The following is a 45,548-nucleotide window of genomic DNA, read 5'->3' as shown; positions in this document are numbered from 1 at the left end:
GGGTATGGATTTAGAAATTTTGAAAATTTTCGAGTTAGATGCTTGTTAAATTGGTATACCAACTATTAGTTAAGCATAACAAGTACTGAAGAACCTATAAATTTCAGTTCCACCGTTCCAGTTGTCATAATCTATTTGCACAATCTTGGCCGTCGCCTCTGCAAGTACCGCTACCTGTTTTGCAGAGCCAGCGTTTGCAAAAAGATTAGTTAAAGTCGCTAATAATGGCTCTAAATTATTAAAATCAAATTCCATTGTTATAAAAAGTAAGCAACTAAAGGACAAGGAATCAGCGTGCAAATTGGGAGGTGTTCAATCGCAACTATTATTATGTTATTCCACAATTTCATAGCGCACTAACTTCCTAACATCCTGACGGGGTAGACCTAGTTCTTGGGCAATTGTCGCTTCTATTTGGCTGAATTCTATTGTTGGAAGTTCTAATTCCAACCGCTTCAAGATGGGGTCTGCTGTTTCTACTTCTACCTGGGTAATTTTTTTAGTTCGATTGACAGCAGCGTTAATGAGCAACACATTGACTGATACCCGTGCTTCAAGCTGAGTATCTGACTGAAGTTTTTTCTCGGTGGAGTAAGGTCGCCTTAACTCTTGAGCCGCGATGAAATTACAGCCAAGCCAAAACACGATCGCTACCAGTGGTAGAGGCAACCAAAACTCTAATCCCAGCCCTTGCAGCCAACGTCTACTAATACGCCACACACTACACCTGCTTCTGATTTTGCTAGTAGTTCGCCAAGTGAACTTGGCGGGGTAAAGGGTAAGGGGGAAGGTGGGGCCCCCTCTGGGGATAAGGGGCAGGGGGAAAGGTTTTAAATCCCTTAACCTTTCCCCTTTCCCCAGACCTCACCTAGCATTTTGGGTTGGCAGACCACTAGGTCATACTTCATCTATATCCTAATGGGGTAGACAATCCTCTGAAATCTTACTGATGAAAGACGTTGAGATTGCTTCAATAGATTATTCTAAACAAGCACAAGTGTATAAAGGTGATGAAAATCTTACTGGTAGAGGACGATCCAAAGCAATTAATGCCGCTGCAAATGGTTCTCTCTCAGGCGGGACACAGCGTCGATGGTGTCAAGGATGGTGAAACCGCTCAATGGCTTTTGGCTGAAAAAGAATATGACCTGCTGATTTTGGATTGGATGTTACCTCGGATTAGTGGAGTGAGTTTGTGTCAACAGTATCGGGCGGCGGGAAAAACAGCTCCCGTATTAATGATTACGGCAAAAGATACCACACCCGATAAAGTCATAGGATTAGATGCCGGAGCTGATGATTACCTCGTCAAACCGATTGATATCGTGGAGTTCATGGCACGGGTGCGGGCATTGAGGAGGCGATCGCCCCTTTGGCAAGGAGACACCCTCTGCTTGGCAGACCTCGAACTTCATCTTGATAGACTAATTTTGGAGCGACAAGGAGCGATCGTATCCCTTTCCAGCCAAGAATTTCAGTTGCTAGAGTACTTCATGCGTCATCCTAAGCAAGTCCTGACTCGCAACCAGATTGAGCAAGCTGTATGGGAGTGGGGTAGTGAGCCAGAAAGCAATGCAATCACCGTTCTAGTTCGTAAACTTCGCCAACGTCTGCAAACATTAGCAGCAGCCGATTGGATTGAAACTGTTTACGGCATGGGGTATCGCCTCAACCCTCCAGAACCATCGTAAAAGGGACTGGGCATTGGGGACTGGGGACTGGGGACTGGGGGATGAGGAGGACAAGGAGGACAAGGAAGATACCTACCCCCTGCCCCCTGCTCCCTGCCCCCTGCCCCCTGCCCCTGTTCCCTGCCATAGTATAAGTTGTGTTTAACCGCAGTCGTCGTAACTTAGCTCGTTGGTTTACCCTTTCAATGGGGTGCATTCTGATTCTCTTTGCTGGAGTCATTTACAATCTTGAGGTAAAAGACAAGCTCAAAGCATTAGATCAACTGCTTTATAAAAGAGCAGAGCTAATGGCAGCCAGTTCGCAGTATCGGCTGTATCAAGGACAAAAAGAAGTCGATTTGAGCAATATACCGCTATTAGGTAGTGGTTCTCACCCTGCTGATATTGAACTGGTCTATGTTCGCTGGTATGACCCGTATGGCAAACTCAAGCGGTTTTTTGGTACTCCACCTCCAGAAAAGTTGGGAATAGCATCTGAGTTTCTCACGATTAAGTCTGTTGACCAGTTTACAGGTGAGACGCTTTGGCTTCGTCAAGTCACGTTACCTGTTCAAGGAGGAAATTCGGTCATCGGTTATCTGCAAGTTGCTATCCCTCTGACAGAAACTCAAAACGATCTCCGAGAATTTCAGTTAATGTTGACCCTGGCTGTACCTGTAGCACTGGGGTTAATTGGACTTACAGGTTGGGTACTTGGTGGCATAGCTATGCAACCCGTTCAGCAAGCTTATAACCAACTCCAACGCTTTACATCAGATGCCTCTCATGAGTTGCGATCGCCCCTTTCTGCGATTTTGACCAATGCCCAAGTTGGGTTACTAATGGCAGCAGACCATCCCCAAATCCATCCCACAGTGGAGAACATCATCGATAGCGCTAAGTCGATGAGTACCTTGGTTAATAACCTACTGCTGTTGGCTCGGCATCAGGGAAAATTAACTCCCGAATCTCTCAAAAAGGTTAATCTTAATAGCTTGCTAGAGAATTTAGCTATTCATTACCATACTTTTGCTGCAAAAGCGTCGCTTGAGTTGATCGGCCATTTACCAGAACAACCCGTTAAGTTGTGGGCTGACCCCGATTTGCTGCGGTTAGCTATTGAAAACTTGCTCAATAACGCCTGTAATTACACTCCATCTGGTGGAACTGTCTGGTTACGCTTAGAATCTCACCCAGATCGGGCAGTAATTCAGGTTATTGATACTGGAATTGGAATTCCAGAGGCAGATTTACCTTACATTTTCGATCGCTTTTACCGAGTTGATACAGAACGTGCCAGAGAAAGCGGCGGATTTGGGTTGGGATTAGCGATCGCTCAACAAATTGTCCAGGCTCACGGCGGTAACATTCATGTGATGAGCAATGAGGGTAAAGGCTCAACTTTCCAGATAAAGTTACCGTTTATGAGCCATTCCTAAATCACCTTTAAGAAATGATTCATAATGAAAATCTCAAGCAAACGATCTGCTAACAGAGAAGGCACTGTTAGCGAATTCAAGTTAAATTAATCCAAACGTGGACTCAATACTTTTCGGATAAGCCTAACAATCTCTCTTTTGGTCTGGGAAAAGGTTAAAGGGTAAGGGGGAAAGGTGAATTCAAACCTTTCCTCTCATTTCCCCCTTAACCGAAAAGTATTGAACGTGGACTATTACAAAAACATTTTAGAGTTGAGCAAAGCTTCTTCAAAGATGTAGCTGTCGGTTGTTTGACAGGTAGTAGATTACTTCGATGCCTATGGCTACTCCTACCATCAACACTAAAACCCAGACAGTTTGTGGATCTGTTTGCAAAGCAAACCAAATTAACATCCCTAGTGCCACCAAACATATTCCAGTCCCTAGAAGTGAAATCCATTGTTTGCTTTTCGTATAACGATGCATACGAGCATTAGCTAAATTAACCGCAGCAAATATCAGGAGAAACCCAGCACTACCCATCGTTGAGATCCGATTTAGATCGCAAAAATTGGCGATTATGAGAGTGATACCACTAGTAATAAACAAGCCAATTGAAGATTGAGCTATGCCATTTATTTGGCTGCCATCAAACCCCCTAGATTTAGCAATAATAGTGCTAAACCTAGCTGAACCGTAGAGTGTTGCGTTACTAGCTGAGATAGTTGAGAAAACAGCAGCAATAGTAATCAAAACAGATCCAAATTGCCCCATAATTGGTTTGGCAACTTCAGCCAAAGCATAGTCTTTTGCTGCCAAAATCTGTTCTATTGGTTCTGCTCCCAATGTAACCAATGCTATTAAAACGTAAAGTAAAATAACGAACCCGATTACAGAGTAATAAACTCGTGGCAAAGTATGCTTGGGATTGACAAGATCCTCTGCTGCATTGGCGATTAGCTCAAAACCTTCATAAGACAAAAAGATCGCTATTGCTCCTGCAAAAATTGACGGTAGCGACGATACTGAGACTGGTTCTAGACGGGAAATGTCAATATGACTACTTCCCATAATAATGAAAAGTATCAAAATTCCCAGTTTGAAGCTGACAATCCAGATTTGAGATTTACCAATATGATTGGCAGTTAGTAGATTTAATCCAGTTGTCCCTAAAATTGCCAAGCTAATTAGTAAATGCTTCCAAATAGGTTGAGTAGATGTAAACAGGCTAACTCCATAACTACCAAAAGCCTGCAAGTAAAAGGAAAGCATAACTACATAGCTAAACCATAGTAGAAGATTCAGTGTCCCACTAAACAGTCCCGAACCAAAAGCCTGGTTTAAGAAGGTTACTGTCCCGCCTCGACATGGATGAGCTAACGAAAGTTTTGCATAAGCATAAGTAGTTATCAAAGCTATTGTCCCGGCGATCGCAAATGCTAGTGGTGCGCCTACATTAGCTATTTGAATTACTACTCCCAGCGCTGGAAAAAGTCCACCGACAATGCCGCCTACACCTAATGCCCACACAGACCAAAAACCGATTTTTTTGCTTGACACCTGTAACCTCTTTAGGAATAGATAGTCTCATAGTCGTTGACCAACACGCACATAATCAAGCTGAGATTAAGCGGTTGGGAATATAGCGGTTCTCGATCAAATGAGGCACATCCTCAAAGTTGAAAGGTTTTATATATAAAGTCTAGCTATACTTCACGAGCATAGGAAGCGCTATAAAAGCCTGACTAAAAAACTTGGTCATGCTGGTATGGCGCGATTTATAAAGCAATTTGAGAGCCGGAGAAAAAATTATACACTAGACAAGGATTAAACCTTGGGAAATACCAATATCGATGATATCTTTGCTCGAATTAAGGAGCGAAAAAAACAGCAACAAGCCAAAAAGTAGATAATCCTGCAAGAAATATATTTGCCCAAAACTGTTCAGACATCCTCCGAGAACAGTTTGCTATCTGCTGCACATTACACAAAAATTAAAAAAAAAGTATTGATATATCATTTTGATTTAATTTCTTGTATGTTTATTGTGTTTAATAATTTACAAACAAAAAAGTTATGGATTTCAGACAAATTAGCCTAGTTGCTAGTCAACTTTTAACTCAGTTTGGACTGAAAGTTTTAGGTGCGATCGCTCTGTGGTTGGTTGCTCAACGCTTGATTGATTTTGCATTGAAGCTAGCGCGACGTGCTTTCCGAGGTCAACACGTCGATCCAACACTGATTAACTATCTTCTGAATATCATTGGTGTTACGTTAAGAATTGTTCTAGTTGTAGCAATTCTCGGCTTCTTTGGGGTTGAAACAACTTCCTTTGCGGCATTGCTTGCAGGAGCAGGTATTGCAATTGGTGCAGCATGGGGGGGACTACTAGCAAACTTTGCAGCAGGAGCATTTTTAATCGTTTTTCGACCATTCAAAGTTGGTGATTTCATTACAACAGCAGGTGTCACAGGCACTGTTACAGAACTTGGGCTGTTCACAACTAGTATTAATACACCTGATAACGTATTGACGATTGTTGCCAATAATAAAATCTTTGCTGATAATATCCAGAATTATTCTGCCAATCCTTACCGTCGGGTTGATCTGGTAGCTCAACTCCATCATGAAGTGAAACATAACGAAGCGATCGCACTTTTAAAGGCGAAAATCAGCCAAATTCCTAATGTTCTCCAAAATCCAGCACCGGATGTAGAAATTCAGACTTTCAATTTCGCAGGGCCTGTACTAGCAGTACGTCCTTATTGCAATAATGACCATTACTGGCAAGTTTACTTCGACACTAATAAAGTTATTCGTGAAACCTTTAGCGAAGCTGGATATCCAGTTCCCGAATACCGTTATGCAGTTAGCGGTTCATCTGGTAATGGAATTAATAACGTCATCCCACCACTATCAGAAATAACTTGAGACTAAAGCAAAGAGTCAAGGTTTGATTTGCAAAGATTTCATAAATAGCAGAATAAGAATTAAAAAGTAGGTAGGGCATAAGCCTTATCTACTTTTTTATGTAGCCAATTTTCTTAGATTCAGTTTCAATTTATGAAACCATCCTGACAAAAGCTGTAAAAAAAGTTAGGTTAGCGGTTAATTACAAGCCGCACCCTAGCAGCGATGGTAAAAGAATTAACAATTTGTACCCGTGGACTCACTAAGCAATTTGACCGACATGTTGCTGTCAATGATGTTGATTTAGAAATCCAGACGGGGGAAGTTTATGGACTGATTGGGCCGAATGGCGCGGGTAAAACAACTCTCATCCGAATGTTGGCGACTGCTGAGGAAGCAACTGCGGGTGAGATTTATATTAATGGCGATCGCCTCATCCGTGACAACAGTAACCTCAAACTTAAGCGTCATCTTGGCTATTTACCCGATGACTACCCACTATATGAGGATTTGACAGTCTGGGATTACTTAGATTACTTTGCGCGTTTATATCGTTTGCGAGAACCGCGCCGCACTAAACGCTTACATGAAGTTTTAGAACTTATTCAACTTGGTAATAAACGCAATAGTCAGATTTCTACTCTGTCGAGGGGAATGAAACAGCGTTTAAGTTTAGCGCGAACCATTATCCACGAACCAATTTTACTATTACTAGATGAGCCTGTTTCTGGTCTCGATCCTATTGCGAGGATGCACTTTCGCGAAATTATTAAGGCTTTGCAAGAAGCTGGAATGACTGTCATCATTTCCTCCCACGTTCTCAGCGATTTAGCGGAAATTTGTACTTCTGTAGGAATTATGGAACTTGGCTTTTTAGTAGAAAGTACTTCCCTACAGCAACTTTATCAACGTCTAGCCCATCAGCAAATTGTATTATCAACTCTAGGAAACTTAGAGACACTTTTGAACGAACTTAAACATCATCCTTTAGTAGAAGAATGGGAGGTTATATCAGGAAAAAACAGTGTGAGAGTGAATTTTTCCGGCAAAGATGAAGATAGTGCCGAGTTATTGCGATCGCTAATTAAAGCGGGTATTCCTTTAACTGATTTTCACTGCACGCAAGAAGACTTAGAAAGTATTTTCTTAAAATTAGGTCACAAACAAGCATCTTGATTTATCAATAAATCTCACTCACTATTTTTGGAGAAATTTTTCATCCTATGTTCAATTTAATAGACAAAATCGGCGATTGGAATCCGCAATTATTCCGCGAACTCAAAGGACAATTTAAATTTGTTAATGTAGCGATCGTAGTTGTGACATCTTTACTATTGCAACTGGTAGTTAGTTTATATCATTTAAGTAATCCTCCTGATAATCAATACTCCCTAACTGGTACATACTGTCATTTGCGTCAAATATATGAATCGCAACAAACACAGATTTTTAAAGAATCCAATCAATCTAAAATTGATGAATTAAATTATTTCTTCTCAAAAAACTTTTGTCCCCAAAATCAAATTAATTGGCAGTTGTGGTGGCGAGATCATTGGGAATATATATTCTTAACATTTAGTGTAATTTTTCTATTTACACTACTAGTTGCAGGAACTTATTTGCTAATCAATGATTTCGCTAAAGAAGAAACTCGCGGCACACTCAACTTTATCCGTCTTAGTCCCCAATCAGAAACAAGTATATTGACTGGCAAGTTGCTAGGAGTTCCGAGTTTAATTTATCTCATGATTTTAGTAGCAGTTCCTTTACATTTATGGGCTGGGCTTTCTGCCAAAATTGCTTTTAGTTACATTTTGGCTTACTATGCAATTCTTGCTGCTAGTTGTGTTTTCTTTTACAGCGCTGCACTACTACTTAGCTTATTTAGTCGTTCATTTAGTGGTTCTCAGCCTTTGTTAGGTTTATTAGTTAGTGGTTTAATTTTTATGTTTTTGTTCATAACGATGTTACTTGCATCGTCTTATAACAATAGTTTAAATAATTCCATTGCTTGGTTTAGACTTTTTAATCCTTGGGATACAACTAATTATCTATTCCCTAACTTATTTAATCTCTCCAATGGCTCGGATATTAAAAAATTGCAGTTTTTCTATTTACCATTAGGGAGAAATATTATTAGTGTTGTTGGCTTTCATTTATTAAATTTGGGATTATGCACTTACGGAATTTTGCAAATTCTTAAACGCTGCTTCCGTAATCCTCAAGCCTCAATAATTAGCAAGAAACAAAGTTATTTGTTAGTAGCATTTTGCCAGTTGATGTTCTGGGGTTTTACTCTGCAAATTGGTGAAAATAGTTACACATTAGATCGACAAGTCGGGGAAAATTACATTTTACTAGCATCGTACAACTTAGTGTTGATTTTAAGTTTAATTGCAGTTCTTTCCCCTCACCGTCAAGATGTACAAGATTGGGCAAGATATCGACATCAGGGAGTTTCTAGCCAGAAGAGTATTTGGCAGGATCTAATTTGGGCTGAAAAAAGCCCTGCACTCGTGGCGATCGCAATTAATCTTACAATTGTTACTATCCCCTGGATAGTTTGGATTTCATTTACATCTATTTTTGATACCAACAATGACCAAACTTGGCTGGGTAACGATGTTGACAGGTTTAAAGTACTTTTAGCTATAGCTTTGTCTATCAGCGTAATCATGATTTACGCTACCATCGCCCAATTGATACTTTTGCTGAAAACTCCCAAACGTTCTTTCTGGGCAATTCGGATTATAGGTGCAGCAGTGTTCCTACCACCGATAATTTTAGAATTTATCGGCATCACATCACAGGTGTCTACTGTGATGTCTACTGTATGGCTGTTTTCAACTTTTCCTTGGGCTGGTATACAAGGCTCTGGAACGACAACAATTTTTATGGCATTCCTCGCTGAGTTAACTTTTCTAGGATGGTTAAACTTGCAGTTGACAAGGCAAGTGAGATTAGCAGGCGAATCTGCTACGAAAGCATTATTAGCATAACTAGCTAGTAGTCTGCCAACCCAAAAATGCTAAGTGAGGACTGGGGAAAGGGGAAAGGGAAAAGGGTAAGGGATTTAAACCCTTTCTCCCTTCCCCGTTCCCCTTTACCCCGCCAAGTTTACTTGGCGAACTACTAGGTAGTTATCAATAAACTTAGAACCTCAATTTCTCAAAGAAATTGGGGTTTTTGTTTTTTATGAATGCTGTAAGACTGCTATATTATCTATTATTTGTATTGATACAAGTATCACAACAATCTGAAAATCATGTTAAATATCTCTACTCAAGACCTACGCTATACAGCTATTCAGTTTTTAGAACAAAGTCCCCTACAACGCCTACAAATTCTTAAGCAACTGGGCATCGCTCGTTATGACTTTTTAACTAAAATTCAACTAAATGAAGCTAATATCATCTGTATAATGCGATTTTTTAAATATCCCAGTCAGCTAAAGTTTCCTAATCTTATGGGAGCAGATTTATCTGGTTTAATTTTAGATGGTGTCAACTTCATCCGAGGGAATTTGTCAGAAGCAAATCTACAAGGTAGTAGTTTAGTCAATGCAGACCTTTTATTTGTAAATTTTACGAAAGCCGACTTGAGAAATGCAGATTTGCGAGGTGCAACTCTGAACAAGACTATTTGGTTAGAGACTCTAGTAGATAAGTGTCAGTTTGGCGTAGGTATTGGTTTAAATCATCTACAACGTCAAGATTTAGAACTACGCAAAGCTATATTTAATTCTTGAGAAGTTAGTAATGAAAACACAAAAAATTATAAGATGATTGAATTGATATTGACCTGGATAAGTTAATGAGTATTAAGTTGCCCCAAAAATTGATGTTGCTGGGTTCAGGAGAACTAGGCAAAGAATTTGCGATCGCAGCTCAACGTCTTGGTAATTATGTAATTGCCGTTGACCGCTATGCCAATGCTCCGGCGATGCAGGTTGCTGATGCTTATGAAGTTATTTCTATGCTCAGTGCTGATGATTTAGAAGCTGTAGTGACAAAACATCAACCAGATATTATTATACCAGAAATTGAAGCAATCCGAACAGAAAAACTGATCGAATTTGAACAGCGAGGGATTACAGTTATACCGACTGCGGCTGCTACTAACTATACAATGAACCGCGATAGAATTCGGGAACTGGCACATCAAGAATTGGGCATTAGAACAGCTAAATATGGTTATGCAACAACTCTAGAAGAATTGATTGCAATTTCAGATAAAATTGGCTTTCCCAATGTTGTTAAACCTGTGATGTCATCATCTGGGAAAGGTCAATCTGTAGTGCAGGATAAGAGTGAAGTTGAGAAAGCTTGGAATTATGCGATCGCTAATTCTAGAGGTGACAGTCAAAAGGTCATCGTCGAAGAATTTATTAACTTTGAAATTGAGATAACTTTACTGACAATTAAACAGTGGAATGCACCGACAATTTTCTGTTCTCCCATTGGTCATCGCCAAGAACGAGGCGATTATCAAGAATCGTGGCAACCCGCAGAAATTTCTGAAGATAAAATATTAAAATCCCAAGAAATAGCTATAAAAGTTACTGATGCTTTAGGAGGAGCCGGAATTTTTGGGGTTGAATTTTTCATTACTAAAGATGAAGTGATTTTTTCAGAACTTTCTCCTAGACCTCACGATACGGGAATGGTGACATTAATCTCACAAAATCTCAATGAATTTGAACTACATCTACGAGCTATTTTAGACTTGCCAATCCCTCATATTGAACAGCTAGGAGCTTCAGCCAGCGCGGTGATTTTAGCCTCAGAAAAATCTGATTTTATTACTTTTGGTGGTGTAGCCGATGCTTTGTCAGAAAAAGATGTAGATATTAAATTATTTGGTAAACCTAATGCTCATCCATATCGGCGAATGGGCGTAGCTTTGGCAAAGGGTGTGAATGTCCAAGAGGCTAGGGAAAAGGCTACTAAAGCCGCAAGTAAAATCACAATTATCTAATTACTGTAGGGGCGCACAACTAGCTGTGCGCCTTTAATGCTATCTCGTAACACTATTAGGCGAATCAACCGCAGCAACTGGATTCGGCTGATTCAGATAATCGTAAACTAATCGGGAAACTTGACGAATAAAGTCTCTCCCTCTTGTGTCCTTATAAGGACGAGTGACAAAAATAGCCGCCAGGTAATGCTTACCATTGGGCATAGTTACAAATCCCGCATCGCCGATAAGAAAGCCGATATCTCCGGTTTTGTTGGCGATAACTGCACCTTTCCCCAAACCGGCGGGAAGCAGTGTGTGAATTGTGGTGTGACGCAGAATATCTAAGGCTTGCTCCCGACTCTGCGGCGAAACTAGCTTGTTATTCACAACTAAAGCCAGCACCCGCGCCATATCTTGAGAACTTGTGGTGTTGGTTCCTCTCAAGTCAGCCAAAAGATGGCGAATTACTGTGTCTTTTAGTCCCCAGTTACGGAAGCGCTGATTTAGTTTCGCCGCTCCACCTAAGCGATCGATAATCATGTTGGTGGCAGTATTATCGCTAATGGTAATCATCTTAGTGATGGTTTCCAAAGCTGTGTACTTCTTACCAACTCGTTCATATTGCATACTTCCAGAACCATTGGTAACTAAGTCACGCCGCATAGTCAGGTTTTCCTGAAGGGTGACTTTACCAGCATCTAAATCCTGGAAAAAGGCGATGAGTATTGGCAGTTTGATTGTACTAGCAGCTGGGAAAACGCGATCGCCTCCAATATCCAAATAATCCCCACTATCCAAATCCAGAAAAAACATTCCTGTTTTCAGAAAACTGTAGCGACTCATCAAGGCTTTAATTTGAGGTTCCAGCGCTTTCATTGGTGAATGCATCGGAACCACGCCAGCAAAGAGAGTGCTATTATCATTCACTCTTGGAGAAATACTCGGAGTTATTTCTAAATATTGCGGCTGGGTTGCAGTCAATCGTATTGGCTTGGGTAACTGCACAGACCAATGGTTAGGGGATTGTTCTTGCAGTTGCACCTGTGCTAAATCAAAGGTGTAGCCAGGTGCTAAAGTAACTACCATGCGGGTAGTCTCTGCATTAAACTGCTCGATGCGAATGTCTTTAATTACTGGCCCCACTCTTTGACTAGTCTGTGGATATCCTAATGTAACTCCAGGTAAATCAATTACCAGACGAGTAGGGCTGGTAAGTAGTTGTACTTTCGGTTGAACATTCTCATCTGTGGTGAAGTCTAGATGATTGCGATTGCTATCAAAATGCCAATTAGCGACCGCAGCATTAGCTTTAACAGTAGAGCCAAACAGAATCAAGCTTACGAAACTGGGTAGAAGCCAGCTAAATTTTACAATGTTTTCTTTGTGTGTGAGTAGCATCAGCGATCGCGTTGTGTGTGAGGAAAATTCTTGAACGAACAAAAGCCGCCCACCATTAAAGCACAATTATGAAAAATTTTGTAAATTGCACTGAAAAGGCAGGGTAAAGAACCAACCGAACCGATTTTGAGCGTGGCGTAATCTATTGCATCCACGCACGAATGCGTTTGCGTATCAGCGTGAGCCATAATGCCACAATTGTGTCACTGAAGGCTTTTATTGCGAAATTTACAGTAGATATTCGATAGGAATACTACATAAAAAATGAGTGTTATCCTGACATAACATTGACATCAGAATGACATATCTAAAAAGTATAGAATCAACTATAGTTTTAATAAATCAACATAATTTCTATTTAGTAACTGCGCTGGTTACAAGCTACAAAATTTTTAAATTATATTTCAGTAGCTAAAGCATTGTTAAAATTACTATATAAACTATATGCGAAACCTGTTTCGTTCAGTACGTCAACTGAAGTCAGGTATCAAGAGCAAAAATCTCAAGATATCATTGAGGCGTTTTATTCTCAATACAATACTGAAACAATAAATGCGATGCTATGATTCTGTTTCAATATCTCTGCTTGATTCAACAGCAATAGCAATCTGACAAAATCTGTCTATAGATACTTTCATATATTTTTCTACCTAAAAGTATACATATATAGCTAAAACTTGAGTTATTGATTTAGAGAAATCAGTACTACAAGAAAACTGTCCATGTTTTCCCAAGAAAAACCAAATCCAAAAGATTCACCGCAAGTATCATCTTCAGCACCTTGCCAAACCATTTTGCCCACAGCCCCATTGCCGGAAGCGATTAGTCAAAATATCGAGACTATTATTGCCCTGCACAGACGTTATGAAAAAGACGTACCTCAACATCAACGGTTTGTAGAAACGGTAACAGCCTTTTTTGGTCGTCCAGTATTCCTATATAGCATCCTGTTAGGAATTATTCTGTGGGTAACACCCAATGTTTTACCACGACGTTTAGGCATATCAAGATTCGATCCCCCGCCATTTTCTTGGCTACAATTTTCACTGACCGCAGGTTCCCTGTTAGTAACAACAGGGGTGTTGATCAAACAAGAGCGTCAGGAAAAATTAGCAGAGCAACGGGCACAACTTAGCCTTCAACTTAACCTGCTCTCTGAGCAGAAAATTGCAAAACTTATCGCTTTAGTTGAAGAATTACGCCAAGATATTCCCAATGTCAAAAATCGCCCCGATCCGCAGGCCCAAATAATGAAAGAAGCTGTCGATCCGCAAGCAATTCTAGATGCTTTAGAAGAGACTTTAGCATCAGAGTTAGCTAATTTTCAGAACCAAAAACTACCAGATCAAGAGTAACAACACTTGCTATTGTGTTAACAAAATCACTAAAGTTAGTAACTTTTTGATTGTATTTGCTACCCATCTCAATACGGTTTAGATAAGCTGGGGAGGTGGTTTGGAGGCATTTAAAGTGAAGAGATTAAATTTAAATACTCTTACTTTCCCAGCACTTTATTCTACCTTCGCTCAAAGAACTCGCTTTAATAAATAACTTTCTTAACCAAACCGTATTGAGAGTTACTCAGATTGTGAGGGTAGCTATCCGCTTATTAGGTTCTTTGCGGAGGCTGTTTTTGTAATTAAAATCCTAAATCTACGGCAATGCGATGGGCGCAAGCAAATCCAGAAAAAGCGACTGCATTCAAACCTTGACCCGGAAAAGTGCTATCTCCTACACAATAAAGTCCTGAAATAGCTGTGCGATTAAAAGGCATATTTAATAACCCCCATAACTTACGCCGGGGAATTGGCCCATAAGTGCCATCTTCACGACCCAAAAAGCGGCGATGGGTGCGCGGTGTTCCGACTTCTAAATAATCCAATCCGGCATCTAAACCTGGAAAAATCTTCTCTAGGCGGTCAATAATTCGCCAAGCAGCCTTTTCTTTTTTTGCTTCGTACTCACTTGGAGAAAGTTCTTGCCAATCATCAATCCAGTGAGGCGTAAAGGCATGAATGATATGATATCCATTTGGTGCTAAATCTGGGTCAAGCAGTGTGGGAATCGAAACAAACACTGTGCCTTCTGGCGCTGTCATCTTTTCCCAGTCTTCCAGCAAAATATGGTGACACTCTGTCCCCGCAAGTAAAACTGACTCCTTTACCCCGATGTGCAAACTCAAGAAGCTTGGAGATTTTTGGTAGTTTTGTTGCCACTTTTTCTCATTATGTGGCATTGCTTCTACTGGTAGTAATTGTGTAAATGTATCCCAGCGTGTAGCATTAGAAACTATGCGTTTACCTCGATATACTTTACCATTAGCCAGTTGCACACCTACCGCTTTTCCCTGCTCTATAAGAATTTTGGTGACTCTAGCTTGGTACTGAATCTGACTTCCAGCCTTCTCTAGACCTTCTACAAGTTTTTGGGCAATTTGTCCGACTCCGCCTTTGGGATAGTTAACTCCGCCATAATGCCTGTCAGAAAAGACCATCCCAGCATTAATCATTGGTGTCATATCTGATGGAACCACCGACCAGCAATAACATTCCATATCGATAAACTTCAATAATTGCGGGTCTTTGATGTAACGCCGCGCCACATCCCCGGCATTTTGGGGCAGATACTTAGCTAAACCGAGACACGCCAAAGGATGCTGGAAAAATACGCGCAGTAAATACCGAGGTTCTTCCAGCGACAGCAAATCCATGCTGTTGAGACACTTGAATACTTTTTGGCATTCGTCATAAAAGCGACGAATGCCTTGTTCTTCATGGGGAAAATGAACTGTAAGATTTTGCAAAAATTTTTCATAAACCCGGTCAACCTTCAGGTCTAAACCTTGGGGTAAATGATAATGAATTTGTACTGGATCTGCGATCGCTTCTTGGCTGACATTTACAGCTGATAATGCACGGGTGAGTAAGTTAGTTGTACCGTTCTGTCCCAGCCCAAAAATCATTGATGCGCCAACATCGAATCGATAGCCTTGGCGTTCAAAATAACCAGCGCTACCACCTGGAATTAAATAACGTTCCAGTACCAGCACTTTCGCTCCCTTCGCCGCTAACTGGGTCGCTGTCACTAATCCGCCAATCCCAGACCCAATTACGATCGCATCAATTGTCATTTGTCCTTTGTCCTCTGTCTAGAGTCCCTTATCCTTTGTCTAGAGTCAATCAATATTTACTAATGCCCCATGCCCAATGCCCCATCCCCCATGCCCAATCAAAAAAAAGAGGGACGAGCCTGCTACTGCTGGCTAATCCCGTCTGCCGATCCTTAAAAGAGAGGAGAACACTGTATAAGAATATAGCCTTGATTGAGAATTAATGTCAACTATTAATGAAAAACTTTATCAATAAAATTGAGATTGTCAATTTTAAGCTGTCAGCCGGATGCAGGAAAGAGTATTATGGTGTTTCAGTTCTTATACAATCAAAAGGCGCCTATTTCTGGCTATGACGCTACAATTGCGCGTTTATGTTCCACCCCATCCCCTGATCAAGCACTGGCTAGCAGTTGCCCGTGATGCGGGCACGCCTTCAGTATTGTTCCGCAGTGCCATGACTGAGTTGGGAAGATGGCTGACTTATGAAGCTGCACGAGACTGGTTGCCGACCCAAGAAACAGCAGTACAGAGTCCCTTAGATACTTGTCCAGCAACGGTAATCGATCCCCAAGTGCCTATAGCAGTAGTGCCGATCCTGCGGGCTGGGCTAGGATTACTAGAGGGAGCGCAGACTTTACTGCCTTTAGCATCGATTTACCACCTTGGCTTGGCGCGAGACGAAGAGACACTGCAACCTCATTGTTATCTGAACAAGTTACCAGAAAAATTTGACCCCGAAACACGAGTGTTAGTTACCGATCCAATGTTGGCAACCGGAGGATCGATCATGGCAGCAATGGCAGAATTGACACAACGGGGTGCTGATCCAGCCCTAACGCGGATTGTTTGTGTGGTAGCGGCTCCACCAGCTTTACAAAAATTGAGTGAAGCTTATCCAGGTTTAATCATTTATACCGCTACTATTGACGAAAAACTGGACAGTAGGGGATATATTGTACCGGGATTAGGAGATGCAGGCGATCGCATCTTTGGGACTTAAGCTAGTATGCAGCTAGGGCAGGAAATAGCATAACTACTGTAAAAGTTGCAAGGTTTGTTGAAGGCGGTAAATATATGAGTCAGCGAGATGGTTTTGGCAGTGGTTTTGTAGCAGGGGCGTTTGTTGGTGGCGTATTTGGCGGTGTTATCGGGGCACTCATTGCTTCTCGACGCGAGCCAGAATTGCTAATAGAAGAGGAGACAGAACTGACAGATAGCCAAGCCGAAGCTAAGAAAATAGCAGCAAAGCGGCGTCAGATGAAAGCCTCAGAAAGTGAGAGTGTTGGTATAGAAACGGCCAGGCGATCGCTAGAAGATAAAATTGCCCAGCTAAATGCCACAATTGATGAAGTGCGAAAGCAACTGGGAAATGTTAATAGCAGTTCACCCCAACCAACCAATGACCGCTCCCTCACTAAAGACTCCTGAAGTTTGTTCAGGCGTGGTGAAAGTGTCAAGTGTGGTAAACGTGAAATCTGCAAACACTTTTGACTTTGGACTAAATTAAAATTAAAAGATAAGACCGCGTTTGACACTTAGTAGGACACAAAGCTATCCATGAGTTTACTGATTACGACACTAATTACCTTTGTCAGCTTTTATAGCTATTTGCTAATTATCCGGGTTTTGCTAACCTGGTTCCCGACAATCAACTGGTATAACCAGCCATTTGCCGCTTTAGCCCAAATAACTGACCCTTATCTGAATCTATTCCGCTCAATTATTCCCCCATTGGGCGGCATGGATTTTTCGCCGATCTTAGCTTTCTTAGCACTCAATGTAGTTAGTGGGCTTCTGAGTGCCATTCCAGCTAATCTGCCCTTATAGAAAGATTTTGATTACTACCTTGGTAAAAAATTGTGTAGAGACGTTAAGTATACAAGCGTCTCTACGATTTTTTACGAATTACTAATTAACCCAAGTTGCTAGTTATCAAAAAATACCATTATGCGATAATACTAGCAACTTACGTTAATTACCTAGCCTGTTTCTCGCCTTTGGCGAATACTACGAATTAAGAATTACTTACGCACTTGACCGCTAAACCCCGCAGCTTTGAACTGTTTTAGCTTCAACGGAGTAGGCTGATTCGCAGGTACAGAAATTCTCAATTCAAAATCGCTAATACCTGGTGGCACCTCGGTAATAGAGCCTAAGCGAGTGCGGTTTTGCATTACCGAGTCATTATTTGCATCATAGATGCGTCCAAAAATATCTGCGTCGTAGACTGTTTTATTAGTGCCATTTTCTGCTTTGCCAACGACAAGAAAACAATTGGCAGCAGCGCTACCACTACTGATAACAGCCCCTTGTGCTAGTTCTGGCGGACAATCTTTATAGGAGACATCAAATAGTTTAATCTGTGTCAGGGCTACAGCTGGGGGAATAATCACCCACGATAGAAAAGTAATCAGACATGAAATAAAAACGACCGTGAGTGAACGCAACCGCATAAAAGACCCCGTGATTTAATTCAATAATTATTAACTGATAACCTCAGCTTACAACATACCCCTACTCTCTATTCTCTACTTCCCCGATTAATTCGCCACTGCAAATACCTGCTCCACTATCAATTCCCAATCAGGTACTATATCTGATGCAATGGTCGCCGTACCTTTCAAGACCGTATCTTTATATTGTCCTTCGACCCACTTACAAACAGTGATTTGTTTTAACTCAGGATCGACAATCCAGTATTCAATACTTTTCGGTTAAGGGGGAAAGGGGAAAGGGAAAGGGTTTGAATTTACCTTTCCCCCTTTGCCCTTTAACCTTTTCCCTGGCATTTCTACTAGCTCTCCATCCACTAATTCATAACGGGTATCAGTGCGATCGTCATAAGCGAGAAATTCTTCAAAAGTCAGGAGTTTTGTGGGATGCTGAGTTTGAGTCATGGCAATTTTCCTAACTAGGTGATAAATGAGGTCAACACTAGAAAATACCAAACCGATACCGAGAACTCAGAAGACAGGAGATGGAATCAAGTTTTCTGCTGACTCCTGACTTCCTTGAATATTAGGCATCTTACATTTAATTATGTCTATGATTTAACTACAGGGTGATTGGAGACTTGAATTTAACATTTGTAATAATTAGGGGAATAACCCTTCAATTGCTATGAACTTATGACTCCAGATGAGATTGAAGTAGCTATGTTCGCAGCCTTTAATGATTGTGATGCAGCAAGCTGTCCTCTCACTGACACGCAGAAACAGATATTACTGCAAGTGGTTGAGCAAATTCAGGGAAATTCTACCTCTGCGATGTCAAATATTGCTAATCCTTTAGACGAACTTACCCCAGAGGAGTTAGAAGCATTTTTACAATTTGTTAAGGATGAAGAACAACGCAACCGCACTTGGAAAGTGCAATTACTCAACGACTGGTTGCTGGGAAATGACTCTGGAACTGTACAATTCATTCGCCAACGCTATGGTTTACAGTGGTTGAATCGGGTTGAGTCATATCATTTTGACAAGTATTCTTATTTTGAGGATGCACTGAAGTTAAGAGTAGGCGATCGCATTGAAGTTTCCAATGCACTATGGGAATGGGTACAAGAAGATGGCCCTTGTCAGCGGGAATGGTTTCCCTGTATGGTGATTAAGGTTGAGGAAATTAGCGATAGTAATGATTCCTCTACTAATTGCGTTGTCCGCTTCTTCAACGGCGCTGAGTATGAAATTCAAGGCATGTATGAATGGAATCGCTACAATTGGCGCTGGCCTCAAAAGGAGTAAGGAGTGCTGAGTTTTTAATACTTGTGAATGAGTCTGCGAATAAAATCATTGCCTGAACAACGCCCAAGCCAAAAACCTCTCAGTGTAATACAACGCTAGTTGATTGCTCACACCGTTGAAAACAGCATCAAAAGCGTGTTCTGCCCAAGGAATTTCTAGAAAAACCGCAGTATTGCCAGAATCATGTAAACGTTCATACATCTGTCTGCCAAATCGCGCTTGCACCAAATGGTCGCGACTGCCGTAAATTAATAAAGTTGGCGGTAAAGGGTGCGTTAGGTAATTTATCGGTGAAGCAATTTGATATCTATTAGGTAATTCTTCTAAAGAACCACCAAGAAATGCTTTTAAAACAGCGCGGCTATTTATAGGATCGGGATTTGGCGGCGTTTTGTATCCTTCGGTTAAATCAACAGGGCCGTAATAGTTCACCACAGCACGAATGGGTGGTGCATCGGGTTGATAAGCCGCTAGCATTGCTAGGTGCGCTCCCGCAGAACGTCCTAAAAGTACCATACGTTCTGAATCGGCTTCATATTCAGCTGCATGTTTGCGAATAAAATTTAGGGCTGTACGCACATCATCTAACTGAGAGGGAAACTGATATTGAGGTGCGTGTCGATAGTCGATCGCAAATACCGTATATCCATGATTAGCAATATATTGATTAAACTCAGTATTGGCATGAGTATTGCCATATTGCCAAGCTCCACCATAAATTACTACCACTGCTGGATATTTTCCTACCTCTGAGGGTTGGTAAACTTCCATTTTTAAAGGCACTCCCCCAGGAGAAGCAAAGAGAATATCTTTTTGATGACGCGTTTTCCTTAATGGAATACCCCGAAATAAATTAACTAAGTCAAAGGGATGGGTTTGCATTTTAGCCCTTACTTGAACGGTAATTTGCTCTAGATAATTTGCTCCCAGTCCTTGTTTCATAGCTTTAGCCATCTGCATTTGAGTTGGTAGAATATTCACTAACACCCATCCACAAATTAGCAATCCGATTAAACTGAAAATGCAAACTAAACGCTGTAATTTACGGCGACGGATATAGAATAAAGACAGCAATAAAAAGAGCAGATTTAATAAAAATAACCAAGGGCTGACTTCTGGCGCTCCCACTGCGAGGGTGAGGAAAAACATATTTGGAGCAGGAAGAATAATCCAAGAACTAAGAAATAGAGTTGTAAAACTGAGTAATAATGCCAGCCACGATAAAAGTATTTTTGGTTTAATAAACATCGATTAAAATGCGGTAATAATGGATTGAAAGAAATACAATTTATCTGCTAATGCTAAGGTTGGCAATAGTTCTATAGCAGAATTCAGAATTCAGGAGTCATATCATGTCCGCTTGATTGCTTATTAAACCCGAAGAACCCCACCCCCGCCAAAGCTACGCTTTGTCTTCCCTCCCCGCTTGCGGGGAGGAGAGGTGGGGTGCAATGACTGTGGTTAGCATAACTAATTATGCGGACATGATATCAGAATTCAGAATTCAGGCTATTTTAAGACGCGATTTATCGCGTCTCTACATCTGGGTTTTGGATTATACTAGTGTATTTATTTATAGTTTGCGGTAGGCTAGCTTATGTATTTAACTAACTTGAAACCCGGTGTATGTTGTGAATTATGGTGACAGCATCAGTTATTGCTGTTGTATCTGTTTTTGTACCCAAAGACGAAAAGCTTTGAGCGTTGCATTTCTGCCTGCTGTTGTACTTTCCTGCAAATATTGGGGAATTGTTTCAATTAGTGAGAATAGAGGAAAATTTATGCTTTGTTGAGATTCTACATAATGTCCGTCTTGCAAAACATTAATTTTGAGCTTTCCTCGATCAAAACGCCAAAGTTCAGGCACTTTTAGCGCTTCATAAATATTAGGATGAGTGCGAGAAGTAATATCAATTTCTAGAGCTAAATCTGGAGGAGGGTCTACTGCTAAATCTAGCCGCTTCTTGCCGCGAATCTTAGATTCATTTTTTATATAGAAACACTGATCGGGTTCTATACCTTGAGCCATTGCTTGGTTTTTGAAAGTGGTAGAACCAAGGCATCTAAACTCAATGTCTAATTCTTCCAAAAGAGCTTTGACTAAATCGCTAATAATTTCTTTATCGTCTTCATGTTCTGGCAGTGGTGCCATAATCTCCAGTATTCCCCTGTCATAAGCAATTCGTGCAGCACGGTGTTCCCCTAAATCTTCTAGAATTGCTTCTAATTCCTGCCAGGTTACATCTCGCAGTAGCACTCTTTGTCCTGGTGGAACATGGATGCGCTTTAATTCCAACAACATCATCTTCGCTCCCAGTAGCTAAAACCTAAATTTAGCTTACTCTAGTTGACCTGATAGGGGCGACAACTTTTGCTGCTTTATAAAAGTGTATGCTGGAGCGATCGCTTCTATAAAGATGAATAGAATAGAGAAAAACCTCTGGAGTTTCCAGAGGTTTTGGTTCCTGATTTAGTTTCTACTTGTTACTCCAATTTGTTCTTAGTCATTTCCTGATAATGGAGAAAATTATTTTAAAAACAAGATCCCCGACTGTCTAAAAAGTCGGGGATATGAGCCTTGCAATTTTATTTGGATATTGAGTGTCTAGGCATCTCAATACTTCTCGCTTTGTGCATTTTTAACTCGGAATCGGGTTTGGGGTAAAGGGTAAAGGGTAAGGGTTAAAGGTTTTTTCTTTCCCTTTTCCCTTTAACCGAGAAGTATTGCTAGGCATCTACGCTATTAATTCTTCGCCTGTGGCTGCGAACCAGGAATCGTTACATCTATTGGTGTCACTTGTTTAGCTAACTGTGTCAATGGCGGTTGAATGGCGGTTTGATTCCCCACTACTAGAGTCACAATCTTTTCTGGCTTGAGATATTCTCGTGCTACCCGTTGGACATCGGCTGCTGTGGTGGCGGCGACGGCTTTTTGATAGCGAAAGAGAAAATCAGCAGGATAGCCGTAATATTCGTATCGCATCAACCGTGATAAGGTTTGGCTGGGGTCTTGAAAGTTGAATACAAAGGAGTTGAGTGTAGACTCTTTGGCATAAGCGAGTTCTTTTGGTGTCACTCTCTGAGTTTGGGTGCGCTTGATTTGGGCTTGTAAGGCTTTGACAAACTGGACGGTAGCATCCGATCGCGTTTCTCCACCAGCGATAAATATGCCAGGATAATCGTAGCGGGGACTCCACTGCCCGTAGACAGAGTAAGCTAAACCTTGACGCGATCGCAATTCATTAAATAAGCGTCCACCAAATCCATTTAACACTCCATTCAATACATCCAGCGCTGCATAATCGGGACTATCGAAACGTCCGCCCAAATGCCCGATAAGCACACTACTTTGCGTTAGCTGAGGCTGATTGACAAAAAATACTCCACCTGTATTAGCTGGCAAAACCTTTGGTAATGTGGGTTTAGCAATACCTGGGTTACGCTGCCAATCGCCAAACTTAGCTTGAATGAGCGATCGCATTTTCTTACTATCAAAATCACCCACAATCCCCAAAATCATATTATTGGGGTGGAAATATTGCTGATAAAACTTGAGCAAATCCTCACGCTCAACTTTATCCACCGTCGCATACTCTATCGTGCGAGCATAAGGGCTATCTTTCCCATAGATTAATTTTTTAAATTCCCGATTAGCAATTCCATCTGGATTGTCATTACGACGGGCAATGCCACCTTTGGCTTGAGTTTTCGCCAAGTCTAGCTTTTCTGGAGCAAATACAGGCGATCGCAGCACTTCAGCAAACAGCCCAAACACTGTTTCTAAATCTTCACTGAGGGCGTCAAAGCTAGCACTACCAGAAGTTTCACCAATACCAACTTCCACAGATGCTGCCCGTTGTTCCAACATCTCATTGAGTTCATCAGGCGAATGGTTCTTAGTTCCTCCAGTTCGCATGACTGCGCCTGTAAAACCAGCCAACCCAACTTTCTCCATTGGTTCCAAGCGATTCCCTGTCCGTACAAACGCTGTACCATTCACCAACGGTAATTCATGATCCTCCATCAAATAGACAACCAAGCCGTTTTGCAGCACAAACCGCTCATATTTGGGTAACTTAATCTCAGGTAGCGGTGGTAGCTGCAATTCTGTGTAATGTTTTGCCTCAGTTGTCGCCGCCAGAGAAAAATTACAAGTTAAAAGTAAGCACGCAAAAACAGCAACCAAAGCATAAATCAACCCTTTCCTCTTTTGATTTTTCAACGCTATCTGCCTTTTAGCTTTCACCTTGTACTTCTGCATATCTATTTTCCTGTGCGCCCTTTGCGGTTTGTTTTTCATGCTGCTTTCGACAACAGCTTCCCAATCGTGCGATTTTTAGGTGTAAAAGTCTCCTTTGCCACCCGTTGAATATCGGCCGTCGTCACCGCCGAAATGTCATCCAACTGCTTAAACAAATTCCGCCAAGAGCCAGTTTTCACCTCATATTCCAACAATTGTTGAGCCATGCCCATATTAGAATCGAGAGTACGTAACAAACCCGCCCGTGCTTGGGTTTTCACCCGTTGCAAATCAGCCGCCGCTACAGGCTCAGTTTTTAATTTGTCAATTTCTTGCCGCAAAGCCACCGCCAACTCATCAACTGTATGACCAGGAGCTGTGAGAGCATAGAAAAATATCAGGTTTGGGTACTTATCTCCAGGAAATCCACTGTAACCTTGAGCATTTAGCGCTAAACGCTGCTTTTCTACCAAAGATTTATATAGCCGCGACGTGCGTCCATCACTTAATAAACTGCCAATGATTTCATAGACGGCATTATCTGGATGAGTAATCGCCGGACGATGATAACCTTCTAAATACCAGGGTTGTGAAGGTAGCTGTAAAGTAACTTCCCGTGTTTGTTGTTGTGGCGGTTCCACCGGGATTTCTTCAACAGCTTTGGTTTTGGGTTGAAAGCGGCCAAAATAAGTTTGCGCTAGTTTTTTCACCTCAGCCGGGTTAACATCTCCGACAATAGCGATCGCTAAATTACTTGGTACGTAGTGAGTATCAAAAAACTTTTGGACATCTTCTGGTGTCAGATTGCGGATATCTTCGTCATAACCAATCACCGGACGCCTGTAGGGATGGGTTTTGTAAGCAGTATCGATAAACTTTTCCACCATCAGTCCAATGGGTGAATTCTCTATCCGCATCCGTCGTTCTTCTAAAATTACATCTTTCTCTTTATAAAACTCACGACGAATTACCGGATCGAGAAATCGCTCCGACTCCAACGACATCCAAAGTTCTAGCTTATTGGCAGGAAAGCTATAAAAATAACGGGTGGCTTCAGTAGAAGTATTGGCATTTAAACCCACGCCTCCCGCTTGTTCGACAATTTGCCCTAATTCATTTTGCTTGACTAGCTTACCGGCTTGCGATTCTACTTGTTCAAACTCAGTTTGTAAGCGAATAACGTCAGCTTTTTTGCCAGCGGCTTTTGCTGTTTTAATTTGAGCATTCAACTGCTCTAATGTGTCTAGTAGCGGTTTTTCTTTTTGGTAGTCTTGTGTACCAATGCGCCTTGTACCTTTAAATGCCAAATGTTCCAGAAAGTGAGCTACACCAGTTTTACCATCTGGCTCATCCACACCACCGACATTTGCATAAGTCAGAAAAGAAACCACTGGCGCTTGATGCCGTTCCAAGACAATGAATTTCAAACCATTATCGAGGCGAAACTCTGTTAACTGTTTAATAACTCGATCGAGATAAGGTTGGATTGAACTTGGAACTGGCGGAGTTTGAGTTTTAGTCTCTTGAGGAGGAGGTGCTGTCTGAGTTTGAGCTAGAGCAACTTCTGGTAGTAATCCCCATGAGAGAACGATCAAAGCTAACAAAGCGATAAACAACTGCCGCAATATGACAGATACTCGATCTGACCAATTCAAAATCTTCAATCTAAAATCCAAAATTGACCGACTGCTCTGGTTCATAAGCGAGAAGTAAGATAAAGTTACATTACCTAAATAACAGGATACTTAGCAAAAGAGCGTTAATCTTGTATTAAGCTTTCAGTGGCTCTTTGCACTTGACGTTAGACAATAATGCTACAAGTCTTGTTACGGATATCTAACCATAACTTTTATGCGAGTTTTTAATTCTTCTCCGCCCTCAGAGGCTCAGACGCGCACCCGGATTTTACAGGCAGCGCAACGGTTGTTTGCCTCTCAGGGATTTGACGGCACTACCACCCGCGACTTAGCACAAGCGGCAGGTATAGCTGAAGGCACTCTATTTCGTCATTTTCCGAATAAAAAAGCAATTTTGGTGGAAGTAGCCACGAGTGGCTGGGTAGAGATTCTGACAGATTTGCTCACAGAATTAAGTGAAATGGGCAGCTATAAAGCCGTCGCTCAGGTGATGCGCCGTCGGATGTGGAATTTCCAAAAAAATGCCGATTTGATGCGTGTTTGTTTTATGGAGGTGCAATTTCACCCCGATTTGCGCGATCGCATTCAATTAGAAGTCATTACTAAAATGACTGATGTCGGCGAAGCATTCTTTCAAACAGCTATGGATAAAGGTATTTATCGTCAAGGAGACGCGAAGCTAGTTGCGAAAGTTTTCTTAGGAATGTTTGCGATCGCAGGTTTTTCTAACAACACCCTCATCGAACCCGACGCCTCTCCCCAACAAATGCAGGAAATGGCCGAAGGACTCGCTGATATATTTCTTAATGGTGTCTTGGTTAAAGAGTGAGGAGTTATGAGTTATGAGTTATGAGTTATGAGTTATGAGTTTTAACTTCTCACTCCTAACTCCTAACTTCTAACTTCTAACTTCTAACTCCTAACTAATGATTGCTTTAGCTTGCTGACTCCACTGTTGTACTAGCTCAATTGCTGGACACAAATCTCGGCGCTGCATTGTTGATACCTGCAAGCGCATAATTTGTTGGTGCAATCTGTGAGTGGGAGTTTGAGCTAACTGCACTACAGAACCAATACCTGCATGAAGCAATAAACCACAATATTGTGTCCCGACACTGGGAATACGTGCCAAGTCAGCTAAAGCCATCCATTTATTTACATACTGAAGATGAATCTGTAGTTTATTTGCTAACGCTAGTCTTGACTCTAGAGTTTTACCTTGTTTGACTAAGGTTACTGTGCTAGTAATCCCACAATTTTGGAGTTGGGATTGTTCCTCGTGGCTCAGTCCAGGTAATTCCTCAATTGGCCAATCACGAGATTGGATAGTATTTCTACTATCTTTGTATTTAGCAGACATTTTTGAAATAAAAATATAGGCTTGTTTAAATATTGTGACAGTTGTTTCTTCGCAAAAGTACGCTTTTGCGGTTTAGTGTTTGTACTGACGTGCAATTTTAACTCAATCTTCTGCAATACGATTGTTTGGCCTAACAAACATTTAGATATCTTGCAAAACTCCCTAACAGCCTCTAACCAAAAGTGAGTTCAATAGACTTCTTGCATAAGTCGGGAAAAGGGGAAGGTGGGGCCCCAAGAAGGGGATAAGGGGCGGGGGGAAGGGGAAAAAGTTCTGTATTGTCCCCTTCCCCTTTAACCTTTACCCTTTTCCCCAAGAGTGCAAAAAGCACTTTTGCAAGAGGTCTAATGCACAGGATTTTGACCTCACCCCCAGCCCCTAGTTCTTGATAGTGAGTTTTTGCCAGATATTATTGATTTGCAATATTAGGTTGATGCGGTAAATAACTCACCTCGCAGCACAGTTACCGCTTGTCCAGCAAGAAAGACGCGATCGCCTCCGTCATAATACACTTTCACCACGCCACCACGACTAGATGCTTGATAAGCTAAGAATTGATCTTTGTGCAAGCGATCGCGCCAGAACCAAGCAAGACAGCAATGAGCCGCTCCTGTAACTGGGTCTTCATTAATACCTAATCCTGGTGCAAAGAAGCGAGAGACGAAATCATATTGAGAATTAGAGTCAGTCAGGCTGGTGACAATGACATTAGGAATCAGTAAGGTTTTTAGCAGTTGAAAATTAGGCTGTATTTGCCGCACCAATTCTTCAGATTCCAATTCTACTAAATAACCTAGTGAATTCTGCAAGACAAATTTGTAGGGTACACCCAACGCTTGCTTGAGTTCTAGAGGAGCGACTGTTGCTTGTGAGTGATTTACTGGAAAATCTAACTCAATCCACTCCCCTTGTAACTTCGCAATCAACACCCCACTTTTGGTATAAAAACGTGCAACTTCATCAGGTAACAAATGTCCCTCTGACCAAAGTACATGGGCACTAGCTAAAGTTGCGTGACCACAAAGTGGCATTTCTACCGTAGGCGTAAACCAACGCAGATTAAAGCCATCATCCTGCTTAACTAAAAAAGCTGTTTCAGATAAATTCATCTCCTGCGCTACGTTTTGCATCCAGCGCTCATCTTGGGTAGTAGGCAAAACACAGACAGCAGCAGGATTACCTGCGAAAGGTGTGTTGGTAAAAGCATCAACCTGAGTAATAATTTGTCCCATTAGTATAGAGTCACCTTGAAAGTTAGACAGCAATATATAGGAATCCGCTTTGATTCGGAGAAATTCTTTGCGTAGGGAGGGAACACAACGACCGGCTCAGTGCAGCGCGGGGAACGGGGAAGAAGGAATAAAAGTGTACTGAGTTTTTTCAAAAATCAAATACGCTTCCTATATCAGTAGGGGCGTGGCGTGCCCCTACTTGTTTAATGAGAACCACTATATACAGTACCTTAGAAATTAGGAATACAATCTCCAAAAACTAGAGTCAATGTTAAAGCAAACCGAAAACGTGAGGATAAAAATCTTCAGAAGCATCTTTGCTACTGTCAACTTAGCGCTAATTTCTGGAGGATTAGTTAGCTGTGTTGTTGAAGCGCCCCAGCCAATTGCTCCAACTGAGCAAAAAAAACCAGTCTTACAACCTAACCAAGAGCCTAAGCAGATAAAGCAGAACGACAATGATGGTGATGATAAAAAAGATGGCGATCGCAAAGACGATAAAAAAGATGGCGATCGCAAAAATGATAAAAAAGATGACGATAAAGACGATAACGACTAAATAAGGGCAAAATTATCACCTTTATCCTTTTCTTTGAGTTTCCATTTATGCTTACCCAACAAACTTCTACTTCCCTCGTTGATACCTTACGGCTCAGACGGCAACAACTAGCCAAGCTCATTGATTTTCCAGTAATTCTGTGGTCGGGTAGCAACAATCCACGCAACTTTCCCGCAAATTCCTTTCCGTTTCGCGCTAGCAGTCATTTCCTCTATTTCGCCGGACTGCCATTACCAAAGGCGGCAATTCGTTTAGAAGCGGGCAAACTAGAATTATTCATTGACGATCCCTCACCCAGCAGCGCCCTTTGGCATGGAGAAATGCCAACGCGCGAGGAAATAGCCGAGAAGATTGGGGCGGATGTGGCTCGCCCAATGGCAGAATTAGAGTCTTGGCTAGAAGATGCTGCTACACTTGCTGTCCAAGATGCGGCTACTTGGACGCAGCAATCGCAGCTATTAAATAGATGGGTTTTACCACAAAGTCCTCCCCAAGCAATTGACTTGGAGTTAGCGAATGCGATCGTTTCTCTCCGCCTCACCCACGACGAAGGTGCATTAACCGAGTTGCGAAAAGCTGCGGCTGTCACTGTCGAAGCTCACAAAGCGGGGATGGCTGCAACACCCCAAGCCAAACTAGAAGCAGAAGTTCGGGCAGCGATGGAAGGGGTAATTATTGCCCACAATATGACCACCTCTTACAACAGTATTGTCACTGTTCACGGTGAAGTTTTGCATAACGAGCAGTATCACCATAGTTTGCAACCAGGTGATTTACTACTTGCCGATGTTGGCGCTGAAACTGAGATGGGTTGGGCAGGTGATGTGACTCGCACTTGGCCAGTTTCCGGCAAGTTTTCATCTACCCAAAGAGATATTTATAATGTAGTGTTGGCAGCTCATGATGCTTGTATTGCCAAAATCCAGCCTGGTGTAGAGTATGGGGATATTCATTTGCTAGCGGCTACAGCGATCGCTGAAGGTTTAGTAGAGTTAGGCATTTTACAAGGAAATCCCCAAGATTTAGTAGAAATGGATGCCCACGCGCTGTTTTTTCCTCATGGTATCGGTCATCTACTGGGTTTAGATGTGCATGATATGGAAGATTTGGGCGATTTAGGCGGGTATGAAGAGGGACGTGAAAGGAGCGATCGCTTTGGCTTAAGCTATCTTCGTTTAAATCGTCCCCTGCGTCCAGGAATGTTAGTCACAATTGAGCCTGGTTTCTATCAAGTACCAGCAATTTTAAATGATGCTAATGTCCGTTCAAAATATCAGAATGTGGTGAATTGGCAGCGTTTATCTGAATTCGCCGATGTCCGGGGAATCCGTATTGAAGATGATGTTTTAGTTACTACCGAAGGCAGCGAAGTTTTAACAGCTGCATTACCGAATGATGCTGATACTGTAGAAAATCTAGTCAATGGCTGAGTTCATACTGACAGGCATCCTTTATGGATGCCTAATTACTAGACTTCTTGCATAAGTCGGGAAAAGGAGAAAAAGTTCTGTATTGTCCCCTTACCCTTTAACCTTTACCCTTTTCCCCTCTTGCAAAAAGCACTTTTGCAAGAGGTCTACTGAATCGATCTTTAATCTAGCCGAGCATTTGACTTCGCACATCACGTTCAGATCGCGAATCCAGCAAGATCGCTAACATAGAGGCATCGCGCTTATCATCAGTGTTAGAGTATTGCGCTGGATCTCGATTTACTTGCACTTCCGCAATCTTTACGTTTTCTGCAACCACCTCAAAACGCACTTTGAAAATACAAAAACCAGTCCAACTACGATGCAAGTATAGCCAAGGAGCCTTATAGAAAATGAACCACTTATTTTCCATCTGCTCTGGAATTACTCCAGCAGCAATTCGGTCGAATTCTTCCTGTGAGTAAACTGTTTCTAGCGTTAGATTTTTGTATACAGAAGGCATAGGTTCTGTTTTCCAATCATTGCATTTGGCTATTCGCATAGTTTTGATTTCATTAGACATCTTGCAAAAGTAACAAATGCCAAGATATTGGGGAAAGGTTAAAGGTTAAAGGGTAAGGGAAAATTCCATACTTTTACCCTTTACCCCTTACCCTTTTCCCTACTTATGCAAGAAGTCTATTCTATTACCATTGTGAAAAAGGGTATTTTACTAAATTGCTGTTGAAATATCTAGAGTCATCAGAAACTTCTTGTCCAATCCAGTTTGGTAATTCAATTTGCTGATTTTCATCAGTGAGTTCAACTTCTGCTAATATCAGTCCTTTATTAACACCATCAAACTCATCTATTTCCCAAATCAAACCACCCGACTCTATTTTATATCTAGTTTTTTCTATAAAGGGACGTTGACATAATGTCTCAAGTATTTCTTGAGCATCTTGAACAGGAATAGGATATTCAAACTCTAATCTCGAATATTTAATATTGGGGCCTTTAATGGTCAAATAACTTTTTTCCCCTACTACACGTATGCGTACAGTTGCTTTATCTTGAGTAGCAATATATCCTTGACGATATACACTACCTTCAGCTAATCCTCTCCAGCTATCTCCTATCACTAAATATTTCCGCTCTATTTCTTTCGCCATTTTATTTACCAAATTATTTGCTTTTTTATATCACAAATAATAGAGTAACTCTAAATATATTCACAAAAATGTGTGTGCCATGATTATAAATCAGAGTTAATTTGTTGAAGTATTGATATTGACTAATTGATAATTAGCGATCGCTTATACTGTAGTACGATAATTTACATCCTGACGACGATTTGATGCTATCTGCACTAAGCAATTACAAGTAGCAGTAAATTCGTCATTTTTATCCCACTTATTTCAAAGTGCAGCGAATTGAAAAGACTTTTAATCCTCCATACTTATGCTCAATCACTAACCCTAAATTCAAACATTTATTATATAGAAGAACTCACCAAAATTTCTTGTTTAATTTGTTCTTTTGCTAAAGCCAATGCTTGATGAGCATTTTTAAACTTTGTTGCATCTGTAAATTTATGCTCAAAATTCTTTAAATAAGCTTCCAAATATCGAATACGTAAATGTGGATCGGCAGGATTTTGAAGAAAAGGGAGGTCAGCTTCAACCATGAACCGAATAGCCAATAGGGGAATAGGGCTACGAAGTGGACGAAAGTTTGGGTTGTGTAGACCAGGACTTTCATTACGTTTATGAAATTCTCCGATCATCAGTCCTGACTCAACAAACAAAGGTTTAAGTTTTTGTTGGACACTATCTACTACTTTAGAAGCGTCTTCTATATGGATGTCAGGAAAAATAAGTAAAAAAGCTTTATTAATTGCTAATTCCTGCTCTTGAGGATCTATTTGCAGAAATATATCTCGATAGCGTCCAACAATCTCTTCTAATTCTTCTGGATACAAGTCTTTTGTGTGAATAACTGCTAGACGAATACTGTTTGATTTGAGAGAGTAAGGTACAAAAGGGCAAACTGCGCCGGGTCTACCTAAGTTAGGATGAGACCTTCCTAAAAAGTTTTTCACCCACTCCATAATTTCAGTTAAAACAGAAAGGTCTTCATGTTGCTGGAGTTGTTCAATTTCACGAGTTGTATAGAGTTGCATAAGCTTGAGTGAAATGGAATAATTGTTTAATTCTGAATGCCAAATTAGTTTACCTACATGTGTATTGTAAAACTAATTATTTAAGTAAATAAAACAAGCCTTTGTTGTTGATTTTTGGTTAATCTTTCGCTTGCAGAAGATAACAACGATCTCTCATTTAGTTTTGTGAACTTCAAGTAAGTTACTCAATACATACACAAACACATTTCATATCAAATAACTTTGTTTCATTTGTTTTGAAATTAGTTTGTAAGATGTTAGCTTCAGAACTAAATATTGGAATCTTGAAACACATGTATGATGTACTACACTTTGCTAATACACCCTACAATTAATTGACAGATTTTTTCAAAAAGAGTTTACGATTTCTATAGGATACGTATGTATCATCATTATCCGGCATCTACTCCTAGTTTTTTACACTCTTAAGCTTCTGTTATTTTTACGAATACATTATAAATTTTATGTGTAAATAGTTATTTTTACTGTAAAAATTTGGTGTAGATTTAACAGCAACTTTAGGGCTAATATCAATGTAGTATGATTGTATTAATTAAAAAATTTACACAGAATTGCTATAAAGCCAATTGTATAAGCTGTATATTAATCACAGCAGATTACAAATTAATAAAGTACACTCTCCCAAATAGATTGGAGAGGATGCTTGATAGGGTGGGTGGGGTAGTTAATCCACTTAGATGAAAAGTACTATATTCTCGATTGGTCGATCTCAACGTCAGGTAATTGTAGCGAATATCAGTATTTTAGGCTTTTTTTGATCTAAAAATAAAAATGGTAGGGATAGTTAGAATAAGCGGCGACTTCTACCATTCCCCATATCCCTATTTTTAAGTAAGCTACTCACAAAATTAAATATTTTAGGACTTACGGTACTATACTAATTAACCATAATATGCATTAAATCGAATTCATATTTTAGGTGCTGATTGCAACCCCGATTTTGTTACATATTTACTGTTCTGGCTATTAGAAATGGTTCAAAAGCCCAAAATTAGTATAGTCAATATGTATGATAAGTAAGTCCTATATTTGTTTAATTGAAAGTCCCTTATTTCTCAACAAATTCTTTCACCACTGCCATAGCATCAGGAGGAATCTGTGTAATTAGACGAAATGGAAATGCGGCAGTTGAAGCAAACTGAGCATAGTCTGGTGTCAGGAAGATAGCATAGTTTTTAGCTTCTGGAGTCATCTGTGCAGCAAAGGCCAAGGTTAGAGCTTTAACGTATTTGCGAACATCTGCTGCTTGTTCACCGACAACTTCACCGCCACTAATCGGTGTATTTGGTTGTCCGATCTGATCTAATGTGGTGCTGGGGTCTTTTACACTAAGATGAGTACCCCCAATTATACCGACTAGCGATTTTGGGGATGGGATTTTTTCAAATCCGACAATCTGTTCAGTTAAAGCTGGGGTGGTTTTATCGGCGGAACCTGCTAACACTATGGTAGGAACTTGTATCTTAGTTAACCCAGTTTCGCCAAAAATTAGAGAAGTTGTGGGATTGAAAGCGATCGCTTGTTTGATTCTGGGATCTCGTAGTTGATAGCTATTTTCTGGTAGTTCTTGAGCGATGCACTGCATATTTTCTCCCAAACTCAAGATAGTCAAGTTCTTTTTGCAGCGTTGTTTGAGATGTTCTAGTTGTAACTCGGCTCCAGCAAGTGCTAAAGCTGTACCACCACCAAATGAATAACCAACAACCATCGCGTTTGTAGTTGCAAGTTTCCCTTGCAGGGGATGATTAGCCGTTTGGTTGAGCTTTTCTAATTCGTCGAGGACAAAACTAATATCTTGAGGACGATACAAAAACTCTTGAGGCTTCATGACTCTGGTTTTGCCTTGTAATGCTAAGTTAGCATTTGCTTGATTACTACCGGGATGTTCTAAAGCTGCTACGACATAACCGTGGGATGCTAAATGTTCTGCCAGGTAACGCAAGTCCGTGCGAACCGACCCGAAGCCGTGAGAAAAGACAATTACGGGTTTGTCGGGAGTTGCAGCAGTTGACCAGTAAATATCAACTGGGATTTGGCGATCGCGCTTTTGATCGTTCAGACTTAAGTTGAGTATTTTTACTTGGGCGCTTCCTGGTTGGCTGGGATCAAAAGGGAAAGCAATCTGCGGTGTTCTCGGATGTGCTGTTATGGGGTCGAGTTGGGGAGCGATCGCTAACATGAATTGTTGGGTACGCCAAAAAGCTGTATTTAAATTCCCTGCAACAGCGAAAGCCTTTGGCAAATCAATTTCTAAGCGTTTACTGGGATAAGCAGCAATAAAACTCAGTATAGAAAGACCTTGCGGTGCAGTAGAACCTAATACCAAGCTTGCTCTGAGTGCTTGTACCCCAGCTTTGTCCTTTCGGGCTAAGGCTGTAGCGAAGTCACTGAGAATAGTTGTACCAATCTGGGTATTAATTAACCTATCAAGTGTGACAACATTCATAGGTATATTCATCCCCAGCGCCCCCAACAAGAAGCGGCGTTGTTCTTCAGATAAAGACTGTAAACTCCCAGGCAATTTTCCTGTTTTTACAGCCTTTTGCAACTCAGTCAGAGAGATGGATTCTGTAAATAAACCCAAACGCACAACAACCGTGTCAGCTGCAATGGCCGAAGTATTTGCCCCGAACTGTGTAAGTACAATGGCGCTAAATAAACCCGCAACTGTCTTCAGACTTCTCCAAATTTTTCCCATAAACTTTTATACCAACTGTTACTTACGGGAATATAACGGATATTTGTGTATTTGACTACCCCAATAATTGATTAGAAATAAAAGTAAATTTTTTTTTAACTTGATGGCGAAGTCTACGACGGGCTACGCCTATCCTCTAATCTCCTCAAAGCATCTGCTGATGCAAACAGAGCCATATTACAAGCATAACAAGAGTAACAAATTGTAGAATTCATCACAGCCAAAAATTTGAGCATAAATCAGTGTTAACAGCCACAAAAGCTCGATTGTTTCTCAGCTAGGTTTAAGACTGTAACGCAGCTACTAGAACAGGGAAAGCAATCGCATCTACAATCTGCAATTTTTTTTTACAGGAAAATTTAACCGACTGCTTAATGTTTTGTCTTTTCTGTTTAAAACGTTTTGCAGAGGTGTTGCAGGTGAATAGTCTGACTGCTGTAGCTGCGCGATCGTCACTCATCAAATTACCCCAGCCGCATCAACAACTTTTCTTGGCTCTATGCGTCGCAGACTACCCTATATTTTAATTTTTCTGCTCTCTCTGAGTATTATTACACTGTGGTGGCCTGTGAATGATTCTGATTGCAATTTTGAGGCTTTTATCGCATCAAAAACTACAAAATTCCAAGTACATGCTACTAAGGTTAGTGTTCAGCCGTGGCGTGGTCGTCACCATGTATATGGAATTTTTATGATTCCTGATGAATACAAACAAGCTCCATTTTTTGTGTTAACAGTCCAAGGTGCTGGTAGTTACTGTTCAAAACAATTTGGTTATAAACAAAACTTTGATGATATCTTTGCTGAACCAGGAACTTATCTGGTAAAGAAAGCTATTAGAACTCGAAAAACTCTGCGGCTCATTCTTCAAGGTTTATATTCTCAGGTCAATGATAAAAATAATTGGACGTTGACTTTCCCTGAACCAAAAGCTAGTCAAGATAATTCATAATTCATCAGTTAGCTTGGTGGTTGAGTTTCCAAAATCTGGTCTTTTTCTAATAAGGCACTAGTCGCATTAACTACAATTTGTGCTGCTCCGGTGAAGAACGATCGCTCGATAGTCGCTGGCACATCGCTAGGTTTATGATAGTGCGGAGTGCGTAAATTTGCGGTATCTGTCACCAGCACAGCACCCACACCTTGGTACCAAAACGGTGCATGGTCGCTGCGTAAGGTGTCTGGTGTCAGTAAACCTTTAAAAGGAATTGGTAGTGTTAGAACTGCTGGCATTGATTCCTGTTTATTCAGGGCGGTTGAGCGGATATTTTGTGAGTTTTGAAAAGCATTCAGCAAAGACAAATGTTCTGTATCGCCGATTACTGCCAAAAAATCGCCCTTGTCGCTAGGTGGTGTAACAGGCAATCCAGCAGGGTATTTCTGACATCCAGAAGTGTAACAAGCGTAACCTACCATATCCATAACGATCGCTCCGCCTAAATTTTGCAAGCGTGCTGTCTTGCTCACAAAAGCCTGACTACCCAAAAGTCCTGCTTCCTCTTGGTCAAAAAAAGCTAGCTGTAACGTTCGTGGCGTAGCACGAGAACCGAGCAACCGAGCTACTTCCAGCACTACAGCTACACCACTGGCATTATCATCGGCACCAGGGGAAGAGGCAACCGTATCGTAATGTGCTGCTACAAGAATTGCTTTCGCGGCTTTGTTAGTTCCTGGGCGTTCAGCAAAAATATTCACACCGTCAGAGAACTTTTCTAATTTAGGTTTCCAGCCGACTTTTTTCAATTCCGTTGTAATATAAGTGCGAGTAAGCGATCGCTCTTTTGTGGTGTAGCGCTGAAAATTCAACTTTTGGATATGGTTTAACAGCTTGTCAGTAGACACTTGGGGGGTAATGTCAACTTCCCTTGATGGCTGTGGTTCGGGTGTTTCTACCGGAATGCGCTCAACAATTGTCGGTGAGGGACGCTGTTCAAAAAACGTGCTACCTCTGCTACCCAACACGGCAACTGTCATCAGCACCAACAGCATCAGCCAAATCCATTTTCTCATCTAATTTATCCTTGGCTTCCTGACTTAGGGTAGCGCAAATCCCCAAGCATCACTTTCTAGGATTGCTTCGGTTAAAGTTTTTTGATGAAAATTCTAGCGATCGCAAAGACGCGATAAATCTGATTATTAGACCTATTGCAAAAGTCCCTAACACCTCTCCCCGCTTGCGTTGCCGGGCTATCGTGTACACACAAGTCGAATTTCTTCTTAAATCCCAAAGATTACCTACTTAATCGCACTGATGGTTAGGGTGGGGTAAAACTAAAGCTAAAACCTTAGTAAATCGGGTTTCAGGTGAGGTTTTGAGAATTTATGCAATAAATATATTGAATTCGGGTGGTCGTTTATTGAATTCGGGTAGTCGTTTATTGAATTCGGGTGGTTGTTTATTGAATTCGGGTGGTTGTTTATTGAATTCGGGTAGTCATTTATTGAATTCGGGTGGTCGTTTATTGAATTCGGGTGGTCGTTTATTGAATTCGGGTGGTCGTTTATTGAATTCGGGTAGTCATTTATTGAATTCAAGCAGTGGTTAGGGTGGAGAAAACCCAGATTATTGAACAACTTTAGACTTGTGTGTACACCGTAGGCTTCCGAAGAGGGGAACGTTTGTGTTAGCAAATGCGGGGTGAAGTTCTTTGTTTTTTATTTATACAAGAGGTCTATTGTAGAGACGGCGATTCATCACGTCTCTTGCTTGCGTTAACCTAATATTTGTCTCTTAACAAGAGCATGGCCAGATTGCACATCAAACCAGTGAATATCTTCAGGGGGCAATGCTAGTGTAATATCCTCGTTACTCCAATTTTGGTCTGTTGGCAACAAAGCACGTACCGTAATCGCTCCAGTTTGTGAACCCTCAACCTTGACACTAACCAAATAGTGCATACCCAAATTTTCCACCAAAAATACTTTCCCTTGAATAGTCTGGGTATCACCTGGTTGAGCAATGCGGACATTTTCTGGTCGGATTCCCAGAACAATCTGCGGTGGTACAGTTGGTATATCTGGGAGATGAACCTGAAAGTTACCCAACAGCGCATATTGTCCCTTACAAGGTAAAGTCAGCAAATTCATTTGCGGACTACCAACAAATCCAGCCACAAATAGATTAGCTGGATGATTATAGATGCGGTCAGGCGGATCGAGTTGCTGGACATAGCCATCATTGAGCAAGGCAACTTTTGTAGAGAGCGTCATCGCTTCTGTTTGGTCGTGGGTGACGTAGACAACTGGCACTTTTTGGGCTGCAAAAATTTGCTTGATATCGGCTCGGACTCTTTCCCGCAATAGTGCATCCAGATTACTTAAAGGTTCATCCAGCAGGTAGACATCGGCATTACGCACCAAAGCACGACCGACAGCAACCCGCTGCCGTTGACCTCCAGACATTTGACCGGGTTTGCGGTTCATTAGCTCTGCTAATCCTAAAACTTCTGCCACTTCTGCCACTCGCTGTTTAATTTCTGTCGGTGGTACTTTTTTCAGCTTGAGTCCAGAAGCGAGGTTTTCGTACACCGTCATGTGGGGATAGAGTGCATAGCTTTGGAATACCATTGCAATATTGCGATCGGCTGCTCGTTTATAGGTGACATCCACCTCCCCAATCTCGATTTGACCGCGAGTCGGTTCTTCAAGACCCGCAATCATGCGTAGGACGGTGGATTTACCACAGCCAGAAGGGCCAAGTAAAGTGAGAAACTCATGGTTATCTACAGTTAAACTAACGTCTTTGACAGGGACGACTTTGGGACTGTAGGTTTTATTCAAGTTTTTAAGTTCGAGTTTAGCCATTTTTCATTTGTCATTTGTCATTGGTCATTTATCAGAAATTATTATTCTCCCCTCTGCTTCCCCTACTCCCCTGCTCCTCGGTCACTGAGCGTAGTCGAAGTGCTGCTCCCCCTTATCCCTTGACAGCACCAGCGGTAAGACCTTGGACAATCCGGCGCTGGAAAAATAAAACTAGTAAAATCAGGGGTAATGTCCCGATGACAGTTGCAGCAGCGATCGGGCCATAGGGAATTTCATATATTGTCGCACCACCCAACTGAGCCGCAGCAACGGGAATTGTCTTCAACTCTTCACGAGTCATAAACGTGAGAGCAAAAATAAACTCGTTCCAAGCAAAAATAAAAGTGAGGATTCCAGTAGTCACCAAGGCGGGAAGGGTCATAGGTAGCACGATTTGCCATAGTAGTTGAAAAGTATTGTAGCCATCGACCCTAGCAGAATCTTCCAAGTCTTTTGGTAATTGTTCAAAAAAGCTTTTAAGTACTAAAATTGTTAGCGGCAAATTAATCGCTGTATAGGGTATAATCAGCGCCAGATAATTATTGCCCAATTTCAACGCTTGGATAATTTCTAATAGTCCTAAAAACAAGAGAATTCCTGGAAATAAGGTAACAATTAAAATGCTGGCGAGGATAACTTTTTCACCCCAAGGGCGTAACCGTGCCAGGGCATAAGCCGCAGGTGCGCCGATCGCTAAAGCTACAGCAGTAGAAGTAATCGACACAAAGGCACTGTTGAAGATGTAGCGCCAAAATGGCCGACGGGTGAATAACTCAATGTAGTGATTGAAAGTAAAGCGTGTAGGAAAATAGACAGTAGGAACGGCAGCAATATCGTCATTCACTTTAAACGAGGTCAGCAATTGCCATAAGGCTGGCGCTAGGCTAAATACCACTATTAATACAACTATGATGCCCAGCAAGATTTTTTTCAGAGAAAACTTGGTTCCCCCTGTTGGTTTTGGAGTCGTTGGAACTGCTTGGGGAGTTACACTCATGGCTTAAATGGCTCCTGATGTTTTGGCACGGTATTTGTTAAGTAAGAAACTAGCGATCGCCACCGCCGCAATTAATATTAAAAATGTCACTACTACCAAGGCAGCTCCATAACCAAAATCTAAGTAGCGCATCACCGTGGAGTAAATGTACAATGACACCACTTCCGTAGCACCACCAGGGCCGCCCCCAGTCATCACAGCAACCAAGTCAAAAATCCCAAAAGCTTGAGCAAACCGAAATAGTACTGCAATTAATATCTGCGGCAGCAGCAATGGCAGGGTAATATTGCGGAAACTTTGCCAAGCAGTTGCTCCATCGACCGAGTAAGCTTCATAGAGGTCTTTTGATATCGACTGCAACCCAGCTAGCAACAGGATACTGATAAACGGCGTAGTTTTCCAAACATCAGCAAAAACCAGTGCGATCGTTGCCAGCGTTGGCTCTCCTAACCAATTAATCCCAGTCTTAATCAGCCCTAAGCGCAGCAGAATATCGTTCACAACCCCAAACTGGTCGTTAAAAATCCAAGCCCACGCCAGACCAATTAGAGAAGTAGGCAAAGCCCAAGGGATAATGGCAGTTGTACGCACTATGCCCCGCCCAACAAACGCCTGATTGAGAACTAGGGCAATTCCCAGTCCTAGCAGTAGTTCTGAGATGACTGATGCTGTCGTGAACACGGTTGTCGCCCACAAACTCTGCCAAAAACGACCATCCCCCGCCATCCGCACATAATTCTCTAAACCAGAGAATACGGGTTGTAGCTCTGTTCCCAAATTTCTAGTAAATACGCTTAACCAAAATGCCCGTAAAATCGGGTAGGCAAATACAAACAACAACAGCAGCAATGCGGGTGTTAATAAAATCCAGGCTGTCTGTTGTTCTCGACTTTTGAGTGTATGTAAATTTATCATTTGTCATTTGTCATTTGTCATTGGTCATTGGTCATTGGTCATTGGGAACTGGCTATGTAATTTTTCTCCCCCTGCTCCCCTGCCCCTCTGCTCCTCTGCCCCCCTGCTCCTCTGCCCCTCTGCCCCCTGCTCCTCGCCCTCCTGCCGCCAACAGTCGGCGCGTTTCCGCAGCAGCAGCTTGCATTGCTCGTTCAGGATTCATTCGGCCGGATAAGGCAGCGCTGAGATAACGCTGCAAAATATCTGATGTTTGAGCATATTGGGCGATCGGCGGACGTAAAACGGCATTGTCAACGACCTGCAATAACTGCGGATAGTGGGGGTATTTAGCAACAATCTCTGGTGCTGTAAACAGTTCCCGACGACTTGGTACATAACCTGCACTGAAAATGAATCGGCGCTGTGCTTCCCGACTGGTAAAATACTTAATTGCTTTCCAAGCTTCTTCAGGATGTTGAGAAGATTTCGCAATCCCTAAACCCCACCCCCCAAGACAAGCCGCTCCCGTCTTACCAGGGGCATGAACCATTGGTTTAATCGCTATTTTGCCCCGGATTGGCGAATTTTCTGCCTGGGCTAAAGGCCACGCGTATGGCCAACTACGTAAAAACGCTACTTGACCACTTTGAAACAAACGGCGGGTGTCTTCTTCTTGATAGGTTGTGACTCCAGGAGGAGAAACGCCTTTGCTGATAGTACTACGCAGAAACTCAATGGCTTGTAATGTTTCTGGTCGATCTAATCCAACTTCGAGGGTGTCGGGTTTAACCCAGAAGCCACCAAAACCATCGAGGATTTCCGCAAACATCGCCACAAGTCCTTCATATTGGCGACCCTGCCAAACATAGCCCCATTTCACCTGGTTTTTCTTCTGCAAGACTTGGGAAATTCGGATCAAATCATCAAATGTTTCTGGCGGTTGCAATCCTGCTTGTTTGATTAAATCTTCCCGGTAATAGAGCATTCCTACGTCGGAACGCACTGGAATGCGGTACAACTGGTTTTGATAACGTCCCCCTTCTACATCCTGGGGTGAAAATGCTGCCAACTCCTCTTTAGAAATGCGATCGCCTAAAGGTAGCAACCATCCAGCAGCAGCAAACTTGGATGTCCAGATCACATCCATATTAATCAGGTCATAAGGGGATTCACCCAAGATAAAAGATGAGGTGTAGAGGTCTTCGAGCAAATTTGTGGCATTCGGCCCTTCAACTAAGTTAATGCGAATACCTGGGTTCTCAGCCTCGAAGTCTCTAATTAAACCCTGCCTCCAAGGTTGGGCATCAGGGGCAGTCATTAACAGATTGAGGGTGACTGGTTGCTGCGAGAGTGCTACCCAACTGAACAATATAATGCTCAAGAGAGTTGCGAAAAAAAACCCTATATGCTGATAACTTTGTTTTTGAATGAATTTTTGCAAATTGTTTATTGGCTTTCGGTACAACATTATCAATGTAGCGATCGCTAGTAGTAATCCTTAGGAAAGAAAAACATAAAATATCTCAAAAAAGATTATTTTGTATTATTTTTTTACGGCTTAATCAGTAGGTTGGCATAAATATTTCTTGTTGGAATGAGGCAGGAGGAAGGGTGAAAGGAGAATATCTGTCCGTCCTTTTCCCTTTTTCCCTCTTCTTCTGCCGTGAGCAGATCGCTTTTAGCGTCTCCCCGTGGGAGAAAGTAGAAGTCAGGAGATAAAAGGGTTTTAGCCTCATTTATTTTTGACTCACATCGCCGACCGCGAAAGCGATATGTATGAGGAATTTGCCACAGTTCCAAATCACGACAATCATGTGCTGGTCAGAGCGCGCATTGACCGTCGCCTTGTGGGAAAAACCCAATCACTGTATACATACTTAAATCAACAGCCCAGCGAGGGGACTTATACAATAGATGTGCGTAGCCTACCAGGAGAGAGGCTTTGAGTTTTATTCCCTTTCCCTGTCTTCGACACGCTGCGCGAATGTAGGGAAGGGGTTAGGTCTGTATTCCATTCAACCGCAAACCGTTATAATTTGTGCTTTTTTCTCCGTTGAGAAACTGTTATGCTGAAAAAAATAAGTATAATCTCGTAATATTATTATTAACTTATGGAACCAGTAACCTTAACAGCCGTAGGAACTGCGATCGCTACTATAGTTTTAACTAAGGCTTTAGAAAAAACAGGCGAAAAGCTTGGGGAAGCAGCATTAGAAAAAAGTAACGAGTTAATCGCACAGCTACGCCAGAAAAATAAGCTGCCCTTGTTAGCGAATACGTCACAGGAAAATACACAGCAGGCGTTAGATTATGGTAAAGCTGTGTTGGAGTTGAAAGCCGCAGCCGATACAGATACCGAAATTGCTCAATCAGTACGGGAAGTAGAAGCAGCCGTAAACGTTGACCCACAAGCAGCAAAGGTTCAGGCTTTAGCAAATGACCTCAACTCACAACCAGCAGGTGCGATCAATAATGCAAAGTTAGCTGAATCTATTAAAAACGTCTTTCAGGGAAATACTTTTATTGGTACTCAGAACTTTTGACTACAGTCGCCCGAACAGGAACGGGTAAAGTCAAATCCTGAAATACCGCAAAATGTACCCCTGAGTGGGGTAGTGAAATTTGTGGGACGTGATGAAGAACTGCAAGAACTCCATGAACTCTTGCAGAAAAATAACCAAGTAGCCATTGCGGCTATTTTGGGAATGGGTGGACTGGGTAAAACAGAACTCGCCTTGCAATATGCCATGACTCAGCGCGAAAACTACAAAGGTGGACTGTGCTGGTTACAGGCGAAAGTTGCGGATTTTGGCGTTCAAGTGGTGCGGTTTGCGAGAACTCAGCTTGATTTAAAGCCACCAGAAGAATTTGATTTACCTGCACAAGTACAATACTGCTGGCGGAATTGGCGTGAGGGTAATGTGCTGCTGGTGGTGGATGATATTACAGATTACGAGCAAGTCAAACCTTACCTACAGGGCGCATCTTCCAGATTTAAAGTGTTGATGACTACGCGCAAAAAGTTGGGTGCAGCCATCAAGCAATTATCTTTGGATGTATTACAACCAGATGCAGCGTTGGAGTTGTTACGGTCTTTGCTGGCAGAAACACCAGGGCGAATTGAGAAAGAATTAGATGTAGCAAATCAATTGTGCGAATGGCTGGGGTATTTGCCTTTGGGTTTAGAGTTGGTGGGGCGATATCTGGCGCGGAAGCAGGATTTGTCTATATCGAAAATGATGGGGCGATTAAAGGAAAAGGAAAAGCCACTAGAACAACTTGCACTTGTGAACCCAGAAGCCGATATGACAGCACAATTGGGAGTGCAAGCCGCCTTTGAGTTGAGTTGGCAGGAATTAGCAGAAGATGATAAGCAATTAGGCTGTTTACTCAGTTTATTTGCCGCCGCACCCATACCCTGGAACTTAGTAGAACAGTGTTTACCAGAGAAAGATGAGGATGAGTTAGAGGAAATTCGGGATGATAAATTATTGAATCTGCATTTACTCCAGCGCAAAGGTGAAGGAATTTATCAACTACATCCACTGTTGCGGGAATTTTTCCAATCTAATTTTACAGGTTTAGAGCAAGCAGAGAAATTTAAGCGATCGTTTTGTCCGGTAATGGTAGCAGTTGCTAAAGAAATTCCTGAGACTCCTACCCTTGAGGAAATTAACGCTGTTTCCCTTGCCATACCACACATAGCTGAAGTAGCAAACAATCTCATTCAATATGTCAGTGATGAAGATTTAATTTGGCCTTTCGTCGGCTTGGGTTACTTCTATGAAGGACAAGGGTTATATACCCAAGCCGAACCTTGGTATCAGCAGTGTTTATCAACAGTACAAAACCGCTTGGGAGACAATCATCCCGATTTTGCCACCAGCCTCAACAACTTGGCAGGACTCTACAAATCCCAAGGAAAGTACAACCAAGCCGAACCCCTGTATCTCCAAGCTTTAGAACTCAGACAACGCCTGCTGGGAGACAATCATCCCGATTTTGCCACCAGCCTCAACAACTTGGCAGGACTCTACAAATCCCAAGGAAAGTACGACGAAGCCAAACCCCTGTATCTCCAAGCTTTAGAACTCAGACAACGCCTGCTGGGAGACAATCATCTCCGTGTCGCCACCAGCCTCAACAACTTGGCAGGACTCTACTATTCCCAAGGAAAGTACGACGAAGCCGAACCCCTATATCTCCAAGCTTTAGAACTCAGACAACGCCTGCTGGGAGACAATCATCCCCGTGTCGCCACCAGCCTCAACAACTTGGCATATCTCTACTATTCCCAAGGAAAGTACGACCAAGCCGAACCCCTATATCTCCAAGCTTTAGAACTCTATCAACGCCTGCTGGGAGACAATCATCCCGATGCCGCCCAAAGCCTCAACAACTTGGCATTACTCTACAATTCCCAAGGAAAGTATGACCAAGCCGCACCCCTCTATATCCAAGCTTTAGAACTCAGACAACGGCTGCTGGGAGACAATCATCCCCATGTTGCCCAAAGCCTCAACAACTTGGCATATCTCTACTATTCCCAAGGAAAGTACGACCAAGCCACACCCCTCTATATCCAAGCTTTAGAACTCAGACAACGCCTGCTGGGAGACAATCATCCCGATGTCGCCCAAAGCCTCAACAATTTGGCAGGACTCTACGAATCCCAAGGAAAGTACGACCAAGCCGAACCCCTGTATCTCCAAGCTTTAGAACTCCATAAACGCCTGCTGGGAGACAATCATCCCGATGTCGCCACCAGCCTCAACAACTTGGCATATCTCTACTATTCTCAAGGAAAGTACGACCAAGCCGAACCCCTGTATCTCCAAGCTTTAGAACTCGATAAACGCCTGCTGGGAGACAATCATCCCTCGGTCGCCTTCAGCCTCAACAATTTGGCTAAACTCTACTATTCCCAAGGAAAGTACGACCAAGCCGAACCCCTTTATCTCCAAGCTTTGAATATTTTCGAGCAAAGTTTAGGAGGGAATCATCCTAATACTGTGAGAGTGCGTGAGAATTTAGCAAATTTACGCGATTCTCTCTAATGAGAACAATAAAATTTACCTTCCCAACCTCATCACTCTAGCTTTTATCTCCAAGTTTCCTGTTTTGAACTCCAAGTTTCATGTTCAGAACCCGAACTTTTGTGTTGCAAACGAGAATGTTCCTGTTTCCAACTAAAGTATTCTTGTTTCCAGTGATACCATTTCTTTATGAAGCTGCGCTAAATAAAGCTTCAAGAATAAAGTCGTAAGAAGTGAGAGAAGCAATCACCTCAGGTGTAATTGCTTTG

At 41.8% G+C, this 45,548-nt stretch carries 40 protein-coding genes; 19 read left to right on the top strand and 21 right to left on the bottom strand.

Annotated elements, in window-relative coordinates:
- Positions 1–333: 333 nt before the first annotated feature.
- Positions 334–720 carry a hypothetical protein gene (locus V7K45_RS27695; RefSeq protein ID WP_335008363.1) on the bottom strand — a complete coding sequence of 129 codons (387 nt, stop codon included), beginning with the start codon at positions 718–720 and terminating at the stop codon, positions 334–336.
- 290 nt (positions 721–1,010) lie between these two features.
- On the opposite strand from V7K45_RS27695, the gene rppA reads away from it, so the two are divergent.
- Together rppA and V7K45_RS27685 are read left to right on the top strand one after the other, a co-directional pair.
- Positions 1,011–1,691: a two-component system response regulator RppA gene (rppA, locus tag V7K45_RS27690; RefSeq protein WP_292723872.1), complete on the top strand. Its 681-nt coding sequence runs from the start codon at positions 1,011–1,013 to the stop codon at positions 1,689–1,691.
- A 137-nt stretch (positions 1,692–1,828) separates the two neighbouring features.
- Positions 1,829–3,109 carry a sensor histidine kinase gene (locus V7K45_RS27685; RefSeq protein ID WP_335008361.1) on the top strand — a complete coding sequence of 427 codons (1,281 nt, stop codon included), beginning with the start codon at positions 1,829–1,831 and terminating at the stop codon, positions 3,107–3,109.
- Between the two features lie 267 nt (positions 3,110–3,376).
- Here the strand turns inward: V7K45_RS27685 and V7K45_RS27680 are convergent, their stop codons facing one another.
- Entirely contained in the window at positions 3,377–4,648 is a 1,272-nt protein-coding gene (locus tag V7K45_RS27680; RefSeq protein ID WP_335008359.1) for an APC family permease, read from the bottom strand.
- Between the two features lie 516 nt (positions 4,649–5,164).
- Here V7K45_RS27680 and V7K45_RS27675 point away from each other — a divergent pair.
- From V7K45_RS27675 to purT, 5 genes are all read left to right on the top strand, one after another.
- On the top strand, positions 5,165–6,019 hold the full coding sequence (locus tag V7K45_RS27675) for a mechanosensitive ion channel family protein (protein WP_335008357.1): 855 nt from the start codon (positions 5,165–5,167) through the stop codon (positions 6,017–6,019).
- 204 nt (positions 6,020–6,223) lie between these two features.
- Positions 6,224–7,174, top strand: coding sequence for an ABC transporter ATP-binding protein (locus V7K45_RS27670; RefSeq protein WP_335008355.1), 951 nt, complete (start codon positions 6,224–6,226; stop codon positions 7,172–7,174).
- A 47-nt stretch (positions 7,175–7,221) separates the two neighbouring features.
- Complete coding sequence (locus tag V7K45_RS27665) at positions 7,222–8,997, top strand: ABC transporter permease subunit (protein ID WP_335008353.1); 1,776 nt, start codon at positions 7,222–7,224, stop codon at positions 8,995–8,997.
- 266 nt (positions 8,998–9,263) lie between these two features.
- A complete protein-coding gene (locus tag V7K45_RS27660) occupies positions 9,264–9,746 on the top strand; it encodes a pentapeptide repeat-containing protein (protein ID WP_335008351.1) in 483 nt (160 codons plus the stop codon).
- 65 nt (positions 9,747–9,811) lie between these two features.
- Positions 9,812–10,975: a formate-dependent phosphoribosylglycinamide formyltransferase gene (gene purT / locus V7K45_RS27655; protein WP_335008349.1), complete on the top strand. Its 1,164-nt coding sequence runs from the start codon at positions 9,812–9,814 to the stop codon at positions 10,973–10,975.
- A gap of 39 nt (positions 10,976–11,014) precedes the next feature.
- On the opposite strand, the gene V7K45_RS27650 is transcribed toward purT, so the two are convergent.
- Positions 11,015–12,355, bottom strand: a complete 1,341-nt coding sequence (locus tag V7K45_RS27650) for a serine hydrolase (protein WP_335008367.1) — start codon at positions 12,353–12,355, stop codon at positions 11,015–11,017.
- Positions 12,356–13,077: 722 nt separating this feature from the next.
- Here V7K45_RS27650 and V7K45_RS27645 point away from each other — a divergent pair.
- Positions 13,078–13,710 carry a DUF1003 domain-containing protein gene (locus V7K45_RS27645; protein WP_335008347.1) on the top strand — a complete coding sequence of 211 codons (633 nt, stop codon included), beginning with the start codon at positions 13,078–13,080 and terminating at the stop codon, positions 13,708–13,710.
- 284 nt (positions 13,711–13,994) lie between these two features.
- Here the strand turns inward: V7K45_RS27645 and crtH are convergent, their stop codons facing one another.
- Positions 13,995–15,485 (bottom strand): carotenoid isomerase, encoded by a 1,491-nt coding sequence (gene crtH / locus V7K45_RS27640; RefSeq protein WP_335008345.1) that lies wholly within the window; start codon positions 15,483–15,485, stop codon positions 13,995–13,997.
- 331 nt (positions 15,486–15,816) lie between these two features.
- Here crtH and upp point away from each other — a divergent pair, with 331 nt between their 5' ends.
- The 3 genes from upp to V7K45_RS27625 all read left to right on the top strand — a co-directional run bounded on the left by upp (position 15,817) and on the right by V7K45_RS27625 (position 17,294).
- The gene (gene upp, locus V7K45_RS27635) at positions 15,817–16,467 is read left to right on the top strand and encodes a uracil phosphoribosyltransferase (protein ID WP_335008343.1); all 651 of its coding nucleotides are present in this window, start codon (positions 15,817–15,819) and stop codon (positions 16,465–16,467) included.
- A gap of 74 nt (positions 16,468–16,541) precedes the next feature.
- A complete protein-coding gene (locus V7K45_RS27630) occupies positions 16,542–16,895 on the top strand; it encodes a hypothetical protein (RefSeq protein ID WP_335008341.1) in 354 nt (117 codons plus the stop codon).
- Positions 16,896–17,024: 129 nt separating this feature from the next.
- Positions 17,025–17,294: a YggT family protein gene (locus V7K45_RS27625; RefSeq protein WP_322695761.1), complete on the top strand. Its 270-nt coding sequence runs from the start codon at positions 17,025–17,027 to the stop codon at positions 17,292–17,294.
- A gap of 194 nt (positions 17,295–17,488) precedes the next feature.
- Here V7K45_RS27625 and V7K45_RS27620 read toward each other — a convergent pair whose 3' ends face one another.
- Positions 17,489–17,920, bottom strand: coding sequence for a biotin carboxylase (locus V7K45_RS27620; protein ID WP_322702877.1), 432 nt, complete (start codon positions 17,918–17,920; stop codon positions 17,489–17,491).
- 261 nt (positions 17,921–18,181) lie between these two features.
- A complete protein-coding gene (locus V7K45_RS27615) occupies positions 18,182–18,364 on the bottom strand; it encodes a hypothetical protein (RefSeq protein ID WP_335008338.1) in 183 nt (60 codons plus the stop codon).
- A gap of 231 nt (positions 18,365–18,595) precedes the next feature.
- Between V7K45_RS27615 and V7K45_RS27610 the strand changes: the two genes are divergently transcribed.
- Positions 18,596–19,210: a hypothetical protein gene (locus V7K45_RS27610; RefSeq protein WP_335008336.1), complete on the top strand. Its 615-nt coding sequence runs from the start codon at positions 18,596–18,598 to the stop codon at positions 19,208–19,210.
- A gap of 45 nt (positions 19,211–19,255) precedes the next feature.
- Here the strand turns inward: V7K45_RS27610 and V7K45_RS27605 are convergent, their stop codons facing one another.
- The 4 genes from V7K45_RS27605 to V7K45_RS27590 form a co-directional block, all read right to left on the bottom strand.
- The gene (locus V7K45_RS27605) at positions 19,256–20,458 is read right to left on the bottom strand and encodes an alpha/beta hydrolase (protein ID WP_335008334.1); all 1,203 of its coding nucleotides are present in this window, start codon (positions 20,456–20,458) and stop codon (positions 19,256–19,258) included.
- A 406-nt stretch (positions 20,459–20,864) separates the two neighbouring features.
- The gene (locus tag V7K45_RS27600) at positions 20,865–21,512 is read right to left on the bottom strand and encodes a Uma2 family endonuclease (protein WP_335008365.1); all 648 of its coding nucleotides are present in this window, start codon (positions 21,510–21,512) and stop codon (positions 20,865–20,867) included.
- Positions 21,513–21,953: 441 nt separating this feature from the next.
- Entirely contained in the window at positions 21,954–23,471 is a 1,518-nt protein-coding gene (locus tag V7K45_RS27595) for a M16 family metallopeptidase (protein ID WP_335008331.1), read from the bottom strand.
- 35 nt (positions 23,472–23,506) lie between these two features.
- A complete protein-coding gene (locus V7K45_RS27590) occupies positions 23,507–25,150 on the bottom strand; it encodes a M16 family metallopeptidase (RefSeq protein ID WP_335008329.1) in 1,644 nt (547 codons plus the stop codon).
- A 151-nt stretch (positions 25,151–25,301) separates the two neighbouring features.
- Here V7K45_RS27590 and V7K45_RS27585 point away from each other — a divergent pair, with 151 nt between their 5' ends.
- On the top strand, positions 25,302–25,916 hold the full coding sequence (locus tag V7K45_RS27585; RefSeq protein WP_335008327.1) for a TetR/AcrR family transcriptional regulator: 615 nt from the start codon (positions 25,302–25,304) through the stop codon (positions 25,914–25,916).
- A gap of 90 nt (positions 25,917–26,006) precedes the next feature.
- Here the strand turns inward: V7K45_RS27585 and V7K45_RS27580 are convergent, their stop codons facing one another.
- Both V7K45_RS27580 and V7K45_RS27575 read right to left on the bottom strand, forming a co-directional pair.
- The gene (locus V7K45_RS27580) at positions 26,007–26,447 is read right to left on the bottom strand and encodes a DUF4332 domain-containing protein (protein ID WP_335008326.1); all 441 of its coding nucleotides are present in this window, start codon (positions 26,445–26,447) and stop codon (positions 26,007–26,009) included.
- Between the two features lie 425 nt (positions 26,448–26,872).
- The gene (locus V7K45_RS27575; protein ID WP_335008324.1) at positions 26,873–27,679 is read right to left on the bottom strand and encodes a PhzF family phenazine biosynthesis protein; all 807 of its coding nucleotides are present in this window, start codon (positions 27,677–27,679) and stop codon (positions 26,873–26,875) included.
- A 268-nt stretch (positions 27,680–27,947) separates the two neighbouring features.
- Here V7K45_RS27575 and V7K45_RS27570 point away from each other — a divergent pair, with 268 nt between their 5' ends.
- Together V7K45_RS27570 and V7K45_RS27565 are read left to right on the top strand one after the other, a co-directional pair.
- Complete coding sequence (locus tag V7K45_RS27570) at positions 27,948–28,238, top strand: hypothetical protein (RefSeq protein WP_335008322.1); 291 nt, start codon at positions 27,948–27,950, stop codon at positions 28,236–28,238.
- Between the two features lie 47 nt (positions 28,239–28,285).
- The gene (locus V7K45_RS27565; protein ID WP_335008320.1) at positions 28,286–29,668 is read left to right on the top strand and encodes an aminopeptidase P family protein; all 1,383 of its coding nucleotides are present in this window, start codon (positions 28,286–28,288) and stop codon (positions 29,666–29,668) included.
- A 166-nt stretch (positions 29,669–29,834) separates the two neighbouring features.
- On the opposite strand, the gene V7K45_RS27560 is transcribed toward V7K45_RS27565, so the two are convergent.
- From V7K45_RS27560 to V7K45_RS27545, 4 genes are all read right to left on the bottom strand, one after another.
- A complete protein-coding gene (locus tag V7K45_RS27560; protein ID WP_335008318.1) occupies positions 29,835–30,170 on the bottom strand; it encodes a hypothetical protein in 336 nt (111 codons plus the stop codon).
- A 184-nt stretch (positions 30,171–30,354) separates the two neighbouring features.
- Positions 30,355–30,819: a CYTH domain-containing protein gene (locus V7K45_RS27555; protein ID WP_335008316.1), complete on the bottom strand. Its 465-nt coding sequence runs from the start codon at positions 30,817–30,819 to the stop codon at positions 30,355–30,357.
- 323 nt (positions 30,820–31,142) lie between these two features.
- Entirely contained in the window at positions 31,143–31,829 is a 687-nt protein-coding gene (locus V7K45_RS27550) for a DUF6875 domain-containing protein (RefSeq protein ID WP_335008314.1), read from the bottom strand.
- 1,069 nt (positions 31,830–32,898) lie between these two features.
- Positions 32,899–34,548, bottom strand: a complete 1,650-nt coding sequence (locus tag V7K45_RS27545; protein WP_335008312.1) for an alpha/beta hydrolase — start codon at positions 34,546–34,548, stop codon at positions 32,899–32,901.
- Between the two features lie 499 nt (positions 34,549–35,047).
- On the opposite strand from V7K45_RS27545, the gene V7K45_RS27540 reads away from it, so the two are divergent.
- On the top strand, positions 35,048–35,500 hold the full coding sequence (locus V7K45_RS27540) for a hypothetical protein (RefSeq protein WP_335008310.1): 453 nt from the start codon (positions 35,048–35,050) through the stop codon (positions 35,498–35,500).
- 8 nt (positions 35,501–35,508) lie between these two features.
- Here the strand turns inward: V7K45_RS27540 and V7K45_RS27535 are convergent, their stop codons facing one another.
- The 5 genes from V7K45_RS27535 to V7K45_RS27515 form a co-directional block, all read right to left on the bottom strand.
- Complete coding sequence (locus V7K45_RS27535; RefSeq protein WP_335008308.1) at positions 35,509–36,558, bottom strand: M28 family peptidase; 1,050 nt, start codon at positions 36,556–36,558, stop codon at positions 35,509–35,511.
- Between the two features lie 702 nt (positions 36,559–37,260).
- On the bottom strand, positions 37,261–38,352 hold the full coding sequence (locus V7K45_RS27530; RefSeq protein WP_335008306.1) for an ABC transporter ATP-binding protein: 1,092 nt from the start codon (positions 38,350–38,352) through the stop codon (positions 37,261–37,263).
- Between the two features lie 112 nt (positions 38,353–38,464).
- On the bottom strand, positions 38,465–39,349 hold the full coding sequence (locus tag V7K45_RS27525) for a carbohydrate ABC transporter permease (RefSeq protein WP_335008304.1): 885 nt from the start codon (positions 39,347–39,349) through the stop codon (positions 38,465–38,467).
- Between the two features lie 3 nt (positions 39,350–39,352).
- On the bottom strand, positions 39,353–40,264 hold the full coding sequence (locus V7K45_RS27520) for a carbohydrate ABC transporter permease (RefSeq protein ID WP_335008302.1): 912 nt from the start codon (positions 40,262–40,264) through the stop codon (positions 39,353–39,355).
- Positions 40,265–40,316: 52 nt separating this feature from the next.
- Positions 40,317–41,711, bottom strand: a complete 1,395-nt coding sequence (locus tag V7K45_RS27515) for an ABC transporter substrate-binding protein (protein ID WP_335008300.1) — start codon at positions 41,709–41,711, stop codon at positions 40,317–40,319.
- A gap of 274 nt (positions 41,712–41,985) precedes the next feature.
- Here V7K45_RS27515 and V7K45_RS27510 point away from each other — a divergent pair, with 274 nt between their 5' ends.
- The 3 genes from V7K45_RS27510 to V7K45_RS27500 all read left to right on the top strand — a co-directional run bounded on the left by V7K45_RS27510 (position 41,986) and on the right by V7K45_RS27500 (position 45,300).
- Positions 41,986–42,189 carry a hypothetical protein gene (locus tag V7K45_RS27510; protein ID WP_335008298.1) on the top strand — a complete coding sequence of 68 codons (204 nt, stop codon included), beginning with the start codon at positions 41,986–41,988 and terminating at the stop codon, positions 42,187–42,189.
- A gap of 165 nt (positions 42,190–42,354) precedes the next feature.
- Complete coding sequence (locus V7K45_RS27505) at positions 42,355–42,786, top strand: hypothetical protein (RefSeq protein ID WP_335008296.1); 432 nt, start codon at positions 42,355–42,357, stop codon at positions 42,784–42,786.
- Positions 42,787–42,858: 72 nt separating this feature from the next.
- Positions 42,859–45,300 (top strand): tetratricopeptide repeat protein, encoded by a 2,442-nt coding sequence (locus tag V7K45_RS27500; protein WP_335008294.1) that lies wholly within the window; start codon positions 42,859–42,861, stop codon positions 45,298–45,300.
- Positions 45,301–45,548: the final 248 nt, after the last annotated feature.

Source organism: Nostoc sp., assembly GCF_036917375.1.
In the GTDB taxonomy this organism is placed as follows: domain Bacteria; phylum Cyanobacteriota; class Cyanobacteriia; order Cyanobacteriales; family Nostocaceae; genus Nostoc.
This window is presented reverse-complemented; position numbering and strand designations above follow the sequence as displayed.

Excerpts from the sequence above, each read along its gene's own strand:
- V7K45_RS27540 (WP_335008310.1), top strand. The coding sequence starts at position 35,048 with ATGCGTCGCAGACTACCCTATATTTTAATTTTTCTGCTCTCTCTGAGT.
- V7K45_RS27555 (WP_335008316.1), bottom strand. The coding sequence starts at position 30,819 with ATGGCGAAAGAAATAGAGCGGAAATATTTAGTGATAGGAGATAGCTGG.
- V7K45_RS27670 (WP_335008355.1), top strand. The coding sequence starts at position 6,224 with ATGGTAAAAGAATTAACAATTTGTACCCGTGGACTCACTAAGCAATTT.
- V7K45_RS27570 (WP_335008322.1), top strand. The coding sequence starts at position 27,948 with ATGTTAAAGCAAACCGAAAACGTGAGGATAAAAATCTTCAGAAGCATC.
- V7K45_RS27660 (WP_335008351.1), top strand. The coding sequence starts at position 9,264 with ATGTTAAATATCTCTACTCAAGACCTACGCTATACAGCTATTCAGTTT.
- V7K45_RS27590 (WP_335008329.1), bottom strand. The coding sequence starts at position 25,150 with ATGAACCAGAGCAGTCGGTCAATTTTGGATTTTAGATTGAAGATTTTG.
- V7K45_RS27615 (WP_335008338.1), bottom strand. The coding sequence starts at position 18,364 with ATGACTCAAACTCAGCATCCCACAAAACTCCTGACTTTTGAAGAATTT.
- V7K45_RS27625 (WP_322695761.1), top strand. The coding sequence starts at position 17,025 with ATGAGTTTACTGATTACGACACTAATTACCTTTGTCAGCTTTTATAGC.
- V7K45_RS27585 (WP_335008327.1), top strand. The coding sequence starts at position 25,302 with ATGCGAGTTTTTAATTCTTCTCCGCCCTCAGAGGCTCAGACGCGCACC.
- V7K45_RS27535 (WP_335008308.1), bottom strand. The coding sequence starts at position 36,558 with ATGAGAAAATGGATTTGGCTGATGCTGTTGGTGCTGATGACAGTTGCC.
- V7K45_RS27600 (WP_335008365.1), bottom strand. The coding sequence starts at position 21,512 with ATGTTGTTGGAATTAAAGCGCATCCATGTTCCACCAGGACAAAGAGTG.
- purT (WP_335008349.1), top strand. The coding sequence starts at position 9,812 with ATGAGTATTAAGTTGCCCCAAAAATTGATGTTGCTGGGTTCAGGAGAA.
- V7K45_RS27505 (WP_335008296.1), top strand. The coding sequence starts at position 42,355 with ATGGAACCAGTAACCTTAACAGCCGTAGGAACTGCGATCGCTACTATA.
- V7K45_RS27675 (WP_335008357.1), top strand. The coding sequence starts at position 5,165 with ATGGATTTCAGACAAATTAGCCTAGTTGCTAGTCAACTTTTAACTCAG.
- V7K45_RS27565 (WP_335008320.1), top strand. The coding sequence starts at position 28,286 with ATGCTTACCCAACAAACTTCTACTTCCCTCGTTGATACCTTACGGCTC.
- V7K45_RS27595 (WP_335008331.1), bottom strand. The coding sequence starts at position 23,471 with ATGCAGAAGTACAAGGTGAAAGCTAAAAGGCAGATAGCGTTGAAAAAT.
- V7K45_RS27560 (WP_335008318.1), bottom strand. The coding sequence starts at position 30,170 with ATGCCTTCTGTATACAAAAATCTAACGCTAGAAACAGTTTACTCACAG.
- rppA (WP_292723872.1), top strand. The coding sequence starts at position 1,011 with ATGAAAATCTTACTGGTAGAGGACGATCCAAAGCAATTAATGCCGCTG.
- V7K45_RS27530 (WP_335008306.1), bottom strand. The coding sequence starts at position 38,352 with ATGGCTAAACTCGAACTTAAAAACTTGAATAAAACCTACAGTCCCAAA.
- V7K45_RS27545 (WP_335008312.1), bottom strand. The coding sequence starts at position 34,548 with ATGGGAAAAATTTGGAGAAGTCTGAAGACAGTTGCGGGTTTATTTAGC.
- V7K45_RS27620 (WP_322702877.1), bottom strand. The coding sequence starts at position 17,920 with ATGCGGTTGCGTTCACTCACGGTCGTTTTTATTTCATGTCTGATTACT.
- V7K45_RS27515 (WP_335008300.1), bottom strand. The coding sequence starts at position 41,711 with ATGTTGTACCGAAAGCCAATAAACAATTTGCAAAAATTCATTCAAAAA.
- V7K45_RS27575 (WP_335008324.1), bottom strand. The coding sequence starts at position 27,679 with ATGGGACAAATTATTACTCAGGTTGATGCTTTTACCAACACACCTTTC.
- V7K45_RS27550 (WP_335008314.1), bottom strand. The coding sequence starts at position 31,829 with ATGCAACTCTATACAACTCGTGAAATTGAACAACTCCAGCAACATGAA.
- V7K45_RS27610 (WP_335008336.1), top strand. The coding sequence starts at position 18,596 with ATGACTCCAGATGAGATTGAAGTAGCTATGTTCGCAGCCTTTAATGAT.
- V7K45_RS27650 (WP_335008367.1), bottom strand. The coding sequence starts at position 12,355 with ATGCTACTCACACACAAAGAAAACATTGTAAAATTTAGCTGGCTTCTA.
- V7K45_RS27665 (WP_335008353.1), top strand. The coding sequence starts at position 7,222 with ATGTTCAATTTAATAGACAAAATCGGCGATTGGAATCCGCAATTATTC.
- V7K45_RS27525 (WP_335008304.1), bottom strand. The coding sequence starts at position 39,349 with ATGAGTGTAACTCCCCAAGCAGTTCCAACGACTCCAAAACCAACAGGG.
- upp (WP_335008343.1), top strand. The coding sequence starts at position 15,817 with ATGACGCTACAATTGCGCGTTTATGTTCCACCCCATCCCCTGATCAAG.
- V7K45_RS27645 (WP_335008347.1), top strand. The coding sequence starts at position 13,078 with ATGTTTTCCCAAGAAAAACCAAATCCAAAAGATTCACCGCAAGTATCA.
- V7K45_RS27580 (WP_335008326.1), bottom strand. The coding sequence starts at position 26,447 with ATGTCTGCTAAATACAAAGATAGTAGAAATACTATCCAATCTCGTGAT.
- crtH (WP_335008345.1), bottom strand. The coding sequence starts at position 15,485 with ATGACAATTGATGCGATCGTAATTGGGTCTGGGATTGGCGGATTAGTG.
- V7K45_RS27520 (WP_335008302.1), bottom strand. The coding sequence starts at position 40,264 with ATGATAAATTTACATACACTCAAAAGTCGAGAACAACAGACAGCCTGG.
- V7K45_RS27630 (WP_335008341.1), top strand. The coding sequence starts at position 16,542 with ATGAGTCAGCGAGATGGTTTTGGCAGTGGTTTTGTAGCAGGGGCGTTT.
- V7K45_RS27605 (WP_335008334.1), bottom strand. The coding sequence starts at position 20,458 with ATGTTTATTAAACCAAAAATACTTTTATCGTGGCTGGCATTATTACTC.